The organism is Caldalkalibacillus salinus, from assembly GCF_016745835.1.
GTDB classification, from domain to species: domain Bacteria; phylum Bacillota; class Bacilli; order Caldalkalibacillales; family JCM-10596; genus Caldalkalibacillus_A; species Caldalkalibacillus_A salinus.
Map to the genome: position 1 here is coordinate 1 of NZ_JAERVL010000008.1, position 42,253 is coordinate 42,253.

Sequence of the window (42,253 nt, forward strand, 5' to 3'; positions counted from 1 at the left end):
TATTATGAATGTTCAAACTTAATTAATGCAATGCTAGTGAACACGAATATATGTTTGTACTAAAAACTAATAAAACTGTTTTAAATAAGTTGTAACGTGTCTTTAGGTTTTAAATAAATTTTCGTTCTGTCGTATAACGTTTCAGTGTTCACGACGCCCGTGAGCTTACAGGTGAAGCCTGAACCTAGAAATGCCTTTCTTTGTAAGGGCAAGCCGACTCGGTTGGCGAATGGGTGTGTCGCTGAGATACTTCTATGCCTTTAGGCATCCAGCGAACAAGCCGTCGCAAGGCGACGCGTGAATATAGTGTTATGTTGAGTTCGACGACCCTCAGTTCAGAGGTTGCCATGGATGGCACCCTCATGCATTTCAACCAATACATATATTAATTTAACTTAACCAATGTTCTGGAATGTCTAGAGATGAAGGTAATTTGGTATTTATATCTCCTATAGCCGAGTTGACCTGTGCTTGAGTAAGAAAAATACTACCAATTAAATTAGCACCTCTTAAATCTGCGTCTCTCATATCTGCACCAATAAAATCAGCAAATTGTAAGTTTGCTTCACGAAGATCAGCAGCAATAAGTAAAGAACCTCTCAAATTGAGTCCTCTAAGGTTAGCACCTCTTAAGTTAGCACCAACTAGGTCACTTCGTCTTTTTATTTTTTTACTTTGATTATTGTACTGTTCTACGTTTGCACGGACTAACTCACTTGTTTTTAAGAGTAAACCATTAACTTCTGATCTATGGCTATGTATGTCAATAGACAAAATAGACACAGGATTTAGATTTGTGAGAGGTTCGGTTTCTTCTACAAGCTTCTTAATTTCTTTGTGAATTGGTTTAGTATCTTCTAAGCTAAGTGCTTCATTCAAATAACATAACATTTCATGAAGTTGTTGCATAATCGGAAATACATCAAACATTTCTTCAGCTAACTCAGGGTTATCTCGCCAGTTCATTCCTTTGTAAGTATTTTGAGAAACTTTTTGACCAGCTCCAAAGCATTCGTAGATAGTACATCCACGAAACCCTTTACTCCTAAGATCCTGATGAATTTTACAACGATAATCTATTTGTAGGTTTTCACATGGACTACCTCCATCTTTGTCATATGCAAAATCAGTAGATTTAGAGTATGGCAAAGCCACACAGCACAATCCAAAACAATTTTCACAGTCAGACCGTAAATTGCTTTGGTTATCGTTAATCATTATTTGTTTAGTCAATAAATACACTTCCTTTAAATGAGAAATATCTGGTATTATACAATAGCTTATATTAATACTTTCAGTACAGCCTACTTAATTGCGGACATGGACGGCCGCCCATTTTCGCCGAATTTAATATAACGTTTTGTATTTCTGACGTCCAGGCGGCTTAAGGCACGAAGTGCCGGGTCGAAGACTTAGCCGACTGGATGTGTCCGCTGAATATGCATCCCTGCTATCTGAATTCACGTCTTCGAATCTTGCTACTTTCATTGCTTCGGTCGGATCGAGGATCAGCAAAGCTGACCGCAGCAGAAATATGGTGTTATAGGATGTCAGCGACTTCTATGAAATGCCTAACACTATCGGTTTTCTACAACTATTGCACCCGCTAGTGAAAATAAATTTTAGAGAAAAATTACAATAAATAATAATCCCATACCTATAAGAAACCCGCCAATTATCTCATAATTGTCAAGTAAGAAGAAGAATTTACTTTTGTTGTTAAAATCGTATGAAACCATCCTTTTTCTTAACCAAAATCCAAAAAGAAGAGTAAAAAGGAGTCCAAAAAGAAGTAACATTGGAGTATTTTTTATATAAGTTCCACTTTCCAAATTTCACACCTACCCGTAAATAATTTTTTAATTATTCTTCATCTTTAAATTAAATTACCCAATAAAGCAAGCCGCTACTTAAACTATTCTACCTCGTTAGTTGATTATTATAATTATCTAACATTACAATTAATGGTTTCTGGGGTTTAATTTTTCTCGCTGATTTCCTATAACGTCTCCGCATCTACGAACCCTCACTGGCTTAAGGCGGCAGCCGGGCGCGACTGCGCTTAGCCAGTGCAGGGTTGGCTGACTGACTCCACTTCACCGAAATGCCTCGGGCAGACCAAGGACGGCAGTCCGCAGCGTAGATGCGTTGTTATCGGATGTCAGCGCTTTCTTCGAATGACTTTCAAATTCATTTAGTAGCCCCTAGATTCTAAGTAGTCTTTAATTTTTACTGACGTATTTAACCACGTTTTATTGTTATGTCTGCCATAATTAAAAAAGCCATGTTCCATGTCTTCATAGGTCTCGAGGGTAATATCGTTCCCCTTCTCTCTCATCAACTTTATAAATTCTATGTTTTGGTGAAACAGATCATCCTTAGTTCCTACCAACCACAATGTTTGAGGCAAACATTTTTTTACATTATGTATAGGAGAATACTCGTTTGCTTTCTGTAATAGTTCTGGATAACGTCTTTTCATAATATCAATTCCGTCCATGCCAGCTCCGAAAACAACTAATGTATTTGGCAAATGATCAGTTTGTTTTTCATTTTCATCATCATCGATTGAATCAAACATAATAGAAGAAACAGCAATATAACCTCCTGCCGAAGCACCACAGACAATTATCTTATTGGAATCAATCCTCATTTCACTAGAATGTTCTCTAACCCAACGAACCGCCGACTTCACATCGCAAATAGCTTGAACTGGTGTAAACCCTGCGTCACTACCGTTGCGGTAATCAACACAAATTGCAACATAATTATGCTTGGAAAAAAAACGAGCCTGATGTTGGAATTGTACAGGGGTTATCGGATCCTTCTTGAAACTACCTCCATTAAAAAAAAGTATTACTGGTTTATTTTCATTAGTATCAGATTCAGGTTCGAAAATATACAGTAGTAAATCACGATCTCCAATTGCTTTATATATTTGTTTTTTAGTTGGATAATCAAACTTATAATTTTTCAATACTTATCCCCCTATCTTTCTACCTTGCACATTAGTAATTGCGCTGATTTCCTATAACATCTTTTTCCCGACATGTGTCGTATTAACTTACTTAACTAGAGTTATTTACGGCAGGTGTAGTAAATCATAATATCTCCCGATTACAAACTTAATGAATGTCTACTTCCTAGTCATATTCATATTATTCTTCTTGCACTGAACGCACTGAACACTATCAGACTATTCCATTATCGCACCAATATATCCCAATTATATCATCAATGTGGAATAACTTAACCCTTTTCATGGTCTGATTCAATCCTATAAACTGATTCTAGGAACCCATAAAAAAGCTCCCTCTCAGCTCCCCCTCTTCAGGCCATATTTTTCTAGATTACGCTAAGAAAAAGACTTTAGGGTAGATAAAGCAGATCAGTCATATTGCATTACTTTGTTCTCTCATACAAAGAGCAAAAGAAACGGTTAGACCATCTAGACGTACCCCCAATATGGACAGGAGATAAACGAAAGTTTTGTATATAGATTATCTTGTTTTATATAGCCAGCCATTTGAATATAGCTTCGCTTGTTTGTATAACCAAAGGCATATTCATAAGTGTGGGATGAGGCTCCTACTCATAGACTGTAGGAATAAACCAATGACATTAGAAATAAAGATGTGAAAAGGACTTGCAACTCTCATCAACTTTTGATATGTTACAGGTAATTCAATATTTTTCTTACTTCAGTTATCATGATGAGGTGAGGATAGAGGAGCAGTTATCATCAGTACACAATGTTGAGGATAATGAGAATCCGATGAAGATTGTGGAAAGGGTTAGTTGCCGAAGCTGAGAGAATCTCATGATCTCAAAGCTGGTTCTGCTATTGAACAAATACAGAACTGTCATATAGGGGACTATATGGAGGGCTATCTTAGCACTAGAGCAATTATTTGAAAGTATTGTATCTAATGCAACAACGATACCCTCGTTGTTGCTTTTTTACGTCTTACTTTCAATCATACAGGCCGCCTCCTATTACCTCTCAATACTCAAAAAATTTAACGTAAAGGTGTGAGGTTAACGATGAATTTTGGCCAAGTACTTACTGCAATGGTAACGCCGTTTAACAACAATGGAGATATAGACTTTAATGCGACAAAAACACTCGTCAATTACCTTATTAACCATGGATCTGATGGCTTAGTGGTTGCTGGTACAACGGGAGAATCGCCTACTTTAACCACGGAAGAGAAGATCGCGCTCATACAGTATGTGGTTGAAGTGGTAGACGGTAGAGTCCCTGTGATTGCCGGGACCGGTTCCAATCATACACGAGCATCCGTCGCCTTAACCCAACAAGTGGAAACGTTAGGTGTCGACGGTGTAATGCTGGTTACACCGTATTATAATAAACCTTCTCAAGAAGGCTTATATCAGCATTTTAGTACGATCGCGCAATCCACATCCTTGCCAGTGATGCTTTATAACGTGCCTGGTCGAAGCGTGGTGAACATGTCTGTAGACACTGTGGTGAGACTGTCTCAAATCGAGAATATCGTATCGATTAAAGAAGCGAGCGGTGATCTAGACGCGATGGCAGAGATCATCAGTCAAACACCAAGCCACTTCACTTTATACAGTGGCGATGATAGCCTGACACTGCCTGTTCTTTCAATCGGAGGTACAGGTGTCATATCCGTCGCTTCTCATATTGCCGGTCTTGAAATGCAAGAGATGGTAAATCAGTATAAAAAAGGTGAGGTGGACCGCGCTGCTTACGCTCATCGTCATCTTTTGCCATTAATGAAAGCCTTGTTTGCTGCACCAAGTCCGTCACCTGTGAAGTCAGCCTTAAACATGCGTGGTATCTCGGTAGGAGACGTTCGCTTACCGATGCTGCCATTGGATCATGAACAAGAAATAGCCTTACATGAAACGTTACAAAATACGTTACTGTCTATCAATGTGGAAGAAGCGGTGTGAAGATAAATCAGATTGAGCCACTCATCTAAAATGAAGCTAACAACATAAATTTAAAACCAAACGTGTATGAGTTGCGCCCGTTAACTCCCATGACAAACAATTACAAAAAAGACTTCTTAACCAAAAAACACATGAAGAGGACGCTTAACCCTCTTTCATGTGTTTTATTTTGCCCTGTTCTCTCATCTATCGTCGGTTTAGGACAACTATGGTTATGACATTTACGACACATGACCTTCATTATGATACGTGACTTCCGTATTCTTGCTGACAATGGTGCTTAAGCCTTCTTTATAATAAGGCATAAGGCCATCCGTCTCGTGGACATCGATCCATTGCACATCACTGATTTCCTCTGGTCTTGTGATCTCTATCTCTCCACCGACAATCTCTCCCCGGAACGTGACAAAAATGGCATGGTGCTGGCTTTTTTCTAGCATTGCTTCATTGACGGCGACAACGCCATATACCTCAATATCTAGGCCTGTTTCCTCCTTCGCTTCTCTCACCGCCGCTTGTTCTAGTGTTTCTCCGATTTCAACGGCACCGCCAGGTAATGTCCACTCGTCGCGCCCTTTATTCTTGACCATCAAGAGCTTTGTTTTTGTTTCGTCCGTTAATAAGGTGTAAACAACGTCTATTCTTTGCACTGTATGTCTCTCCTCTTCACTTTTCCCCTATTCTATCATATGGCTTACACTTTAATAGAGTCACTTTAATAATAAGCGTATGGTGAAAAATGCCCCTTTTAATAGAGTATCTCTTTGTGTCTAGATAAGCGGCTCCTAATGGTCCTAGCTATGCCCTGATTTCCTGTCTCATGAAATTGACATAGGAGATGCCGAAACAGATGACAGTCGCTGCCACCAAGCCTGTAACTTGGGGCCAGATGAGTAACAAACTTTGTCCGAGTGGTAAAGGACTCGGTATCGCACCCACCACTTGTTCCATCGATAATGGGCCCAGTGTACGTATCTGGGGCGTTAAAAGAATCGTGGTAATCTCGCTGAACAGGTAGTTTGGGTTTAAGCGAGATAAGTTTTGCACGAACATGGCGCTTTCAGAGGCGCTACCCGGTGTTAAATTCTGATCGGGCATAGCGGCATTTCCCACCATTCCCACGATCATGGAGAAAAAGATACTGAAAAACAACCACACGGCGATACTAGCCAAGGCAGACGTTGCCGCTTGTTTGAACCGTACTGAGAAAAATATGGCAAGGTTCAGCCAGAAGCCGATATAGACGACGCTGAGACATAAGAAGGCGATGACTCTCCAGAACTCATCCCATGTCGGGGGCAAACCAATAGATAGGATAGCGGTCCCCATAACCAAGAGACCCAGAGAAAAAATGAGGATACTAATGACGATTAACGTCGCCACAAATTTGGCATTCAACAGGTAGTCTCTAGGAATAGGCTGTGAAACGATCCGACTTAACGTCCCACGGTTTCTCTCCGCATTTATAGCGTCGAAGCCTAAGCCGATGCCGAGTAAGGGGCCTAGGAAACTAATAAAAGTGATAAACGGGGGCAACACCCCGTTAGGATCAGAAATGGTAAAGATATTCAAGAACAAGTAGGCGTTTGACGAGTCGAGATCAGCTGCGACGTCACGAATATTAGTTAAAGCCGTGTACAGTGAAGCCAAACAAGTCAAGATGATAATCCCGAACAGGATGATAAACCGCCAGCTTCGAAATTGGTCCTCCATTTCTTTGCGGACGATCACCCAGAATAGTGCAGGAGTGTGGGCAGACGAAGCCTCATGAGTGTCGTCTTGCCTTTTTACGTTCAAACGTTGTCCTCCTATCCCTTCCTTTAAACGATTTTGCCACTGTTCATAGATTGCTTTGAGCTGCATGTGTGACCTCACCCTCTCCTTCAAAGTAAAGCCTGTATATATCATCTAGGTCATGCTCCCGCGTGTGTAGGCTGTGTAGCGATTGCCCGGATTGTATAATCTTAGAGGCTATCTCGTGGGCGTTGTCTTCCTCACTTTTAATCAGTAAAGTGTGATCTGCCTGTATGTCAACCGACATCACCTTAGATAAGCCTCTCAATGAGGCGAGTAAGTCTTCGGTGACGTTTGACACTTGTGCCTCGATCGTGATGCCTTCCCTTGCTAACAACTGCTTAGACAAAGCCTGTATATTACCTTGGGCCAGAAGCTTTCCTTCTACAAATAGCCCCACACGGTCACATATCTGTTGTACTTGATGCAGGTGGTGAGATGAAAGTAACACGGTAATCCCCTGCTGTTGACTGAGGTTTCTGATCAGATAGAGTAACTCCTGGACACCTTGGGGGTCTATCCCTAGCGTGGGTTCGTCCAGGATAATCACTTCAGGGGCTTTGATGAGTACATCGGCCAGGCCGAGGCGTTGCTTCATCCCTCTAGAGTATTGACCAGCTTTTTGATCCTTTGCCTCTTCTAAACCAACTTGGGATAGTAATGCACTCGCTTTATCCGTTGCGGTCTTTCTAGATTGACCGTTAAGCATGGCGGTGTAGATCAGGTTTTCCAGCCCAGTCCGATCTTCATAAAATCCGACCGAATCTGGCAGGTAGCCCACCCTTTTTTTAACTTGAATGGGCTCCCGGGTGGCATCTAGTCCGCATACCTTCACCACACCGTGTGTCGGTTCGCTTAAGCCGAGCATCATAAGAATGGTCGTTGATTTTCCTGCGCCATTCGGACCTAATAGACCGAACACCTCGCCTTTTTCTATCGTTAAGTTAAGTTGATTCACAACCGCTCTCTCATCATATTTTTTGGTTAACCCTTGAAGTTCAATAATAGGTGCTTTGACTGTATTCTTAACTGATCCTTTAGCGGATACAGATGCTTTAGCAGATTCATTAACATTTTCATTAATAGAATCTTTAACAGTCTCTTGGACAGATGCTTTTGTAGACACTCCAACAGGGTCTTTGTTCGTCTCTTTCATCATGCCTACCTCCTACCATACTGACGCATTAAGTAGTAAACCCCGGCGATAACAGCCCCAATGATCAAGACGCCAATGACTCCCCATAACATAGAGGTTTCTACAGTCATTCTGAAATCCGCACTTGATGAAGCTTCTGGTGTATTAGCGGTCATCGATACGACATAGTCCCCAGCGATGGCGTTGTCGCCTGCTGTGATCGTGGCTCGCACGGTCTCAGACTCCCCTGGTTCTAATATGTTAATCGTACTCGGTTCAAATTCAACTGCCCAATTGGGGGGCTGATTGCCTTCCAGTGTGATGTCACTCAAAGGGACAGTACCAGAATTAGACACGAGCAGTTCAACGACTTTATCCCGTCCGGCGACGATATCTTCACTCAGCTTACCATCGGGTGTGGTTAACTCGATCTCGTATTTGCCACTCACCACCGCTTCTAACGTGAGTTCAGAGCTCGTTCCACTTGTTGAAGCGGCAATTGGAACCTCGTACTCACCCGCCTCGATATTCTGTGGTGGACTTAAAACCACACTGATGTCCTGTGTCGCGTTCGATTCAACGGTCACGGAGGTGACACTACTGCCATCCACTTGGAAGTTGACGTCCCATCCACGCGGCGCGTTTGCTTTTAAAGCATAATGTTGTTCCTGTGCTGTACGGTTTCTGAGGCTAACATCATATGAAAAAGTGGCATCCGCATGTCCTTCCATGTTCGTTTGTTCTGAGGTGAGTTCTGTTTTAAACGTCCCTTTCTCCGTGACAGTCACAGTCGCTGGTAACGTTGTGGTCAGGCCGCTTGTACTACTGGCGAGAACATTGAAAGCATATGCCCCTTTGTCCACCTCTAAAGGTACGTCAAGATTGATTGAGAAACTCTCCGAATCGTTTGGCTTAATAGATAATTGCTGTAATTGCCAACCACCCGATGTGAGTTCATACTGCCAATCCTGTGGTAAATTTTCTACATCAAAAGACACTTGTTGGACGTTATTCGTATTGTTAATGATCTCAAACTGATAATTAATTGATTCCCCAGGCGTGACTGATATCCCTGTATAGGATGTGTACAAAGTTAATCCAGTTGCCGCCATTGAGGTTGGTGTGAACTGAAATAACGACAGCATCATCACTGTCAATAATAGATAAGCGATTCTTTTCATAGAAAATCCCCTCCGAAGATATTTTTCATAAAGCAATACGTGCTAGACACACAACTGGATTTACGTTGATGAATAAAAAAATAAAAATGAACACCACAAAAGCGACCTTCAATTTTTTTTGAAAAAATTTGGGGTTTGTTAAATCCAATCGCCTATGATAAAAGTAATAATAATAGAGAGGATTACTGTGTAGACAAATGTTTGTTAGACATTAACGAGAGGTTATTGAGAGGTTATTGAGAGGTTATTGAGAGGTTAATTGAGAAGTCATTGAAAGGTTATAAAAGAGGTGACAACGTGATGCGTCCACCATCTACACCTTCGCGTGGTGAAGCGTTATTAGCGCAGGTGAAAGCAGGTTCAACGGATGCGTTTGAGCATTTTTATGACCTGTATGTGCGCTATGTCTTTGGTATCGCGATGAAAATGTTAAAAAATAAATCTGATGCTGAGGATCTCTGTCATGATGTGTTCCTCGAGATCTACCGTAACCCGCACAGCTTCGATCCCCAGCGAGGCAGTATCGAAGCTTGGATTGCGGTTAAGACCCGAAGTCGTTGCCTCGATCGGCTACGAAGAAGTAAGAGGATGCTGGTCAAAGAGGATGTGGAAGAGGACTTACAGAAGGCGAGTACGGATCACCATCTCGTGGAGGAGCAGGTCATAACGCATTCAGAGCATGAAGAAGTTCGGCAGGCTTTATCCGCTCTACCTGAAGCGCAAAAGGCCGCGATCTACGGTCATTACTTCGAGGGGCACTCCCATCGTGAGCTTGAACACAAATTAAAACGACCGCTCGGGACGATTAAGTCTCTTGTACGATACGGCATTCAGAATATGAGGCGCTTCTATCAGGAGCAAAGAAGCTTTCCCAAAGCAAGAGGTGAAAAACATGACTTGTAAGCATGGCTTAACAGATGAAGTCATGATCGATGACATCCAAGGGAGATTGGATGCACATCAAAGGCAGGAAGTACAGGAGCATCTGTCACACTGTGACACTTGTCAGCAAGCGTACATCGCATGGGCAGAAACGTTAGATCATGCGGAAATAGAGGCGCGACCCACACCAAATCTTAAGCGTAGAGTGATGAGTCGTGTGAGTAGAGACACATCCAAACGTTTACATTTCATGCAACCGAAAATACTCGCTTTTCTCTCTAGTGTGGCTGTCTTGTTACTTATCGTCTCAATTCAGTTTAAACCGGCTACGAACCAGAACCAGACGCCCACGGAGTCGCATGCTGAAAAAACATTGCTTTCTCACATGCAACAAACCGAAGCGCCATTCATGCTTGAAGAGGACACAGAAGTTTATGTCATCGTACCCGATATACAAAATAATATGACGGGGTACGCTTGGATTAACGAGCAATCGAATGAGATGATGCTCCTCGTGGACGGTTTGCCAACGATTACGATTAATGATTACCAGGCTTGGATAAAAACGACGAACGACGTGAAGAATGCCGGCCTTTTTCAAGTTAATGGAGAAGTGGGTCAGCTGTACATTCAAGACGCGACCATTAACAGACTTGAGCATATTATGGTCAGCCGTGAACCTCGAGGGGGTAGCTATTTCCCGACTGATCCTGACCCTGTGCTGATTCGTTTAGGGACAAAGTAAAAACGACAAAGTAAAAAAACGTAAAGTCATATAAATGGGCTCCGAGGGGGTCAGAGGCACTCCGATAGGCTCCAAGGCGCTAATCATCATGCCAGACCCCAAACTCAAACCCTTATGTTAACAGAACCTTACCCCTACCATTGAGCTGTGCGTCTTGCACAGCTTTTTTTACTTCCGTTAAGGGGTACGCGATTCGGGGATTGATGAGTTGTAATTTCTGCTCCATCATAAGGGTGAACAAGCGTTGAAACGTTCCCCTCCATGTGACATCCGACACCTGCGCGTTCCAGTGGCGTAAATGAAACAGCTGAACTTGAATCTCTTGCTGGGCTAATTGGGACCACTTAACAGGTGTCCCAGATAGTAACCCAAGGCTTAAATAGGTACCAGATGGCCGAACACACGACGCCAATACTGTTCCAGATCTACCTCCCACCATATCGATGGCGGCATCAACGCCTGTACCCCCGGTTAAGGACATTACGGTCGGGTACAATGATGTATCCGACGCATTAATGACATGCTGGGCGCCAAGCTGAAATAACGTCTGTCTCTCCCTGCTATGACGGGTTACCGCAATCACGTGAAAACCGAGGAGTTGAGACAGCTGCAGATACAATCTGCCTAGAGATGAATGGCTGGCGTTGATGAGTAAAGTATCTCCCGGACACAACGCTAAGATGTCTGTACTCGTCACCCATGCGGTAAGGGGATTGATATATAACTGTGCAGCCACTTGATCTTCAATCTCGTTTGGCACTGGTACAGCATATGCAGCCTTTGTTCTCACATAGGTCTGCCACGTTCCTTCTCCTCTTAACGGAAGAACTCTGCGGCCTAGGAGGGATTTTGAGACACCGGCTCCCACCTCCTCTACCACGCCTATTCCCTCGTATCCGGGCACAGCAGGTACATCTATACGATGAGCGTAAGCGCCAGTGATGGGAATTAAATCGGAAGGATTGATCGGGCGTGCGTTCATACGGACGAGGACCTCTCCCTGCTTAGGTGGCCTGACGTTAAGCTGCTTCTCAACTTTTAAGACTTCTGCTGGATCACCAAACTGATGGTATTTAACGGCTTGGATGTCTTTAGTATTAGACTTGTTAATGGCCGTGTTATTGTCCTGTTCAGTCATTGCCCATTCTCCTTATGGCGATTGATCAAACTTGATCGGCTAAATCATTTATAAGACAAAATAAAGCTAGCCTAGGTCCCATGCACATTCAAATATTGATGATGATATGAACAATTCTATGTTTAGTTTTGATTGAGATTATAATTGAGTAACCGTTTCGCTTCTGTTATGATGTTGTCCACAATCTCCGCCGCTGAGATTGGGTTACGGGTTTTTGGCAACATGCCCACACTCTGACCTGCCCATAGCGACATAAACTCAGCATTGTGCTGTTGGGCTGCTTTTCCACGAATCACTTTGGTTAAAGTATTTTGTGTAGGAAACGGTAAAGGGGCTTGCCCACTGGCTTCCCAACGCTGGATGAACCGATTTTTGACCCCTCGTGCCGGTCGTCCTGAGAATCCCTGTGTTAAACAAGTGTTCGAACCGTCCGCCTGGCGCAAAGCCTCCTGATAAGCAGGATGGGCACCAGATTCCTGGCAGGTCAGAAAACGTGTCCCCAACTGCACCCCTTGTGCACCTAAAGCGAGGGCGGCCACCAATCCTCGCCCATCCATGATGCCGCCTGCGGCTATCACTGGCACGCTAACCTGATCCACCACTTGGGGGACGAGGCTCATGAGGCCTATGTTCTCCCCGTCGGTATGAGGGCGGATCGTAAATGTCCCTCTATGTCCACCCGCTTCTGTTCCTTGCGCTACAATACAGTCACTTCCTTGCCGTTCGGCCTCTATCGCTTCTTCAACTGAGGTGATCATTGTGCTTATTTTAAGGCCTGCTTTTTTTGCCCTATCCATCGCATCTGGTGGTAATACCCCAAACGCAGTACTAATAACAGGCACTTCAGCCGATAGAAGCACCTCAAACTGTTCTGCAAATGTGTAGGCTGGTCTTTGAGGTGGATCGAACGTAAAGGTCTGGCGTTTGTGGTGTAAGTCTTCTGTTGATGCTGACGGTGAGGGTGTCCTGTGCCTGTTATCCCCGTCGTCATGGACCACGTTGCCATGGGTCACGTCGTCCTTCTCATCTTTATCCAGGTCCTCATATATTTGTTCGATCACAGGGCGTACATCGTCATAACGGGACCAGTTCAAGCTTTCTTCAGCCACAAAGAGGTTAACAGCAAACGGGGCAGAGGTTTGCTTTCGAATCGCATGTATCGCTTGCCCTAACTGTTCAGGAGAGAGGTACGCGCCTCCGAGGGTCCCTAGTCCTCCGGCTTCTGAAACGGCAGAGACAAGGTTGGGGGTTGTCGGTCCCCCAGCCATGCCGGCTTGCACGACCGGATAAGCGATACCCAACACGTCTGTTAGCTCATTCTGTAATGAAAGTGACACAACCTATACCTCCATTCGCTTAGGCACAAAATGTCTGATAAAATGCTGAGGGTCTAACTTCGCCCCTGTCGCTTTCTCTAGCTTCTCATTCCAGTGATACTTCGCCCCAGGGTGGAAATAATGTGCCTTCAGATAGGTGCCCACAGCTGGTGTATAGATGTCCTCCGACACATGTTCAAGTATATAGTCGTGCAGCTGTGAGGTGGTTAGTTCCCCTAGCAGATAGTTTTGGTAGTAGACTGGCGCCAGTGTAAAGTGAATTTTGGCTGCCCAGTGAGGTTCATCCTGGCGTTCTGGAGGGTGAACGAGCTGGACGTCCTCCACGATTTCCCACCACAGTCGATTCAGGTCTTGGTCTGGATCTTCATACAACTCACGCTCAAAGAAAGTGAAAGCCATCATCCATCTGGCTTGTATGAGCATCTGCTTTTGTAGCATTTTATGAAGCTGAGGCGCCATCTCATCTACTTCCGCTGAGTCTATAGATAAGTAGCGTTTGAACCATACGGGGTCTTTCGTGAGTCTGCCATAATACATGGCGATGGCTTCTGTTCCAAGAATATGCGCATACGTTCTCAACATGAATGGCAAGTTTGGATCGACGTACTTGGAATAGACGGCATGACCAAACTCATGAAGCATAACGGTACTCCAGTAATGGGACTGTTCATTGTTACAGAGGACACGGACGTCGTCAGGCCGACGAATGTCCGTACAGAACGCGTGCTGGTTCTTACCTTCTCGTGGATACAAATCACTGTTCTGCAACATATCTCGGATCTCTAGACCCATGTCTTCAAACGTCTGAACCGTTAGCGCCTCAAGATCTTGGTCTTGGAAATACGGATCAAGATCGATGTCCTTAGAGGGCGGCGCTTCTTGGAAAAAGGGATCAGCATAATGCCAAGGACGTAAATCCTCTACTGAAAGCCCAAAGCGTGTGGCCAGTTCCTCATCGATCTCCGCTTTGATAGCTCGGTAGGTATCGTCTGAAGCCTCTTTTAACTGCTTAAACGTCTCAAAGACAAACTCTCGGTCTAACTCATTGAGTTCAAAGCTCATCTGATGATGGTTCTCATAACCTAAGGACTGCGCCGCTGCATTACGCTTCTTAACTAATTGGATGAGGCGTTCTTCGACCACACGGCCAATCTGCTTGCTCGCATACCACGCTTTTTCCCGCTCGGCATTGTCATCACTTTGGACTAAGATTTGCCGGATGTCATTATCGTTGATCGGCGCACCGTCGATTTCAGCTCGATACGTGCTAAAGGCATGGACAAGCTCACTTGAGAGGTCATTCATTTCTTTGAGTGTCTCTTCCGGAAGTTGGTTTTGAACACATTGGGCATACAATAAGCCTAACTGTCTCTTCTCTTCCTCAGCTAACCCGTCCAATTGGCGATACTGCTTCACCTGCTCTAAAAGTGATTGGTCAGCATAGTAGAGACTCAGGGCCGTTTGAGCTGCGGACGTTTTCTCCACCCACTCATCCTCGCCCGTTGTGGCGGCCATCCATGACGCATACGTGACATCAGTATGGTGTTTAGATAGGACCTCATTTTGTTTCTGTAAAAACTCATTCACGGCAGATACACTCATACTTTTTTCCTCTCCTTTCCCCCGTTTATAGCTGGGGTTGGCGGGACTCTTTTCAGTGTCGCTTGTTCGTAGGCATAAGCGAGCTTCAAAAGGGTCGGTTCTTCAAAAGCGGATGAGGTGAACGTGATACCAAAAGGTTCTCCCTCCGATGTGTACCCGGCTGGTACCGTCACAGAAGGGTAACCGGCCTTGGCCGCTAGGGCACACCCGTAAAAGGATGGATATAGAATGGCATCTAGAGCGTCTTTTTTCAAAGTCGCATCAATCCCCTCTGTTTGTGAGGCCTGTATATCTCGTAATCGGCTGTGGAGATAAGCTTGTTCCGTTAATGAGCCACTTGTCTCTTCAGATTTGAGGAGCATGCTTTGACCGTATTTAAGGGCCACCTCCGCGTGTGCTAAGTTATATTTAATGACGTCCTGTAAGCTGTGCACGGGTAGATGCGGTGGCAACTGACTAAGATAATGGTTCAGTGCAGATTTAAATTCATACACGAGTACGTCAATCCCCAGTTCCTCATGCGCGGTGGGAATGTCAACCGAATCAAGCACGTCTGCCCCTTGGGCTTTCATATCTTCAATCGCTTTTTCAAACAATGCTAATTGATCCTCGCTCAGATTTTTCGTATACTGTCGTGCAACCCCAATTCTAGCGCCTTTGAGGCCGTCCTGACGTAAAAATGACGTATAGTCGTGATGAGCTTGTCCTTCACTTTTCCATGTTGCGGCGTCTTGTTCATCGACTCCCGCTATGGCGCCAAGCACGATGGCCGCATCTGCGACACTTCGAGCCAAGGGCCCGGCTGTATCCTGACTATAAGCGATAGGAATAATCCCTGTGCGACTAACGAGACCAACCGTCGGTTTAATCCCGACGAGTGAATTCATGTTTGCCGGGTTAAGGATGGAACCAGACGTTTCTGTCCCAATGGCAGCCGTGACGAGGTTGGCGGCTACAGCAGCGGCTGAGCCTGAGCTCGACCCTCCCACATCAAACTGACCTGGGCCATAAGGATTTAACGTTTGACCCCCTCTTGAACTGTACCCGTTTGACATTCGGTCAGACATGAAGTTCGCCCATTCTGTCAAGTTCGCCTTTCCTAGTATCACCGCGCCTGCTTCGCGAAGTTTACGAGCGACAACAGCGTCCGTCTGGGCATAAGCATCGGCTAAAGCGACGGAGCCTGCACTGGTATGCATGTGATCGCCTGTATCGATGTTGTCCTTCAGGAGAATAGGGACACCGTGTAACGGCCCTCTTGCGCCTTTTTCCCCACGTTCTCTGTCCAATGCTTCAGCGATGTATATGGCGTCCGGATTGATTTCAATCACAGAAGACAAGCCGCCTTCACCACGATCGTCAATGGCGATTCTGTCTAAGTACTTAAGCACCAGTGACTTGGATGTCAGCTGACCTGCATCGAACTGCTGTTGTATATCCTGAATCGACATCTCGATCAGATGCTCATGGCATGGTTGTGACTGTGTTGCGCCATCCTGTGTGTCTGAATTATTAATGTTCATGTCTTCTCTCTCCCTTACACGTATTTTAGCGTCTGCCATCCTTGACTTTGAGGTCGTCTGAGCGCTTCGAGTACCACTTGGGCCTCGTAACCCACATTAAAGTCATAAATCTCCGCCTCTTGTCCCTTCACAGCCGCGATGAGTTCTTGAATCATTTTCCCCTTCTGTATCGGTCCATCCGTTAGCTTTTCGATCGGTTCACCGACTTTTCCACCGACCAACGTCTTCCAGTTAAGGAGCTTAAGCGTACCCTCTGTTCCGTACACGGCAAACTCAATATGCTCTTCTCCCGCTACGTCCCTCATGCCTTCAATAAGGACGGGTGTACCATCCTCAAGTTTCATTTGCGCTATGATATCTGTTTCACAAGCATCGTTATGTGATGGAAAACGAATATCACTTTGAACGTCGGTGACGCGACCAAACATACTTTGCATCGCTTGTATCCAATGGACGCCGACCTCAAGAACATATCCCCCTTGTTCACGCCCGGCCACCCAATCGTTTTGTTGCCACAGTCGTGGCCATTGTGGAAAATGCATCGTTAAGCGGATATGACGAGGTTGACCTATGTATCCTTCTTGCAAACGTTCCTTAAATCCTATGAGCCCAGGCTGGTAATGAAGTGGGAAGTGCATCGCGTGGACCACCCCGGCTTCGTTTGCGGCTTCTTTCATTCTTTTGGCCTCATCAACGGCATTCGCCAGTGGCTTTTCACAGAGAAGATGCTTTCCAGCCTGTAGTACGTCGAGAACGATTCGTTCATGATACTTCGGCGGGACAGCCACATAGACGAGATCCGCATCTGCGTTTGCCAGTAGCGCTTGGTAGTCTGTAAAGTATGGGATATCTCCCGCTTCTTGAGCAACACGTTGGGCCACCGCACGTTGAGTGTCACACACGGCACTCAACTGCACGTCTTCTCTAGCCTGGAGCTGTTGTAAAAGCCCTTGACCGATGGCCCCAAGCCCGATTACACCTAACTGAACCTTTTCCATATCTGTTTATGTCCCCTCTCTGAAAATCATCTTCAAAATTATCTTTTTCACTGTGTCCTCTTTCTATTTTTCTACCTTTTCTGCTACATTATCTTTCTACTATTCTACTCTTTACTTTTTCCTCTTAACTTCAAGTTTTTCTTGGACTCCTTCTTGTGTTTGCTTTTTCGTGTTCGCTTCGCCACTCATGCGCTTATGAAGTGATACTTCTATAAAATTTAGAAAATTAAAACTAACTTAACGGTGACACTGATCACACCTACTGCTATCATAGCATTATTGTTGATTCATTTACTACCGAAAGCGATGTGTTTACCTGTGGCAAATATCATTTTCTTAATCATGACGTAGCCTTTTTGTTGAAGAAAAGTTTGCTTTTCTTTATAAAGAAAGAAGATCGTTAAATCATTTGGGAGTGAAAACAGATGGAGAAACCAATCATTGGCGTACTACCCTTGTATGATAGAGAAAAAGAAAGTTACTGGATGCTACCTGGATACATGAAAGGGATTGAGGATGCGGGTGGCATCCCGATTATGTTACCGTTAACCACAGACGAGGACAGTATTCTAAGGTTAGCCCATACTTTTGACGGCTTCCTATTCACAGGTGGTCATGATATCAATCCAGAGTTGTATGGTGAGGAATTAGAGGATCGTTGTGGGGAAATGTGCACAGATCGTGATATCATGGAGTCCATTTTATTTAAGCATGTAGCAGAACTGGATAAACCGTTATTCGGGATTTGTCGTGGTCTGCAACTATTTAATGTATTGTTAGGTGGTACCTTATATCAGGATATTCCGACCCAGCGGAGCGAGAGTCATATTAATCATAAGCAAGACCCACCCTACACTGAACCCGTTCATCACGTAAGCATAGCAAAAGATACCTTGCTTTATCCTATTCTTCAAACAGAGTGTCTTAAGGTCAATAGTTATCACCACCAGGGGATTAAGAAGCTTTCAGAACGGTTAGTGCCTGCGGCAACGTCTGAAGATGGGTTGATAGAAGCTGTTGTCATGCCCAATAAAACATTTACCTTAGCCGTTCAATGGCATCCCGAGTTCAACTACAAGTGTGACGATCATAACTTTAAATTGTTCTTAGCATTTGTTAGATCATGTAAGTGAATCAATTTGTTTACTTAGCGTTATGGCCTTCATTCGATATAGGACAAGGACAAAAAAATAGAACTTCCACATGATTGGAAGTTCTTCTTTCTTCAAATACGAATCGAATCATAAGTTTAATTTAAGAATACTAAATTCAACTTAATAACATCACATTTGTAACAAGCCTACTTTTAACAACTTAAACTAATCGGCACGCGATTAGGATACATGTCATTATCCTCAGTGGTCTGCCGTGTCGTCGCAGTCGGCCATTTCGGCTTCGTTGGCTTCTTCCGCTTCAATTTCTCTTTTCGCTGCAAGGTAGCGATTATCTGGATGTTCCTCACACTCTTTGGAGCAGGAATGATTGTGTTCTTTCTCACACTCTTCACAGCAGACGTGCTGGAGGTTACACCATGGGTTCGCACAGTTGATGTAGCGATCCTCAGCTTTCCCACAGTGGTAACATTCTCCGACGACAACATCCTCTTTCTGATTAATCGGTACAGAAATGCGCTCGTCAAATACGTAGCACTTACCGTCCCATAGCTCACCTTGTACCTCAGGATCTTTACCGTAGGTGACGATACCACCGTCTAATTGTCCCACGTCTTCAAATCCTTCTTCGAGCATCCAAGATGTAAGCTTCTCACAGCGGATACCACCCGTACAGTACGTGATGATCTTCTTATCCTTCTTATCTTGTAAGTTCTCTTTGATCCATTTAGGGAAGTCACGGAAGGCCTTGACCTCTGGACGAATCGCCCCTCTGAAATGACCGATATCGTATTCATAATCATTTCTGCCGTCTAACACGATCACGTCGTCACGCTGTAACAGCTCGCGCCATTCCTTCGGTGTGTAGTACTTACCTGTTTTTTTGACTGGGTTGACCCCATCTACTCTGAACGTGACAATTTCGTCTCTGGCACGAACGTGCATCTTCTTAAAGGCATGTTCATCTGCTCCATCTATCTTAAAGACCATATCCGAAAATCTTGGGTCTTTGTGCAGTTCTGCCATATATTTGTCTGTCTGTTCAATGGTGCCTGAAACAGTTCCGTTTAGACCCTCAGGTGCCACGAGGACTCTTCCTCTTAACCCTAACTCTTTACAAAAATCCAGGTGTTCCTGTGCAAACGTTTCATGATCATCTATTGGCGTAAACTTATAATAAAGAAGAATACGATATGGTTTAACATTGTCACTCTCTGTAGCAACCACATGACTCTTCTGTGCTTCTTCACTCATATTTCTTCACCCTATCTATGATGAGATATTTCCATTAAAATATGATAACAAATCATCAGGAAATGTCAAAGTTTTTGTTTGCATAAACCCGATTCATCAGTATCATTTCCCAGAAAATAGTGCGACTATCTCTTAGTATAGCCCGCAAGAGGATGAAATACGATCCATTCAGTCATCATGGTTTTGGAAAATATTCCTTCTTCAACGCTTCTAGTTGATGCACGCATTGTTGCGCCCACTGATCGTCTCTTTGTTGTAAAGCCTCGATTTCCTCATCGACAGCTTTGGCCAACGACGCTTCATAGGCAGGGGTATCACCACTAAAAGTACGCAAATGAGGGTGTGGCACAAGCGCTTTTTCCTGGTAAGCTAACGCTTTTCTTTGATGAAACATGTCCACATTCGCTTGGTAAGGTTGATGCAGATCCCCTTGAGTGGGATGTTTTAGAACGGCTAATATTTTGACCACCGCTTTAGAGGACCGCACTTCAATGATTTCTCCTACGTAGACACCCGTCTTATAGACGGCTTGGACAACGGTCCCAACTTCAAACGTAGACATGTCCAATCCCTCCTGTCCATTTTTTAAAATTGATTGGCATACTTGTCCTTCTATCACCATAGGATGTAGCAAACGACGTGATATGAAGGAGTGTTTGTTATGAACGGCCCCATCGCTTGGCTAGACGGGTTACTTGCTATCGTCATCTTTACTCTAGGCTTGACCATCCTCGCTTATGTTTTTAGACATGAAGACAAGGATGAGAGCCAAAGCGAAGCTTGACTTTCGATACCAGACTAGGACTCGGTCGGATAACAGACTAGGACTCAGATGACGAACTAGGACTCTTCGTTCATTTTACGCGTCATCTGTTGCCATACGGTTCCTTCCGCCTCTTCGCCACCTTCAATACGCTCTAAGGCCATCTTCACTTGTAAGCTCACTTCAAATTCTGGGTCTTGTTCAGCCTCTTGGAGAGCTGGAAGCGCCTCTTCAGTTCCAACCTCATACATATAACGTGCCGCACGCCAGCGTACAAGCTTGTTAGGGTCCTGCAACGCTTTGATCATGACAGGCATCGCTTCGGGGTCTCCGACGTCGGAAATAGCGTCACCCGCTGTACGTCTCACGACCGGACTCTTGTCTTCTAGCGCACTATACAGGAGAGGTAACACTTTTTTGCCCCCAACCTCACCAAGATAAGCGGTGGCCAAACGACGAATAGACATCTTAGAATCTTGTAAAGCTTGTTCTAAAATAGGAATCTCATCCTCTGTCAAACGCATGCGCTCAAGAGCCGCATATCTCGTCTTCCAGTCCTCGTCCTGCAACGCTTCTTGTACACGTGCTGCTGAAAAAGCTTCATCCGGATCGACGTCTTGCTCTTCCTGGAACGCTTTGGCCACCAGTCGGTCTATACGCTCTTCATCGTAGGCAGCGTTAAGCTCTTCGACGAGTTGTTCTCCAACTTCATCGACATCACCATATCTGACCCCTTTTTCCACCCATTTTCTTTCTAACACGAGGTTATCAGCGGAAGGCTGAGCTTTCATCGCCGCTGCCATAAAACGCTCCGGTAAGCCGACACGATGCTCCTCATCCCCTTGTTGGAGCTTGATTTGCATCGGTATCCCTTTGAACATCTGGAAGTACACTTCTATTTCTCCGTACGTATCTTGAACTTGTGCAGGCTCTTCATCAGAAGCTGCTGCTCTTCCTTCTTCCCCCGCGTCATGCTCATCAAATACAGCACGCACCTGAGGGAGAATCACTTTCCAGTCAGCTTTCGGATGGCGCTCGACAGCCATGAAATCACTCACTTGGTAAACCCCTTTTACCCCTTCAACCTCCATAATCTGTTGGATATAGGCAGGAGCTTCATGTTTATTTTGCGGGTTGATGTTGTAAGTGACACCTTGTGGCAACGCTGGTTCTATATTCAGCTTCATCGAGTTTGGACTCGGTGTCGGTTCTATCGATTTGACTTGCATGGAAAAAAGACCTCCTTATACCTGGATTGTATTGTTGTCATATTCCCGATCGTGTCATCGTTTCGTTTATAACATTATACTCATTGTGAGGGTAAAGGCCATTATAAACCCATAAGCCTCCATGCTTATAAGCCTAAGGCCTTGGCAAATGTGAGACAACCTCGCATGCTGTTCGTCACATTGTCTCGACTAGTTTGTGATCAATACCATCTTAACATAGTCGGATTCCACAGAAAAAGCTACAAGCCCGATATCCTCAGCTATTTTGTAGATACAAACAAAAATAGCCTTGGTATGCACCCAAGGCGTTGTATCGCAGTAATTCGTTTACCGCTATTGTTCGTGTATGAGGTTAAACATTTCGCGACTTAACCCCGCGAGACGCTTCCCAGACTAAATGGCCACCTCTGGGCCGCTGATCAAAAACCAAAAACCGGCGGCAATAATAAAGAGCCCCAAAATTAAGACGAAAACCATAAATAAGGTAAACCCTTTGCTTTTGCTTCTTCGACGAAAGAACTCATCCATGTCTCCGACTCCTCTACAATATGCTTCTGACACCTATTCTAGCATACCTTTTTCTCCTTCAACAGTTCATTGTGTGACTTTGTCCTGCCGTTTTTTCCTTTTACCCCACGGTTTCAATACAGAAAGGAGAAAAATAGCGATGAGCGACACAAGCTGAAGACCAATCCCGATGAAAAGATACGTACGATTAACGAGAAACTCAGGATTTTCTAATGCTCCTATTCCCTGACTCTCGACGATCGTTAAACCATTCAAGGACCACACATAAATCCCCACCATGCCAAGACCGATAGATAGTACGGTCAGTCCTTCTTTTAATATTAACCAGTGATAACGAAAGAACCCCCAATGGGTGACGACCGAAAGCAATACCCCCGTTATGACTGTGCCAATTGTCGACGCTCTGACTGATGTCTTCGCGAGCAAATGCATGCTCGTATAGGCTGCCATTAAAATATCCCTATCTGAAGAAGCTGCGGCCGCAATACTTAATATCAAAAAGACCACAGTTACCCCGAACATGATCGAAGCAAATAAAATATGGAGTGTTAATAATAACTTTCTTGCCCTTAGTCCGATGTTCTGCATCCTCGTTCCCCCTTTTTTAGCAAATCCAACGAGATCTCAATCTCTGAATTGCTCTGAATCTCATACTGCTCCATGCTTGGCGTGAATCATCCTCCAGGACGTTAATCACACTCAAGACGTGAATCATCCTCCAAGACGTCAATCATCCTCCATGGGCGCCAGTCATCCTCCATGGGCGCCAGTCATCCTCCAAGACCTCAATCATCCTCCATGGCCAATCTGAGTCTCGAAGTCAACTCATAAGCCATTCACATGCAGGATATCTCCCATTTCTAAATATCAGCTAAACAAATCCTTAAATTTTTCTTAAATAAAATAACCGCAAATCACATCGATTAGTGTGACTTGCGGTTCATCCAGAACCTTTCTTAATATCTTCTAAAAAAAACTAACCTCTCAAACGATACCCGGCTCCCCAAACGGTTTCGATATACTGTGGATTTGACGGGTCTATCTCTATCTTTTTACGGATTTTACGAATATGGACGGTTACCGTGGATATATCCCCCATAGAATCCAACCCCCACAGTCTTTCAAATAAATGGGCTTTACTAAATACGTAGTTCGGATGTAGCGCTAAAAAGAGCAACAGATCAAACTCCTTAGTTGTAAACGTGATTTCTCTGCTATTAAGAAAAACTTGGCGTGAAGCTTGATCGATGTGTAAGCCTCTTATGCGAATGTTGTGACCCTGGGTATCTTTTGGCCCTACCAATCGTTCGTACCTAGACAAATGTGCTTTAACCCTAGCAACCAATTCACTGGGGCTAAACGGTTTGACAATATAATCGTCAGCCCCGAGCCCTAACCCGCGAATCTTATCGATGTCCTCTTTTTTCGCTGTCACCATTAAAATAGGGATATCTCGTGTTTCCCTTATCTCTTTACAGATTTGAAAGCCGTCCTTTTCAGGTAACATCAGATCAAGGAGTATTAAGTCATACTCTTGGGTCAAGGCTTTTGTGAGTCCACGATCACCCGATGTCTCAATATCGACCGAGAAACCATGTAGGTCTAAATAGTCTCGTTCCAACTCTGCAATGTCCCATTCATCTTCAATGATTAATACCCGCTTCATACGCTACCTCCTCATCCATTCCCTGTCTTTTTTAGCATGAAAAAGACACTGGTCCCTTCTCCTACTATACTTTCAACCCACATGTCGCCACGGTGCTCCTCAAGGATTCTCTTGGCAATGGCCAGTCCAAGGCCGCTTCCGCCTGTCTTCGTATTCCTAGACGTATCCACACGATAAAACCGATCAAAGACATAAGGCAGCGCCTCCTCGGGAATACCTGGGCCGTTATCCTGTATGTTCACGATGACTTGATCCTCATGCTCTTTTAAACGGACACGAATCTTTTTTTCATCCTTCTCCATATACTTCAAACTGTTGTGGATCACATTCACCACCACGCGTTTGATTTGCTCCCGGTCCATGATCACGTCGTAGGAAGTGTTAGAAGGTGCTTTCTCGGCATGAAAAGAAAGAGCAACCCCTTCGTCCTCAAAATCAACGGTCAACTCCTCCAACACATCAGTCAAAAAGGCTTTGAGGTTGACCTCTTCAAAGTGAAAAGGCAAGCGCTTTAGATCCAATTTGGAGTATAGGGCAAGCTCATCAATTAACCGATCCATATCTGTGGACTTCGTATGAATGTTTTGCAGATATCGCTTCATCTTGTCAGGTGTATTGGCCACACCATCGAGAATGCCTTCCACATGGCCTTTAATAGATGTGATAGGTGTCTTAAGATCGTGGGATATATTCGAGATTAATTCTTTTCTATTTTCCTCATATTGTATTTGCAATGCAGTAGACGCTTTTAATTTTTGCCGCATATGTTCAAAGGCTTGGGCTAACTGACCGAGCTCATCTTTTTTCTTAGGTTTGATGTGAAAGTCTAAATTCCCGTTACTCATCTCCTGTGCGGCCCGCATCAAATCATTGACTGGCTGGAGGATGCTTTTAGACACAAAATACGTGAGTAAACCATTCGTCATGATCAGGATAAGAATGAGGCTGCCAAACAGTAAGGGGAAAAATTGTCTAGCCACATTTGCAGTGGCGCCCGGATCACGAAGAAGAAACAGCGTTCCCTCTGTACCGTCAGGATAAAAATAATCATATGTCTGCATGTAAAAATGACCCGCGCCTATGCTTTGTACCGGCCGCTGACTTTGCTCTGCACCAAACGGGGGCAAATCAGATGGCGATAAGGAATCAAAGTGAGGAGGCACAAAAGTCAGTTCGTCTCCTTTTCTTACGATTAAGGCGGTGTCGTCTTCCATTAAGGTGTCGTTAACAGACGAAAGGTAATCAGGGTTTTCTAACTGTTCGGGTGTCAGTGACGCGACTTTTTTCAAGGCCACCATCTCATGGTTAACGGAGGCACGCTCTGGATCACCAGTATGATTATCCTGCCAAAACCCTCTCACATCTCCAAAGAAAATGGAGACCAGTAACATGGTCGTCAGTACAAAGAATAAAATAGGGATGACGACCATCGCAATATTAGATAAAACTAAACGTTTTCGAATTGACATCATGACACCAACCTTAGCCGTCCGTTCAAGATTTGAAGTTAAGCGTATACAGAAAAGATCTGAAAAGGAATATCAAAATAGGGAACAGAACCCTATCTGCTCTCAATGTATACTATCTTCTCTCAATGTATACTATCTTCGTTTAATGGTCAAAAAGATTGAAACATAACGGCTGATGTGGGACACTTAAGAATGAAAAATTAAGACACTTAGCCCTCGACAGCTAAAGAGTGAAAATGGAAAGAAGGGGTCACATTTGCCTGCGTATTTATATGGACTACTGATGTTACTCAGCCTCATATGGGGGGCTTCATTTTTCTTCATTAAGGTAGGACTGGAGAGTTTTGGCCCTATCGGTGTGGCCTTTTGGCGTTGTCTTTTTGGCGCTGTTGCACTGGCTCCGATCCTCATATACCAAAGGAAACGACTCGACTGGCAAAACCTACCCTGGGGCGCTCTCGTTGCGGTAGGTTTGTTGAATTCCGCCATTCCATGGATGTTACTGGCCTACAGCGAAACGAAGCTCACCAGCAGTTTTGCCAGTGTGTTAAATGCGTCAACGCCTATCTGGACCTTGATTATTGGCATTGTCATCTTCAGGCTTAAATCCACTTTATACCAGTGGCTGGGTATTCTAGTGGGATTCATTGGCATCATCGTCTTGATGGATATAGACTGGTCTGCACTGTACGTGCAAGATTCTTTGGCCGTGGGGGCCATGGTCTTAGTCACACTGTTTTACGGATTCTCATCCCAACTGAGTAAGCGTACTTTAAACGAGGTCTCTGTGTACCAGATTGCCTGTCTGACACTAGTCGTCGGTGCACTTGCAACAGGCGTCATGGCACTTGCTATCGAATCTAACAACTGGGGGAACATCCTTAAGACGGATGTGATATGGAACTTTATTGGACTCGGATCATTAGGTTCTGGGATCGCCTATATCCTCTTTTTCAAGTTAGTGCAAAAAGGAAGTGCTGAGCTTGCGACGATGGTCACTTATCTCGTGCCGCCTTTCGCTATTCTATGGGGGTACTTCCTCCTGAACGAGGCCATAACACCGTCCCTTCTGATCGGTTTGTTACTCATATTGAGCGGTGTCTACTTATCGACGCGTAAGAAAAAAAATCACAAGTCACACCCACAAACCATGACCGAAGAGCAAGCGCAATCATAAAATTGACATGTTTAGACCTTCTCAGACGTAAGATGTGAAAGGAACCTGAGGAGGTCTGACATGAAGAGAGCAAAGTTAAGAAACCTCTGGACCAAGCTCCCTACGATGCTCTTCGTTTCTTTTTTAACCCTATTTTGTTGGTCGCATACCTTAGCGTGGATGAGTGCTGAGCCCCAAATAGGCGGTCTCACTCCGCATCCCCCTGAGGCCCATCGTGATTATCCTGACCAATATACGAGTAAGGCAGACCAACCACTCGTTCGGAATCCTAATAAAACCGCAGAAGACACCGCAGGCGAGCCACAAAAGGCAAAGCGTACCGCCCCGTCAGAGAAAACCGAACCCTTAGATCAAGCGTTTAAAACGGATACATATCCCTCGACCCCTTTTACCTTTCCCACACCACACCCTAGCATTCAGAGCCTACTGACCTATGACATCCTCACCTCAAACCAGGACACACCCGTGACACATGTACCACTAAATGACATGTACTCATACCCTTACACAGACGTTGCAGGGGTGCCGACTTTTCGTGGCAATCCAACGAGAACACAACCCGCGTATGGCTACTTAGAGCAAAGACCAACTACGCTGAAAATAAGGTGGTCCTTCACAACCCGTACGAGTAGCTGGGGTGGTGGTGCCGGTTGGACCGGTCAGCCTGCGATCATCAATTGGCCTGAAGAAACGAGACAGGTGATGAACCTTCGTAGCACCAACGCCCCCAACACCGACCTTGTTGAAGTCATTTACGGTTCATTGGACGGCCGAGTATACTTTTTTGACCTGAAGAACGGCGAGCAGACCCGTGACCCTCTCAACGTCGGCAACCCTATAAAAGGAAGTGTTTCGGTAGACACGAGGGGTTTCCCCTTGTTATATGTAGGGGAAGGCATTCCTGAAACGGGAGAGATCGGTTTCGGCTTATACTCCCTACTAGATCAGAGCTTACTGTATCACCAGAGTGGTTTGGATGCACAGGCCTTTAGGTCTTGGGGTGCTTTTGATAGCTCTGCCTTATTCAATAAGAAGCAGGATAGTATGCTTGTCGGTGGCGAGAATGGGTTGCTTTATCATCTTCAGTTGCGCACGACTTACGAGGCTGAGCCGCCTTCGTTATCCATTGATCCTATCGTGTCTCGTTACCGTTATCGTGTAGAGGGCAACGAACATCAAGGGATAGAAAACGCTGTGGCCATTTACGGAAACTTAGCTTATTTTGCAGACAATGGCGGGAGTGTGCAGGCCATCGACTTACAAACCTTTCAACCGATTTGGGTCCTTGGGCCGACGGATGACACCGATGCCACGCTCACCGTAGACGTAGAAGAAGAAACGCCGTATATATATACGGCAACAGAAGTGGATCAACAAGGGACACAAGGTGATGCTTCCATACGTAAAATCAACGGCTTAACAGGTGAAGTGGTTTGGGATACGCACTATCCCTGTTATTCAGATCCTGATGTCAATGGGGGCGCTTTGGCGACGAATATCGTTGGGAAACATGAGATCGGGGATGTCGTTATTTTCACCCTAGCCCGCTATGGGGCTTTCCATAAAGGACTTATGGTCGCTTTAGATAAGGCGTCCGGTGAGGAAGTCTGGCGATGGGAAATGCCCTATTACGCGTGGTCCTCTCCTGTGGATGTGTATACAAAGGACGGGGAAGCGTTTCTGCTTCAGGCTGACTCCAGGGGACAGCTGTCCCTCTTAGAAGGGACAACGGGCGTGATAATCGATCAGATAGACCTTGGCGCGACGGTTGAGGCCTCTCCGGCGGTGTTTAATGATACACTCGTGCTGGCGACACGCGGGCAACAGATCTTTGGCATTCAAATGCAATAGGATGGGGTGGCTCTTGCGGATAGGATGATGTAGCATGTGCAACTTGCAATCATAAGCGTGCATTCATACAATACTAATAAACAAGTTAACACAACATAAGGAGCTAAACGATGATCAAGGTATACATTGACGGGGCAAGTGCAGGAAATCCAGGACCGTCTGGGGCGGGTATATTCATAAAAAAAGAGGATGGGAGCGTCGAGCGACTCACCATTCCTCTAGGGAGCATGTCTAATCATGAAGCAGAGCTACACGCTTTACTCAAAGCGTTAGAGCACTGCAAGGCGGAAGGGTACAATCAAGTGCTCTTCCATACCGACTCCCAGCTTGTAGAACAAGCCGTTGACAAAAGGTTCGCCAAAAAAGACGCTTACGATACGCTACTAAAACAAGCCCTTACTTACATAGATCGACTGGACCTTTTCTTCCTAAAATGGATTCAGAGTAAAGATAATCCAGCAGACCCTCTCTCCAGAGAGGCGATCCAGATGAACGAACAGAAAGGACGCTAGAGTTAAGGGTAAGGGTAAGGAATAAAGATAAAGAATAAAACACGGATAGTCGTAAGCACCCTTTTAGTCAAACTTAGGGGTATGTTTATAATCGTCGACGAGACGCCTGTATTTCCTATATCCAAAGATAACAACGAGGACCAAAGCACCGAACATGAGTGACACGAACACGTTATGACTGCGCTGAGGTGTGACGTACTCGTTGACCGCCATAAACTGGGAGAAATATGACTGAGACTCCCCTAGTACTTCTCCATCTAGCATATCAATCCACCCATAAGTGTCGTTTACAGGGTAATAACACCCGTCTTCCCCTTCCTGTAGCAGGATAAGAAAAGCGCCACCTCTATACTGATGTCCTTGTATGTGCTCACCGGACTCAACGGGCATACACACCGTGAGGATGCCCCCTACCTCTTCTTCATGTAAAGGTTTGTAATACGCTTCTGCCATAAACAGATGCACGTACCACTCACCCTGGTAACGCTCTTCAGACTGACTATTCAAATCGAACGTCCCCACCGCAATGACGTCTGCAGCTTGTGCACTCTCCCTTGGAGATGAGGTTGGGTCTTCCGCTTCCTGTGCTGTCACTCCGCTACTTGTGACAAATAAACTAGCGCTACAACATAGAATCAAAAACACCATGAACCAACGTCGTATGTGACGTGAGTTGTTATTGTTGCCACGGTCTCCCCCTTGTTGTTGACTCACATGAGTCATCCTCCGTACTCCGGCTGTGTTCATATGTATCCCTCTTTTAACATTTAATAGACGTTATGTTATTATAACATCGCTTTCAAAGGGTTGTCATGGCGGATAAGGAGCATATTTTAATGTCTCCGGTTCGTTCCATACCAAAGCAGTGACGTCCATTATATCTTACTGTTGCTACTATTCTGTTCCTCAATAACCATGACCGTATTAGAAAACATATCTCCTAATCTTCGACCTTCTTTATTCAAAACAAGAACTAGAAATTCAATAGGCCATATAAACATTGTAATATTTCTTACAACTAGCTGCCATTTAGAGGGAACTTCATTATTATTTTCTGAAGACCGAACTTGTAGACCCATTACTCTTTTCCCTATACTTTTCCCTTTGAGTAAGTCTTTAGCAAAATATGGCATAGTCATTAACGCTAATACAACCGATACATAAAACAATAATTCTATGCCATAAGCATTATTGAGTTGTTCCAGGAAAATAAATATAAATATCACTCCTACACATGTGATTATAAGATGGTCTATACAAAAAGCCAATGTTCTTCTAGCCAATAAAGACGTTTTGGTTTCTCTATCTAATGCCATGGATATATCCTCCTTTTAAACATGTAAGACAATGATAGTTTTATTAATGCTATGTATTAAGACACTAACGGGTTACCACGTTTATCTTGAGCAGGAAAAGACTGTTGTAGACTTTTCTACTACTCAAAACTGTAAGCAATCAAAAGGTTTCAAGCAATCAGTTTCATTTACCCATTGCCTTACATTGGCCAGAAGTAGGACCAGATCATACAAACAGCTCCCCAGATTGCTGTAACTAAAACAATCTTTCGTCTCACCCATGTGGAAAAGAATGTAGTAAAGAATAACAGTAACGCCCCGATCGGTAAGATAGTGTTTTGCAGCGGATACCCTTCTTGAACATGCTCTATAGCCAAATAATAAATAATGGCAAATGAAGCAGATGTGACAGCTGTAATCTCAATAAATATTCGCCGATAAGCACGGTAAGTTAATGAAGGGAAAAAATAGATAAGCCAACCGCTTACCCCGTAGACTAAAGCTGTTACTGAGCCTGTTATTACAAATATTAAAATAAATAATAAATCTAAAGCTATCATATTTACAACACACCTTTTTAATGGGTTAGTCAGCGTTGATTAGTAAAGTCTCGTCTACCTCTATCTCTGTTAATGACGATAGTAGTTTTATGAGTCTAGCGTATTCACCATTATCAAACCAAGAGTCTGGTATGGGTATATAACTATCATATTTTGTATTTTTATGGGTTATTTCTAAGGCGTACTTGTCGTCATATCTTAGTTTGGCTTCTGCGTTAAACCCTTCACATTTTTGACTTATAATATCAATATAATTCATTAGTTCTTTTTCGGCAGATAAATATTTTTCTTCCGGTAGCTTTAGATTAATAACCTTGATATTTACAAGTGAACCTAGCGGCATATAGTACAAAGCTTTGTTGTTTTGAATGTTGTTAAGCCAATTAATTTTTATTTCTGATTCATCTATTATTAAATAAATGAGATCCTTTTCTGTCGGTTCAATAAGTAGTTTCTTGTCTCTTGCTTGTTGCAATTTATAATCATATTTAATAACAAAAAAATAAACACAAAGGCCACTTGCCGTTAAGCCAAAATAAAGTTTAAAAAAGAAGGATGAGCCATTATCGATAAATATATAATATGTAAAGATAAGTGGAATGACGATACTACTTATTATTCTAAACCTTATCATATTAATGTTTACATCCCAATGCTCCTTTGTATCGTATGGTGTGAAAAAAAATGGACGTATAAAGTACCATTCATTCTTTGAGCATTTAAATTGATTTACTTCCATAATTGCGCCTCCCACTAATTACAACTTGCTGACAATTGTTGGTATACAATGACGCTAAGCTGGCCATAATCTTACTCAAATATTCGTAGTATAATTCATTATCCTTTTTGATAACGCCTCTTTTCCGTGCGAGTTGACTTTTCCTCAACCCTTAGTCCTTCACTCTATTCTAGAATTCTATCAAAAAGACTGTAGACCTAATGTACTTTACTGTACTTAATCTACAGTCTAGACGGTTCGTTAAGGTTGCTAAAAATCAATAAATTTACTTGGTATAGAATGAGCTAACCAAACACTATCATTACCTTTATAAAATCTAACTCCTTCATTCCACGCCTCTACAGCTTTTATGCATAACAAGGTTGGATTAGTATCCCGCCTTTTACCAACTTGTTTGGCAGTTTCTACATCAGAAGCTTTTTGCGGTAGTAACCCTTTCCTTTTTATCCTATCAACATATCTTGCTGCAGTACCATGATATAGTACAGCAGGGGGACATTTAGCATCTTTTATTATCCTATGAGGTGTTGAATGGCCATATAATGCCCTAATTCGACCGTCTATAATTTCATACCTCTTTTTATCGGAGCTCATAATCATGTGTTTTAAGACTTCCTCGTTCACATCTTTCCATATCCTTTTTTCACGCAAAGAATACAAAAGCTGGCTAATATCTACCCAACCCTCTTCATTTAATTCTAGTTCGTACTCCCAGGGTGCGTGACGCAAAGCATATAAACCTCTTTACTCAGCCTCTTTAGATCCATCACTATCCCTCATCATATTAGAATCGTTAGTAGTGAATACTGTTTATCAGTCTTGTCTTTGTACTACATTAAAATAACGAACATTCTTTCTCACATCGTCATTTAATATATTTGCTACTTTTTGGGGATAATAATTAGGTTAAAATGGGTTTTCGATTTCAAAGTTATACTAGGAAATGATCTATTTTATAAAAAATCACCATTACTGTATTCGATAGCCAAAGGGAAATTGTGGTAGTCATTTTAAAACTTTTTTGTCTTATTGGTTCTCACGCTGGGCAGCCCCACGACATTTCCTTCCCTCATTCGTCACATTTCGACATATTCCTAACGGTGGCATTGTTATAGTATAACAGAATCCCCTGAACCTCCTTACTTGCAGGAAGAGGAGGAAGGAGGAATGGTAATAGTAATTCTAGGCTAGTAATCAATAACCTTCATAATGACACTTTGGAGGTTGATTTTATTTAAAATGGCTATTGGAAGAGTAAAGTTATAACTTATACTGTAAGTGGTGGGGGAACTAAGTTTGCCTTTCCTAGCGGGTCGGATAGCTTAATAATTTATGCCCTAGTGTAGTGAATTTTCCGAATACCTTAGAAAAAGATAAAAAGTACAGAGCTTATGACTGGACTGCCCAAACGGCAAAGAAAAACTTTGGCGTTTGGCTTTTACGTTTATTCTATAGTAAGGGAGAAGCCGCATGACAAGTACTAAGCTAAAAATGATTGCATTGGCGACAATGTTTATTGACCATTATGGACACTTTATACCAGATTCACCAGATTGGATGAGGTGGGTAGGGAGAGTCGCTGCTCCGATCTTTATCTATTGTGTCGTGATCGGATATAAGCATACCTCTAACAGAAAAAGATACCTGACCCGTTTAGGGATAGCTGCAGTTGGAATGAGTTTCCTGAACCTATTTATAAACTTTCATGTTTACTATTCAGATTTAAACAGACTGTATATTGAAATGAACTTCTTCTCTACTTTATTTTTAATCGTCTTCCTTATCATGCTGCTGGAAAAAAAGAAAGTAAGATTTTTAATAGGGTTGTTTGTGTGGCAATTTGTTTCTTTCTTCATATTTGGCTCTCTCGAAGTCACAGGGTTGCTTAATTCCCCAATGGCCATTTTCACAATTCAAACTTCTGGAAACCTTCTTGTAGTTGATGGCGGTCTCCTAATGATCTTATTAGGTATCCTCTTTTATTTTGCAAAAGAAAATAAATGGAAAGTGACGATAAGCTATGGTTTTTATTGTCTCATACTCTTTTATCTGGTTAGAAGATGGGGATGGATACGGGAGGGATTATTTTCACATTTATTTGGATTTTTTGATTTTCAATGGATGATGATTTTCGCTCTGCCACTGCTGCTATTATACAATGGCAAAAAGGGGATCGGGTTAAAGTACTTTTTCTACGTCTTTTATCCTCTGCACATCGCAGTACTTTGGTATATAGGTATGGTACTCAGTCAATAAACTAAACACACCAAACAGTGTGATGTTATATTTTAGCTCCCAGTTTTTTCTTTTAATATTGCTGATTCTAAAGCGGTCGTCACTCACTCCTTTGTCATTCTACTATCCATGCCCCAACCTACGATCTTTCTAGTATAAAGATCCATGATGCTAGCTAGTTTATTGTTCCGGCGAAGCTTTGCTTTCAAGGCAGCATCTTCGATCAGCCAGTCGGAGACAATTTCTCCCCACTTTTCTTCATACATCATGCCCCGTTTTTTCGGTATCTCTTCCGAAGGAAGTTGGTCGATATCCGCATATTTCTTCGCTGTGACCCAGCTTATTCCTGTTCTTTTTGTAATAGCGTTTATAGATAAACATTTCTCGTTTCGTAATTTTTTGATATGCTTAATTTCAGGCATTGCCAGCATCCTTTCACTTCCTCACTCGTTTTTGATTCGACACCAATAACGGTAGAGGGTTTTGTCAGGGCTGGCAAACCTTCTAAAGTTTTTCTTGCAAAACTCTTAAATTCTATTTTGCACTACACAGGCTGATTAAAATATATTTTTATCTGTATTATAAAGCAACCCTACCAGATAAGTAATCTCTGAACCATAGCTAAATCAATTCTCCATACCTTTAAGAGTTCTCTTACTATAATTTGTAGCAGCAATAAAATCAAAAGCACCAGTTGATCTAATTCCACTGTTATATTCAAAATTATATATTAAAATTACTGCATTATATGATTTCTTTAGGTTTATACTTTTCTGGATTTTTGGGATGACAATTTCTTCATACGAACACCCATCTAATAATGCTGAAATATCACTACTACTATTCTTATAGACCACTTTTTCTATAGTATCCTCATCTGTTTCATCCATATCAATATTAAAATCGATAAAGAATTGGGGAGGGACAGACTCGCCATCCTCATCATACGTTAAATCAACATACTCTCCTATTGAGTCCTCATCGTTAATATTCCCTAACCAAATTGAAACCCATCCTTGTTTTTCCATTATAGTATCCTCCTACTTTAATCTTAGACCTTGTGGTAAAGACGAAACTCCACCATCCCTCTTTTCAATTAAAATTAGGGTATATACACAGCATGTTTAATAACAGGTAATTGACCTTCCACTCTAGTATTGCAAAAATTAATTTCCAACGTTGGTCAACCTATCATAGGTTATACCTTGTCTGCTTGCTTGTTCAACTGATCCTACTAGATATTATCTGTTGATCAGTCATTATATTGCCGTGAGATACTGTCCTAGTTGATTTGTCGCATTAGGTGAACCCATTACCTACTATTCCCAGCAGTAAGTTCAAAAGATTTTGGGATAACCGTTCCCGCATGTGCTGGTTGAGTGGCTTTGACTGAATCCCTGACAGTCCCTGTTTTACCCGTACCCTTATGAGCTATAAATAAAAAGTCAGCCAAATACTATTAAACGTTACCCCACTGTTTATCGCCACGAGCTTTGTCATTCTCGTTAGTTTGTAAGCTATTCCATGTCATAACTAACCCTGCCATGTAAAATGTCATCTCGTCCAATTCTCGCACTTTTCTTCCTAGCCAGTATTAAAATAAAACTCCTTGATGGTACTACCATCATGAGCTCTCGATTCTCAAACAAAGCACTTTCTTATTGTCTTACTTAAATATCAGCTGATTTATCATGAATTAAAGTAAAAACCTTGAAAGGCATTTAGCCAATCAAGGTTTGGAGTATTAGAATTCTTCCAGTGAAATAGCTTCCATAGAACTACAGTAAAACTCAATAAAGTTGTATCCATCGTTCTCACCATACCCACTGTCATCATGAACGTGGTATCGTTGACTCCTATCCCATCCTAACTCTTTTTTATCATGTACTATCAAACTTCTAGTCAGGTAAAGATTTGTAATTTTTCTTACACTAAGATCAGAAACATTAAAGTATCTGATTTTCATTTTGAAGCGTTGATTTGTTTCAATAACCGAGACATGAAAAGAAAGGGTTAGTGAAGTCGTGTAATTATCTTCAAAATCTATATCCATAGCGTAGTCAATTCCCACTATTTCCTTATAAGTCCACGAGCCAAGGGCGTTTAATTTATCTGTTACAGTCTCGTAATTTTTTATAAAAATCAAAAAGCGTTCCTCCCTCATTAATCAATAAACTTTATCTTGTTTGTTTTGCCATCAATTATCCCTTGTCTTAGTCTACCAGTAGAAAAGTCCATAAAATATTTTATTTCTGCTTTAACACTTTTTCCTGCATCTTGATAAATGTACTCATGCATATGTGGGTTTGTGTGATGAAAAGAATTCCCATGGTCAGTATAATCAATTCTATATTTTTGCTTACCTGCTTGGTCATAGATTACTCTTGAATTTTCTACCTTACCACTTGAACCTAATCGACTAAAATCAATCCTAGCTCCTGGTGTTCCTTGTATTGGGGCATAATTATTTTTGTAATATTCATCAGGCAGGAATGGTTCTTTAGCAAAGTCATCAACTTTCCCCGTACCCTCAGTCAAGTTATTAACCGCAGGTAATGTAGTCGTATCGTCTACACTATTCAACACTTGTCTAGAGGTGTCGTTGGTACCTTTATTGAAACCTTTAAGTGCTTGAGTTCCTACTGCATCAGAACCTGCACTTAGTACCATATCAGTCATAAGCTCATTTAGGCTAAATTCACTACGTTCACCTTGGGCTATTTCAATACTTTGTCTTGTGACATTATCTGCGGCACCTGAGGTTGCGCCTACTGCGAGTGTTTGACTGACGGCCTTTCCTACCTTTAATACGTTAGATATACCACCACTAACGGCGCCTCCAACAGCTGCGCTAGCGTATTCGGCACTTGAGCTGAATTCCCAATCTGAGGCATTCCAACCGTGTTTGTAAAGGTTCATACCAACATCAAAGGCTGCTGTCGTTGCGACGCCAACGACTGCACCAACGGCAAACTGTATAAAATGCCCTGTCGGATCATGATACCTTATCGGGTTGTTATGCCCGTAGGTGTATAGGTTCAAGCTTAACGGGTCGGTATATTCCCCTCTGTACGTATCCTCGGTGATGAATCTTGCGATTTCAGGGTCGTAGTATCTAGCGTTAAGGTAGTAATACTCTAGTTCACTGTCATAGACATAGCCTGCATAACGGTACGGATTGGCGATCGTTTCCTCTTCAACGAGGTGGTGACCGAAGATGTCGTAGTCGTACGTGTTGAGGATATTACCCTCGTAGTCGGTGACCTGCATGACATCGGCGTGACCGTTATACACATAGAATAACATATCTGCTTGGCCTACTTGTCGATGAATCAGGTTGTGACCGTAAGTCTGATGGTGGACCATCCCTGAACCGTCTATCTCCGCGGCTACTTTATCATCGGAGTAGAGGTACGTTGTGGTGCCTTGGCCGTCCGTTTTCCCAACCCGATAACCGTCTCCATTGTAGGTATAGCTGATGTCTCCAGCTGCCGTTTGAGATGAAGTGAGCTGGTTAAAGTTGTTGTACGTATAGACGTCTGGCTCTCCACCGTTTGTGGTGACGGTAAGCTGATTCCCGTTGGCGTCGTATCCATACTCAACGGTCGTGTTTTCGACTGTATCCACTGCTTGTTCCAAACGGTTGCGGCTCTCGTACGAGTAGGTGATGTCAGAGATCATAGCGCCGCCGGCATCTTTTACGATTTGGGTTTCGCGGTTGCCTGCCCTATCGTACGTGTACGTGGTGGTGTGGCCGTTCGGTTCTTCAATGGTGGTGACGCGATCCCAGGTGTCGTAGGTGAAGGACGTCTTTCCTTTCGGTTCTATCTTATACTCTTGCGTTCCGTTCGGATAGTACCCATATTCAAATATTTGATCCTCTGCCCCACTGCTAGCTGGGAATTGGTTACGCAGCTTCGTTAATAGATTACGTCCGTCATACTCATACGACGTGTGCATGCCGTTATATAAGGTCTGTGTTTCACGGTTTCCATTGTCGTCGTAGGTGTAAGTTGTGGTTCTCGTGCTGTCGCCGAGCATGACATGCTTTAATCGTTTGAGCTCATCGTACTCATAGAAGACGGTGTGGCTTTCATCCCCGATGATGACCTTCTCCATGCTACGTAAATCTCGGCTGTTGTAGCGGTACTCGACTTGGGACCCGTCAGGATAAGTGATGAGGTCAAGTCGGTTATTGTAATCGCGTCGGTAATTCGTTTCACCACTGGCATCCACCATTTTGACGCGTTCACCTAGTTCATACTCGTAGGAGATCGTTTCATCTCCAGCTACTTCACTCGTTAATTGCCCAACGCCATCGTACGTGTAATCGGTGATCACACCGTTGCGATCCGTTTTAGTGTCAATGTTGCCGACAGCGTCATACGTGTAGTGCTCCACTTTCTCTTCAGGATCAATGATATCCGTCCGTTGATTTAGGCTATCGTAGCGATAGGTGGTGGTATGTCCTTCACCATTCGTTTGCGTTTCAACGTTGTCGTTTAGGTCATACGTGTAAGAGACCTCCACGATGCCTGTTTCGCCCTCTTTGACCGCTTCAAGGCGATCGAGAGAATCATAGTCGAATTCAATCCGGTTGCCATTCGCATCGACTTCAGCCTCTTTATTACCGACGAGGTCATACTCATACGATGTCACGTGTCGCTCCGGATCTATTTCTTTTTCCAATCGATCGAAGTGATCGTATTTGTATTCCCACTGTCCACCTTTGCCATCAATCTCTAAAACCTTGTTACCGACGGCGTCGTAGCGGTATTCAAAGACGGCTTGCGGTTGGTCTGGATGGTCTGGATCGACAGGGTTAATGGTCTTCACATGTTGATCTAATGCATTGTATTGATACTCCGTTACGTGACCGTCTTCATCGTAATGGAGCCTTTCATTGCCATGCACATCGTATTCAAAACTCTCAACGTTACCGTAAGGACGGATGATACGCTTTAAAAATTGGAGTGCTGTGTACTTATACTCTGTTGCTGGTAAAGTCCCTAGTTGTTCGGTTAGGACGTTACCGAAATCATCATAGGTGTACTCCGTTCGATCCCCTTCCGGATTCACCTCTGCGGTAACCCAGCCTAAGTCGTTATATTCTTGTTCCCATACATAGCCTGCGGCATCGATCTCGAAGATGTGATTCCCCACCGCATCGTAGCGATATTCCGTCTTGTTCCGCTTGGCATCGTAGACGAATTGCTCACGATTCAGTTCATCGTACATCGTTTCCGTGATGTTACCTTTGGCATCGATGACGTGTGTTTGGTTGCCGTTTGCATCGTAACGATACTCTATCGCTTGGACTTCACCCGACTCTTCATGGGTTCTGCTTTCAAGCGTGAGCTGATTCAATTCATCATAGTCGTAGGTGGTCACTCTGTTTAAGGCATCAATCTCCTCTTTCACATTGCCATTGGCGTCATAACGGTACTCGTTCTTCACGCCCGTCGACTTGTAAGTCCCTTCAAACGTGTCATCGATCGGCTCGTCACGTTGGACAAAGGTTTCCTCCGTGATAAGCTGGTTCGCTTCATCGTACGTCATTTTCGCGTAACGCCCTAAAGGATCTTCTTCTCCTGTGACGTTGCCGTTAGCATCATAATGTGTCTCATAGACGTTTCCTTGTGGATCTGTTTCCTTCGTTTGACGATCTAGTGCATCATACTCATACGAAGTGGTATAGCCCCGTTTGTTGGTGTAACTTTTTATGTTGCCGTTGGCGTCATAATCATAAATCTCGACATTGCCATTGGCGTCGTAGACTTGACGTAATTGATCCGCATCGTCGTAAACGTTACTTACTTGCAAGCGATCGCCCACCGTTTCACGTAATAAGCGATCAGCATAGTCATATTCATAATGTGTGGAAATGGTACGCTCGTCATCTACAGACTGTATCTCTTCTACGAGACGGTGCACGTCATCGTATCTAAACGTGGTCGTGGCTCCGAGTGCATCGATTTCCTGAACCTTGTTGCCCACCGGATCGTAGCGGTAAGTCGTCACGTTACCTTTGGCATCAATTTTCTTGGTACGTTGATTTTTCTCATTATATCTGTATGTGGTGACGTTATGTCTTCGATCGATCTCTTTGACTTTGTTTCCTACGTCATCATAATCGTAATGGATCGTTTCTCCTTTGGCATCCGTCATTACTTTCGTTCGACCCATTTTGTCATATTGAAAGCTAGTCGTGTATCCCTTAGGATCTTTCTCGTATCTGAGTAATCCAATGTTGTAGTAGATATTCTCTGTGACTCGGTTCAGAGGATCAATGATCTTCGTGCGATTATGAAACGCATCGTTGTATTGATACTGAGTCACGTTGCCACGCTTGTCTTTGATCTGTTTGACTAACCCCTTGATCGCCGTACTACTGTAGTATAGGTACTCTGTGGCGTGACCGAGCGGATCAGTTTCCGTTAACAAGTGGATGCCATCCTCATCATACTCATAGGATGTGGTGTGTCCACGTGGATTCGTTTCACTCGTCAACTGGTTCTGATCGTTATATTCCATCGTTGTCTTACGCCCGATTGGGTCCGTGTGACTGACAAGGTTGTGGTTGGCATCATACTCACGCACGATTGTGCGGAATGAATCGACCACTGTTCCGTCATCCTGTTTCTCACGTTTCACTACCTCTTGGACGGTCACTCTGGTTGGACGGTTCTCAGATCTGATATCTTTATACTCTTCATTGTCTTGGGTATCGTCTGTGTCGTATTGGCTAAGGTCATGCCACTCGCCATTATATTTAACCTCGTACGTATATTGCTTCTTACCGCCGATGCTATTAATTTCTTCCACAGGCTTTAGTTCTTGGTTATATGTGACCTTCTGCTCTTGCCCGTTTTCGTCGATTACGTATCTCGCCTTGTTAATATCGTCGTAAATATACAGTTTGACATGCTCAAGACCATCATAGCGTTTAATCAGACGATCGAACGTGTCGTATTCGTTACGAACCACCTGATGACCATTGGCATCTATAACCCGATGAAGGAGCTGTTTCTTGTCTGCTTCTGGTGTCTCTTCCTCATCTTCACCTTCGCGGCTATCTGTATATAAATACCTTGTGATGTGACCTTCGAGGTCGGTTACCGAAACGAGATAATCGCCTTCGTAATCATATTGGACCGCTCGACCCGGCGCGCCCAAGATATATTCTTGTACTTGCGTCATTTGCCCTGCATCGTTGTAGGACATCACGAGTTTACGATCGACGTTATCATAAACTCTTTTAATCTTGTCATACTCGTCATGGTACTCAATCGTAATCCGATTGCCATACTTGTCTTTTTTACCCACGAGTTTCCCGGAGGTTTCGTCATAAATAAATTGAGATTGATCCTGTCTGGTCAGGATGTACGCTCCGTCTCTTTTTACGAGCGTATCGTAGACACCGTAAGGACTAGTGTAGGTTGTCTCGTTGTTAACCTGATCCTCTTCAAAGAAAGGAATCTCTGTCCCTGATGGATAGGTGATTCTCGCCGTTTCGATATCATTAAAGGTTGTCACATACCAGCTGGCAACATAGCCTGTACCACCATTGTGACTGATTTGGTACCATGTTCGTCCATTGGAGTCTGTCACAGTCCCCTGCACTTCAATAATGGTACCGTAGCTGACTTGGCCTATGACCTCTCCAGGGACGCTGCTGCTGGCCTGTTCAGAGCCCTCTGGTATATACTTATCGTCTCTGACGTTCAGGGTACTGGCCGTCACGAAGCCGTATTCGCTTGTCTTGGTGATGAAAGAGTCGTACGATGTGCGCCAGCCATCTCCGAGCACTGTGACATTACCAGCTTCACTTGAGTTGTATGTTCTGCCGATGTCTAAATCTAATCCCGAGCTTTTTATCGTGATGTCTGTATGTTCTTCGAGGTAGTTCCCCGTTAATAGATTGACGCCGTTATCTTCTATCCACTGTTTGGCACCTTCATAGTCTGTCCCGTTAAACATGTTGGAATAGAACGTTCGCTCTGAATCTGATGTATCACTTCTGATTATCTCTCTAATACCAATCGATTTGACAATGCTATCGAATATGTGGTCAATACGATCGTCAAGTTCATCTTCCGTTAACCGTTTGGTATCCATCGTGAAGAACGTGCCGTTCGTCTCCGTGGCGATATGTTTGAGTGCTTCTTGCTGGGTCGCCCCCAGTCCCATGGCCACAGTATGAGCGGTGATATCTTGATTAGACAATTGCTCCGCTATATCTCGTACCGCATCAACGTCTAGCTCTGGCCATTGACGCTCGTCCCCCACTTCCGGTACGTCCCGTAGCGTTGGATACGTTTCACCCTCTGTCATGGTCCAAATGGTCTCAAAGTCCCAATCTGTGAACGTGGATTGGGTTTGCATTTCTTCGGTGGTTTTTGGAGTGGCGCCGGTGGTGCTTGTACTCCTTGAGGTATCTTTATCATAAAAGTTGTTAGAGTAACTTGAACCAGAACTGTAGTTGTACCCTACAAGACCACCATAACCCACTCCCACTGAGTATGAGTTTTCTATAGTGGCATTATATACTCGACCTATAAATCCGCCATTACTTGCATTACCT

36 protein-coding genes and 1 riboswitch are annotated in these 42,253 nt (G+C 43.6%); of the genes, 9 read left to right on the plus strand and 27 right to left on the minus strand.

Annotated features, from left to right (window positions below):
- Positions 1-390: 390 nt before the first annotated feature.
- On the minus strand, positions 391-1,218 hold the full coding sequence (locus tag JKM87_RS07900; RefSeq protein WP_202079799.1) for a pentapeptide repeat-containing protein: 828 nt from the start codon (positions 1,216-1,218) through the stop codon (positions 391-393).
- Between the two features lie 976 nt (positions 1,219-2,194).
- A complete protein-coding gene (locus JKM87_RS07905; protein ID WP_202079801.1) occupies positions 2,195-2,977 on the minus strand; it encodes an alpha/beta hydrolase in 783 nt (260 codons plus the stop codon).
- Positions 2,978-3,717: 740 nt separating this feature from the next.
- A riboswitch (Lysine riboswitch) is annotated at positions 3,718-3,898 on the plus strand.
- A 146-nt stretch (positions 3,899-4,044) separates the two neighbouring features.
- Between JKM87_RS07905 and dapA the strand changes: the two genes are divergently transcribed.
- On the plus strand, positions 4,045-4,944 hold the full coding sequence (dapA, locus tag JKM87_RS07910) for a 4-hydroxy-tetrahydrodipicolinate synthase (protein ID WP_202079803.1): 900 nt from the start codon (positions 4,045-4,047) through the stop codon (positions 4,942-4,944).
- 221 nt (positions 4,945-5,165) lie between these two features.
- On the opposite strand, the gene JKM87_RS07915 is transcribed toward dapA, so the two are convergent.
- The 4 genes from JKM87_RS07915 to JKM87_RS07930 all read right to left on the minus strand — a co-directional run bounded on the left by JKM87_RS07915 (position 5,166) and on the right by JKM87_RS07930 (position 9,054).
- Positions 5,166-5,594: an NUDIX domain-containing protein gene (locus JKM87_RS07915; RefSeq protein ID WP_202079805.1), complete on the minus strand. Its 429-nt coding sequence runs from the start codon at positions 5,592-5,594 to the stop codon at positions 5,166-5,168.
- A gap of 148 nt (positions 5,595-5,742) precedes the next feature.
- Entirely contained in the window at positions 5,743-6,807 is a 1,065-nt protein-coding gene (locus tag JKM87_RS07920) for an ABC transporter permease (RefSeq protein WP_202079807.1), read from the minus strand.
- Positions 6,785-7,894, minus strand: coding sequence for an ABC transporter ATP-binding protein (locus JKM87_RS07925; RefSeq protein WP_202079809.1), 1,110 nt, complete (start codon positions 7,892-7,894; stop codon positions 6,785-6,787). The genes JKM87_RS07920 and JKM87_RS07925 overlap by 23 nt, the downstream gene beginning before the upstream one ends.
- A 5-nt stretch (positions 7,895-7,899) precedes the next feature.
- Positions 7,900-9,054, minus strand: a complete 1,155-nt coding sequence (locus JKM87_RS07930; protein WP_202079811.1) for a COG1470 family protein — start codon at positions 9,052-9,054, stop codon at positions 7,900-7,902.
- A 300-nt stretch (positions 9,055-9,354) separates the two neighbouring features.
- Here JKM87_RS07930 and JKM87_RS07935 point away from each other — a divergent pair, with 300 nt between their 5' ends.
- Both JKM87_RS07935 and JKM87_RS07940 read left to right on the plus strand, forming a co-directional pair.
- Positions 9,355-9,957 (plus strand): sigma-70 family RNA polymerase sigma factor, encoded by a 603-nt coding sequence (locus tag JKM87_RS07935; RefSeq protein ID WP_236838695.1) that lies wholly within the window; start codon positions 9,355-9,357, stop codon positions 9,955-9,957.
- Positions 9,947-10,681 carry an anti-sigma factor domain-containing protein gene (locus tag JKM87_RS07940; RefSeq protein ID WP_202079814.1) on the plus strand — a complete coding sequence of 245 codons (735 nt, stop codon included), beginning with the start codon at positions 9,947-9,949 and terminating at the stop codon, positions 10,679-10,681. Before JKM87_RS07935 ends, JKM87_RS07940 begins: the two co-directional genes overlap by 11 nt.
- A gap of 112 nt (positions 10,682-10,793) precedes the next feature.
- On the opposite strand, the gene JKM87_RS07945 is transcribed toward JKM87_RS07940, so the two are convergent.
- From JKM87_RS07945 to JKM87_RS07965, 5 genes are all read right to left on the minus strand, one after another.
- Entirely contained in the window at positions 10,794-11,819 is a 1,026-nt protein-coding gene (locus JKM87_RS07945; RefSeq protein WP_202079815.1) for a zinc-dependent alcohol dehydrogenase family protein, read from the minus strand.
- A gap of 122 nt (positions 11,820-11,941) precedes the next feature.
- Positions 11,942-13,156 carry a nitronate monooxygenase gene (locus tag JKM87_RS07950; RefSeq protein ID WP_202079816.1) on the minus strand — a complete coding sequence of 405 codons (1,215 nt, stop codon included), beginning with the start codon at positions 13,154-13,156 and terminating at the stop codon, positions 11,942-11,944.
- Positions 13,157-13,159: 3 nt separating this feature from the next.
- Positions 13,160-14,758, minus strand: coding sequence for a M2 family metallopeptidase (locus JKM87_RS07955; RefSeq protein ID WP_202079817.1), 1,599 nt, complete (start codon positions 14,756-14,758; stop codon positions 13,160-13,162).
- Positions 14,755-16,209, minus strand: a complete 1,455-nt coding sequence (locus JKM87_RS07960; protein WP_202079838.1) for an amidase family protein — start codon at positions 16,207-16,209, stop codon at positions 14,755-14,757. The genes JKM87_RS07955 and JKM87_RS07960 overlap by 4 nt, the downstream gene beginning before the upstream one ends.
- Positions 16,210-16,295: 86 nt before the next feature.
- Positions 16,296-17,279: a Gfo/Idh/MocA family protein gene (locus JKM87_RS07965; protein WP_202079818.1), complete on the minus strand. Its 984-nt coding sequence runs from the start codon at positions 17,277-17,279 to the stop codon at positions 16,296-16,298.
- Positions 17,280-17,704: 425 nt separating this feature from the next.
- On the opposite strand from JKM87_RS07965, the gene JKM87_RS07970 reads away from it, so the two are divergent.
- The gene (locus tag JKM87_RS07970) at positions 17,705-18,412 is read left to right on the plus strand and encodes a gamma-glutamyl-gamma-aminobutyrate hydrolase family protein (RefSeq protein WP_202079819.1); all 708 of its coding nucleotides are present in this window, start codon (positions 17,705-17,707) and stop codon (positions 18,410-18,412) included.
- A gap of 222 nt (positions 18,413-18,634) precedes the next feature.
- Here the strand turns inward: JKM87_RS07970 and trhO are convergent, their stop codons facing one another.
- On the minus strand, positions 18,635-19,645 hold the full coding sequence (gene trhO, locus JKM87_RS07975) for an oxygen-dependent tRNA uridine(34) hydroxylase TrhO (RefSeq protein WP_202079820.1): 1,011 nt from the start codon (positions 19,643-19,645) through the stop codon (positions 18,635-18,637).
- A 175-nt stretch (positions 19,646-19,820) separates the two neighbouring features.
- The gene (kapB, locus tag JKM87_RS07980) at positions 19,821-20,207 is read right to left on the minus strand and encodes a kinase-associated lipoprotein KapB (RefSeq protein ID WP_202079821.1); all 387 of its coding nucleotides are present in this window, start codon (positions 20,205-20,207) and stop codon (positions 19,821-19,823) included.
- Positions 20,208-20,306: 99 nt separating this feature from the next.
- Between kapB and JKM87_RS18045 the strand changes: the two genes are divergently transcribed.
- Positions 20,307-20,429 carry a hypothetical protein gene (locus JKM87_RS18045; protein WP_272899186.1) on the plus strand — a complete coding sequence of 41 codons (123 nt, stop codon included), beginning with the start codon at positions 20,307-20,309 and terminating at the stop codon, positions 20,427-20,429.
- A 56-nt stretch (positions 20,430-20,485) separates the two neighbouring features.
- Here JKM87_RS18045 and JKM87_RS07985 read toward each other — a convergent pair whose 3' ends face one another.
- From JKM87_RS07985 to JKM87_RS08000, 5 genes are all read right to left on the minus strand, one after another.
- Positions 20,486-21,637: a conserved virulence factor C family protein gene (locus JKM87_RS07985; protein WP_202079822.1), complete on the minus strand. Its 1,152-nt coding sequence runs from the start codon at positions 21,635-21,637 to the stop codon at positions 20,486-20,488.
- A 393-nt stretch (positions 21,638-22,030) separates the two neighbouring features.
- The gene (locus JKM87_RS18050; RefSeq protein WP_272899187.1) at positions 22,031-22,165 is read right to left on the minus strand and encodes a hypothetical protein; all 135 of its coding nucleotides are present in this window, start codon (positions 22,163-22,165) and stop codon (positions 22,031-22,033) included.
- 66 nt (positions 22,166-22,231) lie between these two features.
- Complete coding sequence (locus JKM87_RS07990; protein WP_202079823.1) at positions 22,232-22,753, minus strand: hypothetical protein; 522 nt, start codon at positions 22,751-22,753, stop codon at positions 22,232-22,234.
- Between the two features lie 388 nt (positions 22,754-23,141).
- Entirely contained in the window at positions 23,142-23,831 is a 690-nt protein-coding gene (locus JKM87_RS07995; protein ID WP_202079824.1) for a response regulator transcription factor, read from the minus strand.
- Between the two features lie 11 nt (positions 23,832-23,842).
- A complete protein-coding gene (locus JKM87_RS08000; protein ID WP_202079825.1) occupies positions 23,843-25,300 on the minus strand; it encodes a sensor histidine kinase in 1,458 nt (485 codons plus the stop codon).
- 256 nt (positions 25,301-25,556) lie between these two features.
- On the opposite strand from JKM87_RS08000, the gene JKM87_RS08005 reads away from it, so the two are divergent.
- From JKM87_RS08005 to JKM87_RS08015, 3 genes are all read left to right on the plus strand, one after another.
- Complete coding sequence (locus JKM87_RS08005) at positions 25,557-26,477, plus strand: DMT family transporter (protein ID WP_202079826.1); 921 nt, start codon at positions 25,557-25,559, stop codon at positions 26,475-26,477.
- A gap of 60 nt (positions 26,478-26,537) precedes the next feature.
- Positions 26,538-28,328: an outer membrane protein assembly factor BamB family protein gene (locus JKM87_RS08010; protein WP_202079827.1), complete on the plus strand. Its 1,791-nt coding sequence runs from the start codon at positions 26,538-26,540 to the stop codon at positions 28,326-28,328.
- Positions 28,329-28,438: 110 nt separating this feature from the next.
- Positions 28,439-28,840, plus strand: a complete 402-nt coding sequence (locus tag JKM87_RS08015; protein ID WP_202079828.1) for a reverse transcriptase-like protein — start codon at positions 28,439-28,441, stop codon at positions 28,838-28,840.
- A gap of 63 nt (positions 28,841-28,903) precedes the next feature.
- Here the strand turns inward: JKM87_RS08015 and JKM87_RS08020 are convergent, their stop codons facing one another.
- From JKM87_RS08020 to JKM87_RS08040, 5 genes are all read right to left on the minus strand, one after another.
- Positions 28,904-29,554, minus strand: coding sequence for a hypothetical protein (locus tag JKM87_RS08020; RefSeq protein WP_202079829.1), 651 nt, complete (start codon positions 29,552-29,554; stop codon positions 28,904-28,906).
- A gap of 161 nt (positions 29,555-29,715) precedes the next feature.
- Complete coding sequence (locus JKM87_RS08025) at positions 29,716-30,156, minus strand: RDD family protein (RefSeq protein ID WP_202079830.1); 441 nt, start codon at positions 30,154-30,156, stop codon at positions 29,716-29,718.
- 179 nt (positions 30,157-30,335) lie between these two features.
- Positions 30,336-30,695: a hypothetical protein gene (locus JKM87_RS08030; protein WP_202079831.1), complete on the minus strand. Its 360-nt coding sequence runs from the start codon at positions 30,693-30,695 to the stop codon at positions 30,336-30,338.
- A gap of 25 nt (positions 30,696-30,720) precedes the next feature.
- Positions 30,721-31,434, minus strand: coding sequence for a hypothetical protein (locus JKM87_RS08035; protein WP_202079832.1), 714 nt, complete (start codon positions 31,432-31,434; stop codon positions 30,721-30,723).
- Positions 31,435-31,683: 249 nt separating this feature from the next.
- A complete protein-coding gene (locus JKM87_RS08040) occupies positions 31,684-32,163 on the minus strand; it encodes an RNA 2'-phosphotransferase (RefSeq protein WP_336885149.1) in 480 nt (159 codons plus the stop codon).
- 741 nt (positions 32,164-32,904) lie between these two features.
- Here JKM87_RS08040 and JKM87_RS08045 point away from each other — a divergent pair.
- The gene (locus tag JKM87_RS08045) at positions 32,905-33,690 is read left to right on the plus strand and encodes a TraX family protein (RefSeq protein WP_202079833.1); all 786 of its coding nucleotides are present in this window, start codon (positions 32,905-32,907) and stop codon (positions 33,688-33,690) included.
- An 83-nt stretch (positions 33,691-33,773) separates the two neighbouring features.
- On the opposite strand, the gene JKM87_RS08050 is transcribed toward JKM87_RS08045, so the two are convergent.
- The 4 genes from JKM87_RS08050 to JKM87_RS08065 form a co-directional block, all read right to left on the minus strand.
- Entirely contained in the window at positions 33,774-34,091 is a 318-nt protein-coding gene (locus tag JKM87_RS08050; protein WP_202079834.1) for a hypothetical protein, read from the minus strand.
- 204 nt (positions 34,092-34,295) lie between these two features.
- A complete protein-coding gene (locus tag JKM87_RS08055) occupies positions 34,296-34,697 on the minus strand; it encodes an immunity 22 family protein (protein WP_202079835.1) in 402 nt (133 codons plus the stop codon).
- A 716-nt stretch (positions 34,698-35,413) separates the two neighbouring features.
- Entirely contained in the window at positions 35,414-35,815 is a 402-nt protein-coding gene (locus JKM87_RS08060) for a hypothetical protein (protein ID WP_202079836.1), read from the minus strand.
- Positions 35,816-35,832: 17 nt separating this feature from the next.
- Complete coding sequence (locus JKM87_RS08065; RefSeq protein WP_336885150.1) at positions 35,833-42,186, minus strand: RHS repeat-associated core domain-containing protein; 6,354 nt, start codon at positions 42,184-42,186, stop codon at positions 35,833-35,835.
- Between the last annotated feature and the right edge of the window lie 67 nt (positions 42,187-42,253).

What these genes read in the sequence shown, in the direction of transcription:
- JKM87_RS07900 (WP_202079799.1), bottom strand. Translation starts at nt 1,218, where the DNA reads ATGATTAACGATAACCAAAGCAATTTACGGTCTGACTGTGAAAATTGT.
- dapA (WP_202079803.1), top strand. Translation starts at nt 4,045, where the DNA reads ATGAATTTTGGCCAAGTACTTACTGCAATGGTAACGCCGTTTAACAAC.
- JKM87_RS07920 (WP_202079807.1), bottom strand. Translation starts at nt 6,807, where the DNA reads ATGCAGCTCAAAGCAATCTATGAACAGTGGCAAAATCGTTTAAAGGAA.
- JKM87_RS07925 (WP_202079809.1), bottom strand. Translation starts at nt 7,894, where the DNA reads ATGAAAGAGACGAACAAAGACCCTGTTGGAGTGTCTACAAAAGCATCT.
- JKM87_RS07930 (WP_202079811.1), bottom strand. Translation starts at nt 9,054, where the DNA reads ATGAAAAGAATCGCTTATCTATTATTGACAGTGATGATGCTGTCGTTA.
- JKM87_RS07935 (WP_236838695.1), top strand. Translation starts at nt 9,355, where the DNA reads ATGCGTCCACCATCTACACCTTCGCGTGGTGAAGCGTTATTAGCGCAG.
- JKM87_RS07940 (WP_202079814.1), top strand. Translation starts at nt 9,947, where the DNA reads ATGACTTGTAAGCATGGCTTAACAGATGAAGTCATGATCGATGACATC.
- JKM87_RS07945 (WP_202079815.1), bottom strand. Translation starts at nt 11,819, where the DNA reads ATGACTGAACAGGACAATAACACGGCCATTAACAAGTCTAATACTAAA.
- JKM87_RS07955 (WP_202079817.1), bottom strand. Translation starts at nt 14,758, where the DNA reads ATGAGTGTATCTGCCGTGAATGAGTTTTTACAGAAACAAAATGAGGTC.
- JKM87_RS07960 (WP_202079838.1), bottom strand. Translation starts at nt 16,209, where the DNA reads ATGTCGATTCAGGATATACAACAGCAGTTCGATGCAGGTCAGCTGACA.
- JKM87_RS07965 (WP_202079818.1), bottom strand. Translation starts at nt 17,279, where the DNA reads ATGGAAAAGGTTCAGTTAGGTGTAATCGGGCTTGGGGCCATCGGTCAA.
- JKM87_RS07970 (WP_202079819.1), top strand. Translation starts at nt 17,705, where the DNA reads ATGGAGAAACCAATCATTGGCGTACTACCCTTGTATGATAGAGAAAAA.
- trhO (WP_202079820.1), bottom strand. Translation starts at nt 19,645, where the DNA reads ATGAGTGAAGAAGCACAGAAGAGTCATGTGGTTGCTACAGAGAGTGAC.
- kapB (WP_202079821.1), bottom strand. Translation starts at nt 20,207, where the DNA reads ATGTCTACGTTTGAAGTTGGGACCGTTGTCCAAGCCGTCTATAAGACG.
- JKM87_RS18045 (WP_272899186.1), top strand. Translation starts at nt 20,307, where the DNA reads ATGAACGGCCCCATCGCTTGGCTAGACGGGTTACTTGCTATCGTCATC.
- JKM87_RS07985 (WP_202079822.1), bottom strand. Translation starts at nt 21,637, where the DNA reads ATGCAAGTCAAATCGATAGAACCGACACCGAGTCCAAACTCGATGAAG.
- JKM87_RS18050 (WP_272899187.1), bottom strand. Translation starts at nt 22,165, where the DNA reads ATGGATGAGTTCTTTCGTCGAAGAAGCAAAAGCAAAGGGTTTACCTTA.
- JKM87_RS07990 (WP_202079823.1), bottom strand. Translation starts at nt 22,753, where the DNA reads ATGCAGAACATCGGACTAAGGGCAAGAAAGTTATTATTAACACTCCAT.
- JKM87_RS07995 (WP_202079824.1), bottom strand. Translation starts at nt 23,831, where the DNA reads ATGAAGCGGGTATTAATCATTGAAGATGAATGGGACATTGCAGAGTTG.
- JKM87_RS08000 (WP_202079825.1), bottom strand. Translation starts at nt 25,300, where the DNA reads ATGTCAATTCGAAAACGTTTAGTTTTATCTAATATTGCGATGGTCGTC.
- JKM87_RS08010 (WP_202079827.1), top strand. Translation starts at nt 26,538, where the DNA reads ATGAAGAGAGCAAAGTTAAGAAACCTCTGGACCAAGCTCCCTACGATG.
- JKM87_RS08015 (WP_202079828.1), top strand. Translation starts at nt 28,439, where the DNA reads ATGATCAAGGTATACATTGACGGGGCAAGTGCAGGAAATCCAGGACCG.
- JKM87_RS08025 (WP_202079830.1), bottom strand. Translation starts at nt 30,156, where the DNA reads ATGGCATTAGATAGAGAAACCAAAACGTCTTTATTGGCTAGAAGAACA.
- JKM87_RS08030 (WP_202079831.1), bottom strand. Translation starts at nt 30,695, where the DNA reads ATGATAGCTTTAGATTTATTATTTATTTTAATATTTGTAATAACAGGC.
- JKM87_RS08035 (WP_202079832.1), bottom strand. Translation starts at nt 31,434, where the DNA reads ATGGAAGTAAATCAATTTAAATGCTCAAAGAATGAATGGTACTTTATA.
- JKM87_RS08045 (WP_202079833.1), top strand. Translation starts at nt 32,905, where the DNA reads ATGACAAGTACTAAGCTAAAAATGATTGCATTGGCGACAATGTTTATT.
- JKM87_RS08050 (WP_202079834.1), bottom strand. Translation starts at nt 34,091, where the DNA reads ATGCCTGAAATTAAGCATATCAAAAAATTACGAAACGAGAAATGTTTA.
- JKM87_RS08055 (WP_202079835.1), bottom strand. Translation starts at nt 34,697, where the DNA reads ATGGAAAAACAAGGATGGGTTTCAATTTGGTTAGGGAATATTAACGAT.